This is a genomic window from Fibrella musci (genome assembly GCF_041321105.1).
Classification (GTDB): Bacteria; Bacteroidota; Bacteroidia; order Cytophagales; family Spirosomataceae; genus Fibrella; species Fibrella musci.
The window spans coordinates 576567-634237 of record NZ_JBGGWD010000005.1 but is presented as its reverse complement, the minus strand read 5'-3'; the positions used below and the strand labels follow the sequence as shown (position 1 = coordinate 634237).

Sequence of the window (57671 nt, the reverse complement as noted above, 5' to 3'; positions counted from 1 at the left end):
CGGCGTCATTGGTGATCATTGATAGTCATTCGTCGCTTTTTACAAGGAATGACTATCAATGATCACCAATGACGCCGAAGGCAACTGACTATTTTGTATAACTCACTTCGGCCCGAAAACGCTGGCCATTTGGCGAAAGTTTCTCAAAGGCCCGGTTCGAGAGGCGGATCAGCACCTGATCGTTGAGGCCCGTGTCGGGGAGTTTACCCACCACTTTTACGTATAGGCTCTGGTTGCTGATGTCGTTACGTACCTGCACCAACGTACCCACCGGAGCCGACCGGTGCAGCGCCAGAAACTTGCTCGACTGGCTATCGCCCTCGATTACATCAGCAAAACCAACCTCCGACTGGATGTGTACCGATCCTTTGGCTTTGGTGGTGGCGGCTACGGGTTCATTGTCTGAGCTGGGTTCCGTGGTCTTGGGAGTGGCGGGCCGGGTTTCGGCAACGGGCTCAGCGCGACGAGTCGGCTGGGTACGTTCCTCGGGCTCGGCGGCTGTACTGCGCTCGGCTGTTTCAGTCGTTGTCGGCTTAGGCTTTTGTTTAGGCTTACTGCCGGGGGCCAACGGAGGGTCGGGCGTAATCAGGGGCTTGGTGTCGAGCGGGGCGAGCTCCGGCGTTTTCGTTTTGGTGGAAGGCGCATACAACTCGGCCGACTCCGCCTTGCGTGGTGCGGGCTTTGTTGAAGCACCTGATTTTGCCTGATACGCTTTCGCACTGACAATCAGCGTCTGGCCAATCCGGATGCCATCAGCCCCGAGGTTGTTCCACTGCCGCAGGTCGGCCATCGAAACACCATAGCGAGCGGCCAGGCTGTAGAGAGTCTGGCCTGATTCGACTACGTGGGTGCCGTTGCCCGAGTTCGCGTCTGGGCGCGGGCTGGGTTTGGGCGGAGTCGGTTGCGCCGTTACGTCGGCGGCGATGGTCCGCTCGGTTTCGGTGGTCAGGCGGGCTTTGTCTTTGGCGTCTTTCCGGGCGGCTTTGTCGGCCTCGCGCTGCTCTTTTTTCGTCGGGACCGATTCGCTCATCGGTACATGAAGCAACTGATCGTAGCGAACACTACCGGTGCCGATGTCGGGGTTCGCCTCGCGAATGGCCTCGACGCTGGTGTGATAACGGCGAGCAACGGCAAAGAGCGTTTGCCCCTGATCGACGCGGTGCAGCACAAACCGGCGACCCTCACGCCGCTCGACACCGATGGAATCGAAGGGAGAGGTTGTGCCGCGAATATAGTCGGTGGATGGCGCTGCGTCCGCTAGCTGACTGACAATCAGTAGCGTCGGCACAGCAAGCAGCCAACGACTGGTTAGGGGTATGTTCATATACAAGTAAGACAACGTTTTCGACTGGTAGGTTTCGGTAAGTCGACCGGGCCGAAATTTTCGCAAAACCGGGCATATTTGCAAGAAAACGCCTTCATGGAGATTCTTGGTATAATTCCGGCGCGCTACGGGTCGACCCGTTTCCCCGGAAAAGCGCTTGTCGATATTCACGGAAAAAGCATGATCCGGCGGGTGGTGGAACAGGCCCGGCAGGCCGCTTCGCTGACCGACGTGGTGGTGGCGACCGACGATGAGCGTATCCGCGAGCATGTGGCGGCGTTTGGCGTGACCGTAGTGATGACGAGCCCGCACCACCAAAGCGGCACCGACCGTTGCCAGGAGGTGGTGGCGCAGCTAGGTGGCGCGTATCAATACGTGGTGAACATCCAGGGCGACGAGCCGTTCATCCAGCCCGAACAGATCGACCGGCTCGCGGCGGTCCTCGACGGCACGACCGAACTGGCCACGCTCATCAAGCGCATCACCGACCCCGCAGTGCTGCTCAATCCCAATTCGCCTAAGGTAGTGATTAGCGCCGGAGGCATTGCCGAAGCCGCGGCCGAAGCACTGTACTTCAGCCGACAGCCGATCCCGTATCAGCGCGATCGCCCGCAGGCCGAGTGGCTTCAGCACCATACTTATTTCAAACACATCGGTCTGTACGCTTACCGCACCGACGTACTGACGCAGATCACCCAACTGCCGCCTTCGGCGCTCGAACGGGCCGAGGCGCTAGAACAGCTTCGCTGGCTCGAAAACGGCTTCCGCATCCGCGTGGTCGAAACCGAACTGGAAACCGTGGGCATCGACACGCCGGAAGATTTGGCCCGTGTAATGCCCGGCTCCAGCCGGGTCGTATAAAAGCAGGAAAACAGATACATTAGCCATCGCTACCTGCTGCACCGACTTCCAGTTCCGCCTTCGGTTCCTGATTGTAAAAAGCTTGCTTCTCTCTAACCTGCTCGACAATTATGTTAACCGTAGGCGTTACATCCGGCGGTATTCGGAGCTGGAAGTTCTCATCTGCCTGATCGCTCAGAATCTTAACAGCATAGTAGAGCGGCGTGTATGCTTCCTGCAGATCTACCCCAATTTTTTCATCCTCAAAAAAAGAATGTACCAACTGAGTCTGCTCCAGCCACAAAAGAAATTCAAGAAAAGCACCACTTACACCACTGTTCAGATGAGTAAGAAACCATTTGGCTCTCTTGTCAATATCAACAAACAAATCGTTCCATAGTTCGATCACGAGTTGTAGTGACTGCCCCTTAAGGTCGTCTGTTTCTTGTTGCGTATAGTGCTGAATTAGGATAAGAGCTTTTTGCTTCTTTGCGTTTTTCATAAAACACGACAAGGCTAGGTTAAACAAGGCCTTTACGTCTCCTTTGTCAATAGCTCGTAAATAGAAAGCTTCGGCTTTCGCGGCATCTCCCTGATCGTCATATAACAAAGCCAGGTTGTTCAAAGCTTCCACAAAGCCTTTGTCAATGGCCCGCAAGTAAAAGATTTCGGCTTTTTGTGTCTTCCCTTGCGTTTTATACAGCAAGGCTAGGTTGTGCAAAGCATTTACGTCTCCTTTGTCAATGGCCTGCAAGTAAAGGGCTTCGGCTTCCACGGTCTCTCCTTGATTGGCGTACAATGAGGCCAGGTTATTCAATGCATTTACTTCTCCTTTGTCAATGGCTCGCAAATAGAAGGTTTCAGCTTTGTCAGCCTCTCTCTGGTCGGCATACAACAAAGCCAGGTTAAACAAGGCCTTTACGTCTCCTTTGTCAATAGCTCGTAAATAGAAAGCTTCGGCTTTTGCGGCATCTCCCTGATCGTCGTACAAGGAGGCTAGGTTGTGCAAGGCCTTCACTTCTCCTTTGTCAATGGCCCTCAAATAGAATGTCTCGGCCTTTTTCATTTCGCCCAACTCGCTATGCAGATAGCCTTTTATAAAAAACTTTACCCCGTCTTCCTCATTCTCAACACTACCTACTACGTGTAATGCCTCTTCGAACTTGCCTTGATCGATTAGTTGGACTATGCGGTTGCTAATCTCATTGTAGCTTTCGGGCAGGTCTCCTATGCGTGGGTCACAGCCTGGGAGTTGGTGCGTAAGTGTCAGGATATAGTCGCGTTGTGCCGTTGTGACGTACCTCGATTGGCTGAACGCTTTGCTCAATACCACCGCCTGATCATACCCCATGCCTGCCTGACTCAGCTTTGAGATATGGTCGTTGGTAAGCGCCTTGATCTGGGCGGCATCATACCAGGTTTCCAGAAAGATGGTGAGATAGCGAGCCCTGCGTTTTTGATGCGGGTTACCCTGCGTCATGATCAGCCACATGTTGAAAAAACGCTCCGATAGCCGATAGAGGTGGTTTTTGGTCTTAGTCTTCAGCGTCTCCACCAGCCCCAGTTCGGTCAGTTGCTTTAAAAAGGAAGAAATTAATTTGCCTTCCATACGGCACACGTCCACCAACTGCCGGGTCGAACAGGCTTCCCACAGAAAAGCCATTTCCAGCACTATTTTGCGCTGTGGTGGTGTCAGGTTGTTGAGGCGTTCCTGATAGAGCGGCGAGGCCAGGTCCATAGTCTGCCGGATGTGGTCGAAGCCGGTGAGTGCTGAGTTCTGCAAAAAGACACGGATAAAAAACTGTAAGGTTCGGGGCAGTCCGTCGGTCAGAATCCTGAGCGCTTCAATACGGCCCCGGTTACGGAGCGCGTAGTCGTGCAGTTGAGGTAAATCCAGTGCTGCTGCCCATTGGTTGAGCAGGAGGTGAATGTCTTCGAAGCTCAGTGCTTCCAGCCGTTGAACTCTGAAAAATTCGTAGAAAGGCTGATCGTACTGCCAGAAATGCTCACTCATGCGGGTACTGCCGCCGATGAGTTGCACATCCTGGTAATTGAGCAGAAACTCACGGAGCAGATGCCCGTCGTCACCAACGTTTTCCAGAATGCGATCAATATTGTCCAGCAATAGCACGGCTCGTTTGCCACGTTCAGCCAGTAGCCTGTGAATTTCAGTATAGAGATAGCGTGTATAGTCCTGCTCAGAGGCGAAGCTGGAAAAAGGGGACAGCGATAAGCTACGATCACACCGACGGCTGATTTCCTGCAACGTTTCATACCACAAGTCAGACAGCCGATAAATGCCCGCCTGCTCTTCGGCCAGATTAATGGCCAGATAGCGTTGACTTAATTGAGAATCTTCGTCAATCTCAATCTGAATACGGCGCAATAGCGTGGACTTACCGCTCCCTCGTCGGCCCAACAGCAGTTCGTGTTGCACCGGATCGTTCGCTTTCTTCTGGCGGATATCGCTCATAATCAGCGCAAATTCTGCGGTACGTACCACAAAATTCGCCTTCACCGAACGGCCATCGTTGTTGGCGTTCTGGTAGAGCCTTAACTGATTGACAAAGTCACTGCTGATCGTTGAGTTGTTAGTTTCCATCGTAAACAGGATTATTTCGTTTCCAGTACGCCTGCAAAAACGGCGATAAAAAGACGTAGTTACCGGCGTGCTCGGTGATGTATCCGTCGCGTTCGAGCCCATCGACAATCTCGATATAGTCGCGGGTTTGCTGGTGTTTGACTGCCAGATCGTAGAGTTGGCGGGGCGTAATTTCTTGCTTATGGGCTATGTAAATCAATACCTCGTTCATGAAATCAGCTTCTGTCGAGAAATAGTCGAACAGACGTTTTTTCCAGTCAACAAAGTGGCTGTTGTCTTTTACGATTCTGTCGAATGCACTGTCGATTTGCCCATTCGTGAGGATTGGGTTGTTGCTTTTCCTGGCGATTCGATTGAGTTCATCCAGCAGCAGATTAATAAAGTAAGGTATTCCGTAACCGCCCATTTTAGCTTTCAGCAGACCGCGCTGCTCGTCGGTATATTGCACCGTAGCTCTGGTTACAGCCCACCGGATGTACTCATCCACCTCCTGATCGGTCAGCGAATCGACGGGAACGCGGGCCAACTGATTAATGTCGGCCAACCGACCGCTGATTCGCTTCACGACGTGATCAATGCCCACTGACCCCGCTAGCACCATCGAAAAGTGATTTTTCAATCGCTGGTCTTGTTCCCACACACGTATGTTGCTGATAATACTCAACGCCTTGTCTCCGTTGCCAGCCTTGTATAGTGTGTGAAGTAGTTCGGGCAGTTCGTCCAGCAGCAGCACCACATGTACGTCATTATCGCGGAGTTTGGGAAGCATGTCGTTGAGTTCCGTCAAATAGTCAGGCACTTTGCGCTCCGCAAACTCAATCCCTTCAAGGGTAATCGACTTGATATTGAGGCCTTTCAGGAAAGATCCGACACGAGTGTTGGTTCTGGCGAATCGACTCAAGCAGTGAACGATCAGCGTGTAGAGTGTTTTGTAGAAGTCCTGCTCGGTTTTTAATCCCTCGATATTTTTGTAAACACATTCGATACCTTCGGGGCTATAAGCCATCATGTTTTCCATGATTGACGATTTGCCCACTCGACGAGGGGCCGCTAGTAGTACGTAGCACCCTCTTAGTAATTGATCCCAGATCTCTGCCTCTTTACCTTCCCTACCGAAATAGTAATCACCAGTAGCTTTCGTGCCAATGATCACCTTGGGATTGATCCAGCTCATATTGACAATATTTTTGTTGTTAAATCTTGTTCGCAACAAATTTATTGTCAAAAAATTTTAACAACAAAAGCATTGTTAGAAAATAATTGGCAAAATTCGCTCGAGAAACGTAAGTAACCATGCTCACTCGCATTGCCCCAACGCCCTCTGGTTACCTGCATTTGGGTAACGCCGTCAACTTTGTGTTGACGTGGCTGGCGGCGCGGCAGCGGGGCGGCCAGGTGTTATTGCGCATCGACGACCTCGACGCCGACCGGAAACGGCCCGAATATGTGGCCGACGTTTTCTATACGCTCGACTGGTTAGGACTCGACTACGACCTCGGCCCCAGCGGCCCCGATGACTTTGAGGCCAACTGGTCGCAGCGGCACCGGCTGGCGCGCTACGAGGCGACGCTGGATCGGCTGGTGGCGGCGGGCGCTGTCTATGCCTGTGGCTGGTCGCGGAAGCAGTTGGCCGAGTTGGGCGACACGTACCCAGCTGCGATACGTACCCAGAACCTACCCCTCGACGCCCCCGACGTGGCCTGGCGGTTTCGGGCCGACGATGGTAGTGATTTTGTGGTGCGCCGCCGCGACGGATTGCCCGCTTACCAGATTGCCTCGCTCACCGACGACATTGATTTTGGCGTAACGCACCTAGTACGCGGGCAGGACCTGTACGACTCGACCCGAATGCAACGCGAACTGGCCGAACGGCTAAAGCTGGGTACGTCCTCACCGGACAAATCCATCACGGATCCAGGTACGTTCCTGAGGGCGCAGGTCTGGCACCATCCGTTGCTGCTGGATGCATCAGGGCACAAACTGGCGAAATCGGCGGGGAGTGGTGCGGCGGGGCCAACGTCGATCAGGGCGATGCGGCTGGCGGGCGAAGGACCCGCAAGGGTGTTTGAGCAGGTAGGTACGTTGCTACGTGGATCGCAAGGGATTTTACTCGAATCAGCCCAATCATTAGCTGATTTGCTGGCTATCAACGCGATATCCGACGCACTTTTCAGCGCTGTACAGACTGTTAAATAGTATTAAAATCGAACGCCCTGAACAGAAGGAGGCGTTAGGTGTTTAAACAAGCATGGTTTGACGTGCTGAATCAGCTGCCTGTCTCCGGTCCATTCAATGACGGCTGACTGGTAGCAAGAGCCGTCAGACCCCGAACGCCAACTGTTTATTCCTTCCATGCAGAACTACACGATTCTCTGGGCTGATGACGAAATCGATCTGTTAAAGCCCCATATACTTTTCCTGAAAAACAAAGGATATACCGTTACGCCCGTCAATTCGGGAGCCGATGCGCTCGATCAGGTCGAACAGGCTCAGTTTGATCTGGTACTCCTCGATGAGATGATGCCCGGCATGACCGGCCTCGAAACGCTCGCCCAGATTAAGCAGATGCGGCCTAACCTGCCGGTGGTGATGATCACCAAAAGCGAAGAAGAGCACATTATGGAAGAGGCGATCGGGTCGAAAATTGCCGATTACCTTATCAAGCCCATCAATCCCAGTCAGTTGCTGCTGTCGCTGAAGAAAAACCTCGACAACAAACGGCTGGTAACGGAGCGCACCAACATTGGGTATCAGCAGGATTTCCGGAATCTGGCCATGCAGTTCAATGACCGGATGGATCATGCCGAATGGGCCGACGTGTATAAGAAGCTGATCTACTGGGAACTGGAACTGGATAGCGCCCAGGATAACAGTATGTCGGAGGTGCTGAACATGCAGAAAACCGAGGCCAACGCCAACTTCTGCAAGTTCATCATGGAGAACTACGAAGACTGGCTCAACGATCCGAAGATTGACAAGCCGCTGATGTCGAACAACCTGATGCGGAAGAAGGTATTTCCGCTGCTGTCGTCGTCGGAGGCTCCGCTTTTCTTCGTGCTGATCGATAACCTGCGCTACGATCAGTGGAAAGTAATCGAGCCGATCATCGCTGACTTTTACACGGTACAGGAAGAATCGTCGTACTACTCGATTCTGCCCACGACAACAAGCTTTGCCCGAAACTCGATTTTCTCGGGGCTGATGCCGAGTGAGATGGAGCGTCAGCACCCCGACATCTGGGTAAACGACGACAATGAGGAAGCTGGACTCAACAACCACGAAGACGAATTTCTGAAGCGACAGCTCGACAAAGCGCGGCTGAACGTGAAGATGTCGTACAACAAGATTCTGAATATCAACCAGGGTAAATCGCTGGTCGATAACGTCAATAACCTGATGCAGAATCAGTTGAACGTAGTCGTGTACAACTTCGTGGACATGCTGAGCCACGCCCGTACCGACATGGCGATGATCAAGGAACTGGCCCCGGATGAGTCGGGTTACCGTAGCCTGACGCGCTCGTGGTTTCTGCACTCGCCGTTGTTTGAACTCCTGAAGAAAATCGCCGATAAAGGCGGTCGCCTGATTATCACCACTGACCACGGTATGATTCGGGTACAGAAGCCGGCCAAGATTGTGGGCTACCGCGAAACCAACACGAATCTGCGTTACAAGCAGGGTAAAAACCTCGGTTTCGACGACGCCCACCTGTTTGTGGCCCGGAAGCCGGAGCGGTTCTTCCTGCCTAAGCCCAACGTCTCGACGGCCTACGTATTCACGACGGAGTATTACTTCTTCGCGTATCCGAACAACTACAACTACTACGTCAACTATTACCGCGACACGTTCCAGCACGGGGGGGTCTCGCTCGAAGAGATCATTATTCCCTTCGCTTACCTGACGCCAAAACGGTAGAGCTATACCTTCAAAACGGTGCGCCCGACTTTCGCTTCTACTGAAAGTCGGGCGCACCGTTTTGAAGGAAATCAGATAGCCTTATTGACAATCAGATCTATTGGGCCGGGTTTTCGACGTGCATATCGGTAATGTTCCAACAGGTTGTCGTGGCGGTGTCTTCGCACTCGAAGAGGGCAAACTCGTTGAGGCCGGGAGTCAGACGCTCGAAGTAGAGAATGAACCGGGCCTTGTCGGCAGCCTGGACATCAAGGTGCTCGGGCGTTTGCGGGATGCCTTCTGCTTTGACAAACGCAAAGGTAGACTTGCCATCGCGGCTTACCAGCTTCGCTTTCGGGTCGATCGAGATCTGGGTTGACCCACCGGCGTTTTGGCCCACACCATGATCAAACAGCATATACAGCACCGTGTATTGATTGGTCAGCCGGATGTCGGTGACGCGAAGTTGGATGTCGTTGCTGTGGCCCAGCCCGCCGATGGGGTCGGGCAGAATGCGCCGGTTCAATTCTTCCAGCGGCGACGCCTTCACGTAATACTCCGACGGGTCGGTGGGCGTATGGCCCTTCATGGGGCGGTTCGAGACGCAGGCCACGCAGCCTAGTAGCAGACCTATGGATAAAAAGAACCGGTTCATGGCACAGCAGACAAATTGAGTTGTTACACTAATATACGCCAAATCGGAATTTTGTTCGTTTTTCGCGTAATCAACCTCAACATATACCTATGCATTTTGCCCAATTGATACTGGTTGCCGCCCTTTTTATAGGCGCCGTTTCCTGCAAAAAAGACAACGGAGTTGTTACGCTCGAAAGCCGCACCGAATTGCTGGCTGCCAACAACTGGCGACTCGACCGTATCAACGATGCCAACGGCGGCAACATCGCCCTGAACCGGCTGGGTGTGCAGGCACTGGCGCTCAATTACGCCGATATTCAGTTTACGACGAACAACGTGGCGCGGGCCATCGACCGTAGCAGCAAACAGATCATTAATGGTGGTACGTGGTATCTGGTCGAAGACAATGCCTCGCTCGACGTGAACGTAACGGGTTTCAAAGGGGTCTTCCCCATCATTGCGTTGAGCCGTACCCGCTTTGCGATTCGGCAGACCACCAAAGTCGATGGTGTCGACACGCCCGTTAACCTGGAGTTTGTACCCGCAATCTAGACAGTATGCAGTGAACAGTATGCAGTTAGCTTAGGCAATGGACACTGCATACTGTTCACTGTATACTGATTTCTTATGCCTGCTAATATCAAAGACCTTTTCACGGTGATGCCACAGACCGGCCGGGTGGAGTGGATTGGGGTGCGTCCGGCGCGGAACGTACCTGTAACGGCCGTTTCGTCGGTACGTGTCGACACGAGTGGCGGTCTGGCGGGCGATCATTACAGCGGGCAGAGCGGCAAGCGCGACGTGACGCTGATTCAGGCCGAGCACCTGCCGGTGATCGCGTCGTTTCTGACGGGTGGACAGCCAGGTACGTTGCCGATCGACCCGGCGCTGTTGCGCCGTAATCTGGTGGTGTCGGGTATCAACCTACTCGCGCTGAAAGGGCAGCAGTTTTGCCTCGGCGACGAGGTTATACTGGAATACACGGGCGAATGTTACCCCTGTTCGAAGATGGAAACGGCTCTCGGCGAAGGCGGTTACAATGCCCTGCGTGGCCACGGTGGCATCACCGCCCGCGTGTTACAAGGCGGCACCGTGCAAGTGGGTGATGGGGTGACATTGATAAAGGTAGTTTGACGTTTGGCGTTTGAAGTTTAATGTTGATTGGCGCAAGCGAGAACGCGTCAGCCAACGTCAAACCTTAAACGCCAAACGTCAAACTCATTTTATCACCTCGGCTTGGTCAGCCGTTCCCAGGTCATTTCGGTGAAATCGGTGATGACATCGTTGGTCAGTTCGGCGAGCTCGTCAACGCGGTGGGTCGTAGCGACACCGACCACCTTGGCGCCTGAGGTACGACCTGCCCGGATACCCGTCATCGAATCTTCGAACACGATCGACTCTTCGGGTGAAACGCCCAGCATCGTCATGGCTTTCAGGTAAATTTCGGGGTCGGGTTTGGGGCGCGTGACCAGCTTTTCGTGCAACAGTTCGTCGAAAAAGGGGCGGAGTTGCAGCGTATCGATCACGAAATCAAGGTTTTCGACCGGGGCCGATGTTGCCACCGCGGTTTTGATGCCGTGCGCTTTCAGCATAGCCAGAAAGTCGGGTATACCGGGAACGGGCTTGATGTCGGGGGCGTAGATTTCGCGAAAAAGGGCTTCTTTTTCGTAACCCAGCCGGTCGACGTCGTCCAGCGGCAGCTCTTGCCCCGGAAACAGGTGCCCCACGATTTGCCGGTTGTGTTTGCCCGAAATGAACTCGACAAACTCATCGTTCGAGAGCGTGCGGCCGTGTTGCTCGTAGTATTTCCGCCAGGCGATTTCGTGGTGGGGGTTGGTATCGGCGATAACGCCGTCCATGTCGAAGATGACTGCTTTTAGCATGAAGGAAAGGTTCGCGTTTTTCGGTTTGCCGCTTCGTCGTCTACGTCGGTCAAACGTGAATACGTTTATGACCTCGTTGACTGGAACGGATGGAAAAACTCAACTCTAAAACAAATTAACGATTCGGCTCAGACCCGACGAAATGAGTAGCGAGGCGGCGACGAAAACAAGCCCCCAGGGGAGCCCGAAGGCGTCGGCTACGAACCCGATAATGGGCGGACCAGCCAGAAAACCAATAAAACTAAACGTGGCAAAGGTAGCCAGGCCAGCGGCAGGGGCAATGCCTGGCACGCGCAGGGCGGCCCCGTAAAGAATGGGGGCCCCCAGCGAACAACCCGCGCCCAGCAGCGCAAAGCCAACCAGCGCCACGGGTGGGTAGGGGAACAGCACGGCCAGCAGCAGACCCACAGCCCCGATGATACCACCAATGAATAACCAGCGTCGGCCACCGATATGCGGGATAATCACGTCGCCGGTGAAGCGGCCAAGGGTCATGGTCAGCGAGAAGGCACCAAAGCCCAGCGCCGCCACCTGGCTGCTCGCACCGAGGGTTTCGCGCAGGTAAACGGCACTCCAGTCAAAGGCAACGCCTTCGCCCATGGCCAACGCCAGCCCAATCAGAATCATCAGAAACAGGTCGATGTTGGGCCGCACAAACGAAGACGCTTTTTCGGGGACATTCAACGGAATGCGTTGTAGCGTAGGACGAACCAGGAACGTCAAAATCAATATCAGCAGCGCCATCAGGGCCACATGGACGCCCGGTGGTATGTGCTGCGCGATGGCGAGTCCGGCAACGCCCGAGCCAACCATGCCACCTACGCTCCACATCCCGTGGCACGACGACATAATAGAGATGCCGTGCGCTTTCTCAACGTCGGTGGCGAGGGTATTCATGCCCACGTTAATGAGAGCAGCGCTCAGACCAACGCCATACAGCCCACCCACCAGCACCAAAACATTGGGGGCATTGACCGGAATGCACATGAACAGGCAGAGAAAGACAGCGGCCCAGAAACAGGCCTGCACCGGGCCCAGACGGCCAATGAGCCAGCCCGTAAGCGGGTTCATGGTGATCAGGCCAGCCGGCATCGCGAAGAGTGTCATCCCCAACTGGGCGTCGTCGAGTTGCAAGCTCGCTTTCACGTGAGGGATGTGCGATACCCAACTGCCAAACAACACACTGTCCGACGCAAATACCAACCCAACAGCCCGCGCCTGCGCGTTGCCGAAAAAGGTGGCTACATTACGGACAAACGGGTTTTGTGATCGTGAAACGGTTGTATTCATGCTAACAAAGGTAGGGAGGATGCTGGGTACGTTACTGCTACCCGATTTACGCTTTCTAATGCTGGATTAATCGATTTATGTACGAAAGTGCGCTTTTCGCCGGTTTTCGTGTTAACTAGGCAATAGTAACTACAGATTATATTTTTGGCCGTTATGCGCCTTCAATTTGAGAAAATAGATAAACAACCTCACAGCTCGTTTAAGGTTGTGCACCTGACCCAGCCACAAACCTGCTGGGTGTACTGGCATTATCACCCCGAATACGAGATTGTCTATATCCCCGAAGGCAACGGGCGGCGGCATGTAGGGCAGCACGTGTCGGCCTATGAAGACGGGGAACTGGTCTTTATTGGACCGAACGTACCCCACCTGAATTTCAGCTACGACAAAGAAGGGCCTTACGAAGAGGTGGTGGTGCAGTTGCGCGACGATTTTATGGGGTCCGACTTTCTGCAAAAACCGGAGCTGGAAGCGGTGCGGCGCCTGTTCGAGCGGGCCGGACAGGGACTGGCTTTTGGCCCCGACACAAAGCGGGCGGTGGGGCCGCTGTTACAGCAACTGCCCTACCAAACGGGCTTCGACCGGCTGCTGACCCTGCTGGCAGTATTTCAGCGGATGGGGCAGGCGCCGGATATGCAGCCGCTACAAGCTGAGGGCATTCAGTTTGCAGTCGACCCGAAGGAAGAGCAGCGGATCAACCGGATCTATGGGTACGTTGCTGAGCATTACGCGGAGGCCATCGACCTACGCACGGTGGCCGATTTGGCCAACCTGACGGTACCGGCTTTCTGCCGTTACTTCAAACGAATGACTCACCTGACTTTCACCGACTTTGTCAATGAATACCGCATCAGTCAGGCCCGGCAGCGGCTGCATACCGATCAGCCCATCGCGACGATTGGCACCGATGTAGGGTACACCAACCTGTCGCACTTTAATAAGACATTCAAAACCCTGACCGGCCAAACCCCCAGCGCCTATCGGAAGGGGCTGGTGTAGTTTTCAGTATACAGTGAACAGTATGCAGTTAGGCTACGCCACAGCAAATCACTGTATACTGTTCACTGTATACTGCATACTGAAAGAAACTACCAGCGGATTAGCGCTGAGGCCCAGGTGAAGCCGCTACCGAAGGCGGCGAGGCAGACGAGACTGCCCGGTTGGAGCAGGCCCGCATCGTAAGCCTCGGTGAGGGCGATGGGGATGGAGGCGGCGGTAGTGTTGCCGAAACGATCGATGTTGTTGAACACCTTGCTCTCGGGCAGGTTCATCTGCTGCCGCACGTACTCCGAAATACGAATGTTGGCCTGATGCGGCACCAGCAGGTCGAGGTCGTCGGCGGTGTTGCCGTTGGCTTCCAGTGCTTCGTTGATGACTTCCATGAAGCGCACCACGGCATGTTTGAAAACCGCGTTGCCGTTCATGGTCACGCCATACTGGTTGTCGGTCAGGGTTTCGGGGGTTACCCAACGATCGGCGTGGCTGCTGCTACCGGGCTCTTTCACCATCAGGTCTTCGGCATAGCGGCCGTCGGCGTGCAGGTGCGTGCTCAGAATTCGGTGTTCAGGGTCGGTCGTGGCCTGCACGACGGCGGCACCCGCTCCGTCGCCAAAAATCACGGCTACATTACGGCCCTCGGTGCTCTTGTTCAGGTACGTCGACTGGATTTCGGAGCCGACCACCAGCACCGTTTTGTAGGTACCGCTTTTGATGAACTGATCGGCGATCGACAGCGCGTACACAAACCCCGAGCACTGCTGACGGATGTCGATGACGGCGGTGCCTTCGAGGCCCAATTCGCGCTGCATCAGAAACGCCGAGCCGGGGAAATAGTAATCGGGGGTGATGGTGGCGTAGACGATCAGATCGACATCGGTGGCTTGCAGGCTGGCCCGTTCGAGCGCCATGCGGCTGGCTGCCGTAGCCATGCTGGCGTTGGTGTCTTTGCCGTACGTGAAATACCGACGCTGCCGGATACCCGTCCGCTCCTGAATCCAGGTGTCGGAGGTTTCCATGTACTGCGTCAGGTCATCGTTGGTGACCACGTTGTCGGGTACGTAGTAGCCCAACCCCGTGATGCGTGCATAAATCGGTGTCATTGTTGATGAAAGGTGTTTGCGGTTTCGAGTTGTTCGTTGATGTCAGTATAACTAAAAACAACGTCAAACGAGAAACACGAAACCGCAAACGTTAACTACGCCGCCTTCAGCGTAAAACTGTATTCTTCCATAATCAGGTTGGCCAGCAACTGACGACAGGCGGCATCGATTGTCGTGCGGGCTTCTTCTTCACTGGCCGCATCAACCTCCAGCCGGATGTGTTTGCCGATCCGGACGTTGTCGATGGTGTCCATGTTCAGGTTGTGCAAACCCAGCTTAACGGCTTTACCCTGGGGGTCCAGAATTTCTTTCTGGGGCATGATGTCGATTTCAGCGAAGAATTTCATGATATACGTGAAAGAGTGAACTATTGACTGAGTGAAAGCGAAATTTCGTGCGGGCTTTTTGAGCCGGTTAATGACTTGTTTTCGCACCTTCCTGCCGGTTGGTCAGTATCGAAAGCAGAATGTACAACAGGATGATGAGCGGAATGGCGGCGTACTGAAGGAGGACAATCAGCAGCACCGAGGCAATCAGGAAGCTGTATTTAACCTTGTTATCCGCCCATTTAAATGACTTGAATTTAAACGCCATCAGGGGGAGTTCTGATACCATCAGCAGCGACATGACCACGATGTAGCCATACAGGAAGAGGGGGCTCAACACGATGGACGCATATTGCGGCTGGAAGGCCACGATCATAGGAAACGAAGCCGCCGTGATGGCATTGGCCGGAATGGGCACACCCAGAAACTGGTCGGTCTGGCGGGTATCTATGTTGAACCGGGCTAACCGCAGGGCGCCACAAACCGCGATGGCAAATGACAACAAAGGCCAGCTAAACGAGATAAGTTGGCCCGGTGTGTCGCCTCGTAGCAGTTGCAGTAAGATGAAAGAGGGCAGCACGCCAAAGGTGACCACGTCGGCGAGCGAATCGAGTTCTTTACCAAACGGCCCCGACGCGCCAACAGCCCGCGCCACAAACCCGTCGCCAAAATCGAGCACCCCCGCCAGAATGATGAGCCAGGCAGCCGTGACGAGCTCGCCCTGCATGGTGAAGAGGATGCCCAGACACCCGCAAAGCAGGTTGCCGCAGGTCATGGCGTTAGGTACGTGTTTGAGCATGGTTTTAATGTACGATGAATGATGAACGATGTACAATGAATGGATGAGCACGGATGGGTACGTTGGCAAGGAGTTCCATTGTACATTGTACATCGTTCATTTTACATTCCTTTTGTGAATGGATTCGACCGCTTTTCCTGACCGATGGTGGTGGGTTGCATGTGGCCTGCATACACCACGTAATCGTCGGGGAGCGTGTAAAATTTGGTTTGAATGCTGGTCAACAGCGTGTCGAAGTCGCCGTAGGGCAGGTCGGTGCGGCCCACACTACCCCGAAACAACACGTCGCCACCGATTACATACCGCTCGGCATGGTTGATGAACGCCACGTGTCCCGGCGCATGCCCCGGCGTTTCGACTACCGCCAGTTCAATGTTGCCAAACCGGATGACATCGCCCTCGGCCAGATTCTGATCGCGCTCGACCAGCTCGTAGCCACGCAGGCCAAACATCAGACAGCGGTTGGGTACGTCGGTCAGGATGGGTACGTCCTTTTCGTTGAGGTAAAGTTCGACGCCGTATTTGCGCTTGACAAACGCTGCCCCAAACACATGATCGAGGTGGGCGTGGGTCAGCAGCAGGTAGCGAACGGTCAGGTTCTGGCTGGCGATAAACCGGGCCAGTTCCTCTTTTTCGGCCTGCTCGTAGCAACCGGGATCAATAATGACTGCCTCGCGGGTCGTTTCGTCGGCGATAACATACGTGTTTTCCTGAAACGGCGAGAACTCAAACGAGTGTACCATAATGCGGGGGCAAAAGTACGAAAAGGAATGAAGGAGGGCACCACAGAGGCCCAGAGCGTACAGAGATTATGACAGGTGTTGGCGAAAACGAACTGCAAGTTGCTCCCTGTGTGCTCAGTGGTTTTATGGTAAGACCTACTCTTAACCCAAGACGAAGATGGTTGGTTTTTTGTGGAGATCAGGTACGTTGGCTTTCCACTGCTTCAGCGTTTTGGTTTGGATGAGGGCGTCGGGGGCCGTTACGTGGCAGGCGATGCAAAGGCGGGTATCGGGTTGGCCAACCGCCAGCAGATCGGCCAGAAGGGCGTTGTTGCGGTAGGGCGTTTCCATGAAGAGCTGCGTTTGCCCTTTCCGGCGGGCATCGGCCTCCAGCTGTTTCAGAAACTGGGTACGTTCGGGCCGGTCGATGGGTAAGTAGCCGTGAAAGATGAACGACTGGCCGCTCATACCCGACGCCATCAGCGCCAGCAGAATGGACGACGGCCCCACCATCGGCTCGACCCGAAAACCGAGTTGGTGGGCCAGCCGCACGGCTACGGCACCGGGGTCGGCCACACCAGGGCAACCCGCCTCAGACAGAACACCCGCGTCGCGGCCCTGCGCCAGCAGATCGGTCAGCTGCCGTTTGGTATCGGCTTCGGGCGTGTCTTTGTGGAGTTCGTAAAACGTCGTTTCGTCAATAACCCGGCCCGTGCGCAGGCTGCTGATAAACCGCCGGGCCGTGCGCAGTTCTTCCACAAAAAAGCAGTCGGTATGGGCAATTACATCGGCGATGGGGGGCGTCAGCACATGGGCGGCCGTATCGGGCGCCAGCGGGGTCGGAATCAGGTAGAGCGTTGGCATAAGGAGTCACAAAGTTTGTTAAAACTTTGGTGATTGCCGGTCGGCGATTGACGTTTGTAATGGACTGGCCCGTTAAAAACACGGTAGCACCAGCCACGTCAGCCGTTCCACCTTAAGCATCAACCGATATAGTGAACCTCGCCATTGACTGGGGAAATACACGCATCAAAGCCGGCTGGTTTGCCGGAGAGCAGTTGCAGGAAACCGCCCGTTATGCGTCGCCCGACGAACTACGCGACGCCCTTCAGCGCGAGCCGCCGCAGCACGTGATTGTCTCGTCGACCAGCCGCCCCGCCGACGAAATGCGGCTGGCGCTGGATGAATTCGACGGTGGAGCCGACTGGCTTTTGCTATCACCTACGCTGCCCGTGCCGGTCAAAAATGGCTACGAAACACCACATACGCTGGGTGCCGACCGGCTGGCGGCGGCGGCGGGCGTAGCAGCCATTTGTCCCGGCGAGCCCTGTCTGGTACTCGATCTGGGTACGTGCATCACCGCCGATTTCGTATCGGTGACGGCTGGGGAATCCTCAGGTACGTTCGAAGGAGGCCTTATTGCACCGGGTTTGCAAATGCGACTGCGGGCGATGCACACCTTCACGGCCCGCCTGCCGCTGCCCGAGTTACCCGCTCCCGGCGAATGGCCCCCCATTACGGCCCGCAATACCCGCGACGCCCTGCTGAGTGGCGCCATGAACGGAATGGCGCTCGAATTGAACGGCCTGATCGACCGATATACCAACCAATATCCGCATTTACGGGTCATCGTCTGCGGTGGCGACGCTCCGCTGTTCGTAAACCGCCTGAAACCGGGTATATTTGCAGTTCCTGATCTGGTGCTGCTGGGCCTGAATCAGATTCTTTTATACAACCTGTCGCGTCAGAATCACTGACGTGTAACCAGCACGTGATACGCTTCTATTTGTGAAAAAGTCATTCTTATTCGTCGCTGGCCTTAGCCTGCTGATCGCCGGGAACGCATCGGCGCAGGGTCTCGGCAACTCACCTTATTCGGCACTGGGCCTGGGCGAACTGCTACCCGCCGCCAACGTCACCAACCTGGGTATGGGCGGCATCGGCGTCAGTTACGCCAGTCCGTTCTACCTGAACAGCCAGAATCCGGCGCTGCTGGCCCGACGGTCGCGGTTTACCATCTTCGAGGTGGGTTTGCTGGGGCAGCAAAAGGCCCTCAGCCAGATTCGGTCGGGCGATCAGCAGACACAGCGCGATTTTGGGGGTAACCTGAGCTATCTGGCGCTGGCGTTTCCGCTGTCGTCGCGCTGGAATACGGCTATCAGCCTGCGTCCGTACAGCTATGTCGACTATCAGACCAAAACCTATGGCCGCGTACCGAACTCGATCTACGAAACCGAACTGATTTACAGCGGAAAGGGTGGTCTGAACCGGGCGTCGATCAGCAACGGGGTGCGGTTGGGGAAAAACATTTACCTGGGTGCCGAAGCCTCGTTCCTGTTTGGTAACATCACCACCAACTCAACGTCGCGGGTGCTGATCAATACAAACGAGGACATTACCGTGGCGCGGGTGAACCGGGTTAATTACTCGGACATTGCCGTGAACTTTGGCGCTGCCTGGCGGCCCAATCTGGGCAAAGACCGTGCTCTGAACATAGGTCTGACGTTTGCGCCCCGTACCAACCTGAGCGCCAGCGAAACCGACGTGTACCAGCAACAGCTCAGCGGTAGCCTGGTGTCGGGCGACGATACGCTCCGGTCGAACACGGCTGCCCGGTCGGTGTTGCCGCAGCAGCTTCAGTTTGGCATTACGTACGAAAAAAATAACCAGTTGGCTATTGGGGCCGAAGTTGGTTTCCAAAGCTGGTCGCAGTTCCGCACGGTAACCGATCAGCCGGGTAACCTGCGCGACGGTCTCCACACGGCGGTTGGCGTTGAATATACCCCCAAACCAACCTCGACGCGCTACCGCGATCTGATTACCTATCGGGCTGGTTTTCAGTACAATCAGATGCCTTATCAGGTCGATGGCAAGCAGGTGACGGATATCAATGGCAGCCTTGGGTTCTCGATTCCGGTAGGCGCTTATTTTGTAAACCACATCAATCTGGCGCTGGTTGGCGGTCAGCGCGGCTCCCTGGTTGGTTCGCAGATTCGGGAACGGTACTTCAAAGTGGCGTTGGGCTTCTCGCTCAATGACTGGTGGTTCCGCAAAACGGTAATTGATTAATGAATGTACAGTGTACAATGGACGATGTACAATGGAGTAAACGGGGACTGAAAGCGGCACTGTACATCGCCTACTGTACTGCTTTCATCAGCTTGACCGCCTGTGAGGAAGAGAAAAAGCCGACGCGGGTCGAATACAAAGGGGCCATCGAGGAAATTCAGAACGTGAAGCTGCTTTACAGCGAGGCGGCGGCCCTGAAGGTGAAATTGACGACGGCCCGCCAGCTTCGTTACCTGAACGACGACCGAAAGTACCCCAAAGAAGTATTCGTTGATTTCTATGACCCCACCGGTCAGCAGGTCGTGACGACGCTCCGGTCCGATTCGGGGCGGTATGATAAAGCGAAAGACCTGTACACGGTGATGGGCCATGTGGTGGTGATCAACAAACAGAAGCGCGAGAAACTGCAGACGAACCTGCTTCACTGGAACCCCAACACCAAGAAGGTATTTACCGAAAGCCGCGTCATCGTGTCGAGTCAGCTTACCGGCGAGCGGCTGTATGGATTAGGGCTGGATGCCAATCAGGATTTCTCGCGCTACTCCATCCGTAAACCCACTGGTGTTTTCAACCTGGAAGGCGGGTTTTAGGGTAAGGTCAATGTCTAAGGGCCAAGGTCCAACGTAGTTAACGCAACAAAGAACGCGTTAGCTACGTTGGACCTTGGCCCTTAGACATTGACCTTATTTCTTACAATTCGCCAGAATGGCTTCGGCTTCCTTGCCGGTTACGAGGCGTTTGTCATCGCCCCACTGACTGTAAATGTAGGTGGTGATCTCCGCCACTTCGAGAGCACTGAATTGCAGCTGAGCCGGCATGGGGCGGTTATACGTTTTACCATTCACCACGATGGGGCCCTGCTGTCCATGCCGGATCGAACAGATTACGGCGTTTTTGTTGGCTTTCAGGTAATCGGAGTTCGCGATGGGCGGGTATAGCCCCGCCAGCCCGGCACCGTCGACCTGATGGCAGTTGGCGCAGTTATTCCGGTAGAGCATGATGCCTTCCGTGATGTATTTCTGCCGTTTCGTTTCCTCGTCCGACTGGCAGGCGGAAAGCAGGTACAAGGCACTGAGAATGCACAATGAACGATGTACAATGTACAATGGGGCTGTAATGGCTGACCAACTTAGCATGGAAAAGAGCTTATAAAGGAGTGAGCGAAGCGTCATTGTATCGCGTCGGTGGGCTGAAACGACATTGTGCATCATACATTGTGCATCGTACATTCTTCGTCGTTCATTGTCCATTTTCCTTTAATAGCTTGTCCATATCGATCATGAGCTGATCGACGCCTTTTCGAGTGCTACCGTTTTCCGTTACGTTCTCCTTGATCGTGCCATCGTAGATGCCCCGGATGTGTCGTTGCTTGTCAACCAGAATGAAGGCGCCACTGTGCACCACCCCGCCGGGAGCCGACGCGTCTTTCTGTGCGGTAACCATGTAGCTCTTTTCGCCGATCTCGTAGATCTTATCGCGGTCGCCCGTGACGAAGAGCCAATTTTTACCCTTTACGCCTAATTCGCTGGCAAATTCGCGCAGCACCGCGACCGAATCGTGTTCCGGGTCGATGGTGTGCGACAGGAGCAGCACGTTGGGATTGGTATTGAACCGCTCATAGACCCGCTTGAGTTGCGTTTTCATCTTGGGGCAGATGGTAGGGCAAGTCGTGAAGAAAAAATCGGCCACGTAGATTTTGTCCTTTACCGCCGCCGCCGTAACCGTGTCGCCATACTGACTGACAAACTTGAAAGCGGGGATGGTGTGGTAAACGGTATCGGTTACGGTTTTCCCGTCGACCTGCTTTGTCACCGCCTCGCGCTCGCCAAGAATGGGTAGTTGATCGCCTGCCTGCGAACAGGCCAGCAACGTACCTACCAGGAACGTACCTACAGGCAACGTACCCGGCCAGCATTTACTGTTTGAGGTAAGCCTGTGCATCGCCCACACTCTGGTTAATCTTTTTCTTAACATCGTTGATGATCTCTTTCTGACTGTTGAGGTAACGCACTGCGTCGGCTTCCGGGAGGGCTTTGAGCGTGTCGCTGTTGTAGTGGTGCATCCAATCCCTCATCAGGCTGTCGGCTTCGGTTAGGCGGCGCACGATCAACCGACCTTGCTCTTTCTGCTCGTCGATGCGGACCGCTTCGCTGGGCGACGCCTGTTGCAGGCTGTCGAGCGATGCCAGCTTACCGTTGAGCTCTTTTTTCAGTTTCATGATGTCGCTGATGCGGGGCATCACGTCATCGTGAACGGCGAAGACGTCTTTCTCTAGCTGTTCAACAGAGGCTGTCTGCTCGTTGCCTTCGTTCTTGTCTGAAGTAGATGGACCACAAGCCAGCATCAGCAAAGCCAGCGCGATAGGGTAGTGGGAGATTTTCATTAAAGTGACGTTCAATGGTTGTAAGGTCGACGTCTAAAAGTAGCCTTGCATCAGCAAGCTGCGTTGCTGTCGATCAGGGTAGATTGAGGGGTAGTTGTAGTGGCCGTCAAGCCACCGCGTTCTGTTCCAGAATCTCGCGGGCTGAGTTGACGGCGCTGGGGGAGGGCGTTTTGCCACCGATCATCTGCGCAATCTCCTGCACCCGTTCCTCGAACGACAAGCGACGTACCCGGCTGACTGTTTTGGCGGCCGAATGGTCTTTGTAGACGAAGTAATGGGCCGTGCCCTGAGCAGCGATCTGCGGCAGGTGCGTAATGGCAATCAACTGGTGCGTATGCGCCATATCGCGCATCATGTGGCCCATTTTGATGGCAATTTCGCCCGAAACCCCCGTGTCGATTTCGTCGAAAATAATCGTTGGCAGGGAGCGCTTGCTGGCCAGAATATATTTGATCGCCATCATCAACCGCGAGAACTCACCACCCGACGCGACATTCTTCAACTGCTGGGGCTTGACACCCTTATTGGCTGAAAACAGGAACGATACCGTGTCGATGCCCGAGGGGGTCGGGCGGCCTTTCTCGGCGCTGATCTGCAACGAGGCGTTGGGCATGCCCAGATCGTCGAGCAGGCCTTTGATCTCTTTTTCGATAGGTTTCAGCACTGCCATGCGGGCCTTCGACAGCGCCTCGGCCGACGTCAGCATTTTCTTCTGCGCCGCCTCGGCTTTGGCTTTGGCCTTGGCCAGTTCATCGTCGAGGTTGAGCACCTGACTCACTTTCTGGCCCAGCTCATCGCGCAGGGTGATCAGCGCCGCCACATTGCTGGCCTGATGCTTGGTTTGTAATTGGTAGATGAGGCTAAGCCGCTCACGCACCACTTCGGCGCGGCTGTCGTCGATATCGACGCTTTCCTGCTCGGTACTGATTTCGTCGGCCAGATCGCGGAGTTCAATCAACGCACTCTGCGCACGCTCCTGTAAGGCCTTATACTGCTCGGCCACCTTGGTTACCTGATTGAGGCAACCGACCGCACTTTTCAACTGCGACACAACCGACTGTTCGGGGTTGTCGAGGTATTCGAAGGCCATCAACAGCCGTTCTTTGATCTCGCCCGCATTTTCCAGAACGTTCAGTTCCTGTTCCAGCAACTCCTGCTCATCGGCCTGGAGGTTGGCTTTCAGCAGTTCCTGGTACAGAAAATTATTGTAATCAAACTCGCGGCGCATGGCCCCGGCCTCGTTCTGGAGGTGGTCGTAGGTCATCTGCCGGTCGCGGTAGGTCTGGTAATCGGCCCGGTAGGTACGTAGCCGGTCGTCGTCCTGCGCGTAGGTATCGACAATCTGCAACTGATATTCGTTGGACCCCAGCATGACCGAATCGTGCTGCGAGTGGATGTCCATCAGCTGGCTGGTTACGCGCCGCAGCGTTTCCAGATTCACCGGCGTGTCGTTGACAAACGCCCGCGATTTTCCGCTGGGGCTAATCTCGCGCCGCACAATGCAGAGCTCGGCGTAGTCCAGTTCTTCTTCGTCAAAAATGGTTTCGATCACGTACCCAGCCACGTTGAACGACCCTTCGATGACGCACTTCTGGGTGGGGTCATACAGCACCCGCGTGTCGGCCCGGTGTCCGAGCAGCAATCCAATAGCACCGAGCATAATGGATTTGCCCGCTCCCGTTTCGCCCGTAATGATATTCAGGGCCTGATCAGGCACCATCTCCAACTGCTCAATCAGCGCGTAATTCTTGATCAATAAGTGCGATAGCATACGAAAAAAGAACAAGCATTTTCAGCTCTCTGTTCACCGTTGACCGTCCTCAGTTACGCTACTTTCGCCAAACTTTTAAGCTTGAGCAACGCAACTGAGGACGGTCAACGATGGACAGAGAACTCGTTAATTCAGCAGCCGTCTATAATTCTCGGTTTTGCTGGGGTCGAGAAACGAGAGCAGGTCAAACGCCCGCTTGCGTTCGTCGCGAGTGCCCTCGGCCATGATATTCAGCAACTCGTCAGATTTGGCGTCGAAGAACGAGTTCAGCAAGACCGCACCGGGCTTTTGCAAGGTAATCTGCCGCATGTTGGTCAGCAAATCCATCGTGTATTTTCGAGCCTGAACCGGGTTACTGGCGAAGGCATCGAGCCCTAGCCGGTGGTAATTGTAGAATCCGTCGCGGAAGGGAATCACCTGCTGACTTTGGAGATTCTCGACGAGCCAGAACCGGTTGCGCCGCCCATTGTCGGTATTCGACCAGTCGCTCTGATTGGGGCTCGACGCCTGCGCCAGGTTCACTACCTGGTAGGCCCGCTGAATGTAGGGATTACCACCCTGCCGCGAAAACGAGTCGTAATCGACCGCCAGAATAATGTTGGCGTAGAAGGCCAGAATCTGCGTCAGGTCGTCGGAAAACTGATTCTCGCGGTAAAAAATGGGCTGCGTAGGTAACCAGGAGAAGTTAAAGCCCCGGTCGACGTAGCTCAGGATGATGGTCTGGTAGTTGGTGCCGTAAACCGGCCGGCTGACCGTCAGCTGCGCGTTGCCCTGAAAGACCCCCTGGGTTTCGGAGCGCAATAGGTTGACCGTCAGCGTGCAGTTGATTTTTTCGTTTTGCCCAAACTGATCGTTGGTCCAGCGGCGGTTGTTCATCAGGTCGCTGATGACCGTTTTCAACTGGCTGAAATACGAAAAATCGGTCTTCTGCACGGCCACCAACTGATCGGAGTTGAGATTCACCGTACAATTCAATTCCTGCGCCGGAGCAAGGTGGGCAGCGAGCAGGCAGACAGAGAGAAACAGATAGCGTTTCATAACTCTTTTCATTCGTTTTGGGGAGGCAGTTTCGTCATTAACTGCTCAGCAATAATCGTTAGCAAATCATCGGCCACTTCGTCTTTGCTTTTGAGCGCAAATTCATGAACGGCCTCCTGCCTGCTAATAACGGTAATCTTGTTGGTGTCGTGCCCAAAGCCCGCGCCCGAATCGCGCAGGGAGTTCAGCACAATCCAGTCGAGGTTTTTGCGGTGCAGTTTGCCCAGCGCGTTGGCGTGTTCGTTATCGGTTTCGAGCGCAAACCCCATCATCAGCTGATCGGGCCGTTTCCGGGCTCCGAGCGTCGCAGCGATGTCGACCGTTTTGGTTAGTTCGATGGCAAACTGCGCGTCGTTCTTCTTGATCTTCTTGTCGGCCGGATGAGCAGGCGTGTAATCAGCGACGGCCGCGTTGAGAATCGTGACGTCGGCGGTGGGAAAAACTTCAGCCGTGGCCTCGAACATTTCCTGTGCCGACCGCACGTTGATGCGCCGGATGGCGTCGTCCGGCGTGGCCAGGTACGTTGGTCCGGCTACAAGCGTCACGTCGGCACCGGCGCGGGCAAAGGCGTGTGCGATGGCGAAGCCCATTTTGCCGGTGGAATGGTTGCTAACGTACCTGACCGGGTCGATGGGCTCCTGCGTGGGGCCTGCCGTAATCAGGATGGATTTTCCCACCAGCTCCGGGCGCCGACTAAAGTGTCGTGCCAGCGTCTGCACAATCGTTTCCGGCTCGGCCAAGCGGCCTTCACCAACTAATCCACTCGCCAGTTCGCCGTGGGTGGCGTCGATGATCTGGTTGCCAAACGACCGCAGCCGGTTGAGGTTGTCGACCGTAGCCGGGTGGTGATACATGTCGAGGTCCATGGCGGGCGCAAAAAACACGGGGCATTTGGCCGACAGATAAACCGCCGACAGCAGATCGTCGCACAGGGCGGTGGCGCAGCGGGCGAGCGTTCGGGCCGAAGCCGGGGCAATCACGAGGGCGTCGGCCCAAAGCCCTAGCTCGACGTGGTTGTTCCAGGTGCCGGTGTCGTCGGCCACAAAGCGCGACAGCACGGGGCGTTTGGACAGCGTAGCGAGTGTAAGGGGCGTAATAAAGGCCGTAGCCGATTCGGTCATAACAACCTGCACCTCGGCACCGGCTTTCACCAGCAACCGCACCAGCAAGGCCGCTTTGTAGGCGGCTATACTGCCCGACACACCAAGCAGAATGCGTTTTTTGTGAAGTGGATTCATCGACAACAAAAAAAGCAAGAAACCCGACGCGGGCAGTACCTGCGGTCTGGTTGCTTGCTTTTAGCTAGACGGGTCAACTACTTACTGGGCAGTACCTTCGCCTTCTTCGGGATACCGATGGTAGACTTTACCCTGCAAAAACTCGTCGGTGGCCAGCGTCGTTGGCTTGGGCAGACGCTCGTAGAATTTCGAAATTTCGATCTGCTCGCGGTTTTCGAATACTTCTTCGAGGTTATCGACCGCCGACACAAACTCCGACAGTTTGTTGCTCAGTTCCTCCTTATTGCGGGTCGAGATCTGACGGGCACGCTTCGAAATAAGCGAGACCGACTCGTACAGATTGCCCGTTACTGCTGCGATCTTGTCGGTGTCGCGCGTGATGATTGACGGATTTGACGTTGCCATAATCGATTACTGCCCTGAGGTCACCTTGGCGGGTGCGTTGGGGGCGGGTTGTTGTTGCTTTTTAAGTTCTTCGCGAGCCTTCTCTTCTTTGGCAATCCGGTCGAGTTCCTTCTGGCTCCCTTCGACCATTTTGTCGGCCTGCTTCAGGTACTTGCTGTTGGGGTACTTCTCTTTGAATGCCTGATAAAACGCCAACGACTCCTGATAACGTTCCTTCTGCTTCGTATCGAGCGAGTTTTTAGCCAGGCTGTACTGTGCGTCTACTTTCAGATACGCCAGTTCTTCGTTGAATTCCGAGTCAGGAAATTCGCGCTGAAAGTTGTTGATGGCTACCACCGCCGATTTGTAGTTGGCGATGCTGAAGCCACTCACCTTGTAATACTGCTTTGCCCGTTCGTAGGCCTTGCGTTCCAGCCGCTTCCGCAGGTTCAGAATCAGGTCGGTACAATCTTTAACGTGTTCGCTCTCCGGGTACGTGTTTACGAAGTCCTGCAACGCCGACATAGCGCCAATGGTACCCGACTGATCGAGGTTGAAGCTTGGCGTACTCTTGTAGAGCGCAACGGCATACATGTACATGGCCTCGGGCGCCTGCTCACTACGGGCAAACGTTTCGTAAAACCGTTTGAAAAGCTGAGCAGCGGGCTCATACAGACCCTGATTGTATTGGGTGTAGGCGTAGTTGAACTGCGACAACTCTTGTTCGGCGCTACCCCGCAGTTTCGGGATAATCTCCTCAAACAGAACCCCGGCCCGATACCAGTCCTGCTTGTTGTAGTACTTCAGCGCGGCTTTGTACTTGTCGTCGTCGGTGCCGTTTTTCTGGATCTTCGAGAAGTCAGAACAGGCCGATAGGCTCACGAGGAAAAGCCCCAGACAATAAACAAGGATACGGCGATTTCGCATAAGGGTGCAAATATACAAAAAAGAATGGCTACCGGCTAGTTAACGTGCCGGTAGCCATTCTGGTGCAGGGATTAACGTTCTTTAAGAGTCTGGTAAGTCGTATGCAAGAAGTACTGGGTCTGGAAAGTCGTTTTATGCAGAAAAAGCTGAACGGACTATCCAGGCTTAGCACTCCTGCGGCACGACTGACTAACCTATCTCACTGATGTTTCACCAGTAATTTCTTGGTGGCGACTTTGGTGCCTTCTACCGAGAGTTGATAGAAATAATAGCCTGAAGGTAGATCGCGGGTTTGCAGGCGTACCTTGCGTTCGTTGCGATCAAGGGTATACTCGGCAATGGGCGACCCCAAAATATTCAACAGGGTGATGCTGGCGCTGCCTACGCTGTTACTCATGGCGTAGTCAATGTCGGCGAAGTCGTTGGCAGGGTTCGGGTAGATGTTCGACACCGTGAGCTGATCGCTGGCATACATCCGTTCTTCCGAATGCAGCGTGTTTTCCGACAGGTTACGGTCAATTACCGGCGTCGCAGGAGTTTCAGCAGCTGCGGCACGCGTGCTGCTGGTAATGCGGGTTGCCTGCGCACTTGGTGCAATCAGGATCGACCGATAGTAATCGCGAATGGCCGAGTTCTTGCCCAGCGTCAGCAGGCGGTCCATCGGAGCCATTACGTACGGGCGAGGCACCAACAATCGCTGGGGCTTGCTGACCGACGTGGTGGCGGTTGGTGAGTTGGCAGGTGCCTTGCGACCCAGGTTAAGCCGACTCCGTCCGGGATCCTGCGCCCGTAGCGAAGTGGCCACCAAGAGGCCCAGTAAACACCCATATATCTGTAAAGTTTGTTTCATGCTTGACAATCAATGCGTTACCATTGCTTACTACAAACGTACCTATGTGAAAAGGGAATGTCAACGCGTTCGTACTTAAAAAATTGTTAATTCTGCTTGCGATTTACTGCTTTTGACCCGGTTTGGGGGTGAAAGGTTTATTCAGAGCGTCAATTTTAATGCCGTTCCTATTTACCGGCAGGCCAGTTGTATTAACTTCTTTCTGGAGGGCGGCCGCATTGATCGATGCAGGTACGTTCGTAGGTACGTTAATTGGCCCCGCTGTGGTTTGTGCGGCGGGCTTCGGCTTAGGTTCCGGTTGCCCCAACACCTGCTCTTTCGTGGGTTTATCTTTTTCGCGCCAACGGAAGCCGTCGAGCTTTTTCTTGTCCTCAGTCAACTGTTTAGGCGGAATCAGCGTCCCATCGGGCTGTCCGTAGAACCGAATGGTGCCCACACGATTCTTCTTAAAGTCGATGGTCATCTTGCTGCAATCCACGCGGTTCATACCCGTAAAAACGTTCTTATCGTCTATTACGAAATAAATGCTCTGACCGTTGCCTTCAACCACCACTCGATCCAAAACAGTTTTCTCTTCGACCTTCGGCGGGCCTGCAACGGCCGTCGTTGACCGCGGTGGTTTGGGGGCGCTTGCCGTACGAGCGGCCGTTCGACTCCCCGCCTTCACGACGCGTTTGGCTACCGGGGGGCGCAACGTATCGCGCACATCGCGGAAGGTGGCCGTGATTGACCGGCCTTTGATCTGATTGAAATATTTGAGCGTATCCTGCGATACTACAAAGGACTTGCCCCGCAACAGCATGGTGTTGATGCGGTTGTTTTTCAGCTTGGCCGTCAGGGTGTCGGCCTCCATCTGGTAGCTCTGACTCCAGACGATGGGCTTCTTGTAGAAATAGAAGGTTGAGTCGGAGACCGAGTACACCAGGGAGTCACAACGGCTTTGCAAATCCGATTTATAGACGAGCACATTTTTCTGCCCGATCAGCTTACGGGGCCGTTTTTCTTTCGAGCCCGATGGCGTATCGTAAGAGAAGAGCGTGTCGGCCCGCATGTAGAGTGTGTCTTTGCTGACGACGGATCGTACTACGGCATGACCTGTTACCCGCGATACGCCCGCTTTGCCGTTGTAGCGCCCGTGATCGCCGGTGATAACGGTGTTGTTTTCTTTCCCAACCAACACCACGTTGCCCCGGGCAATACCCAACTCGGTCTGATTGTCAAAGTTCAGCGTGTCGCCGGTGAGCGTGTACTTGTCGGTGTAGGCGGTGGCTCGCTGCCGAAAATTCGAGACGCGCGTCACGGTGTTGTACGTACCGTTACGCGCCAGCAGGGTACCGTCTTCGTTGACGATCCGGGTTGGGCCCTGGAAGGTGGCGACTTTGGTAAAGCTGTTGTAAAGCAGCGAATCGGCCGTGAGCAGGCTTTTGGGGCTGACGAGCCGCACGTTGCGGATAAACGTGAACTGCTTCAGCCGGGTATCGTAGTAGCCTTCGTCGCTGGTGAGGATATTTTCCTTGTCTACGATGCGGCCTTTCACCGGATAGTGAGCAATACCATTGGCCAGGTCATAGTCGAGGCGGGCCGTAGTCAGCGTCATTTTCCGGTCTTTGAGCGAGACTCGCCCCAGCAACGTCGATGAACGCGTGTTGCCATAGTAGTACATCGTGTCGCCGCGCACCGTGATGGTATCACCCTGCAAAATCCGGACGTTTCCATAAGCCTCGATCACGTTGGAGGTGGCGTTCTGGATAGCGAGGTTGCAGTACATTAGGGCGCCTTTGTGCCGCAGCCGCACGTTATTTACCAGGCGGCGGGTCACGTTGCCCGGCGTTTGCAATACCTCCAGACTATCAGCGTTTAGAATTTCGACCTGCTCGGTGCCGCCTGCTGCCGGCGGGCGCCCCACCTGCGCCAGCAATGGGCTGGTGCCGCCCAATAGCAGGGCTAGCAGCGCGATTAAACGGACAGAAAGGCTATATTTTTGCAATTGTGTCATCGAGAAGTGGGGCATCGGTCATCAGCAGACGAATGGGTCAGGGGTGTTTTGGCAACCCATGACGACGAAAGACCAACGACGAATGACCGACAAAGTTAGAACGTACCTGGCGGATGGAAGGCTTTTTAGCATTTATTAACGAGCACCGCCTCTTCAATAAAACGGATCAGCTGCTGGTGGCCGTCAGTGGTGGCATCGATTCGATGGTGCTGACCGACCTGCTGCATCAGCATGGATTTTCGTTCGGCATCGCCCATGTAAACTTCGCCCTGCGCGGAGCCGAGTCGGAGGCCGACGCCGTTTTTGTCGAAAACAGGGCCAGGCACTACGGGGTTCCGTTTCACCTGACCCGGTTCGAGACCGAGGCCGAAGCCACCAAGCGGGGCGAGTCGGTGCAGGTAACGGCCCGGCAGTTGCGCTATATCTGGTTTGAGCAAGTGCGCCAGGCCCATGGGTACGTCGCCATAGCTACCGCCCACCACGCCGACGACGTGCTGGAAACCATGCTGTTGAACCTGACGCGCGGCACCGGCCTGACGGGCCTGACGGGCATTCCCATCCAGACAGAGCAGGCGGTGGTGCGGCCGCTGTGGTTTGCCAGCCGTGAGCAGATCGAAGCCTATGCCCGCGAACGGGACCTGCCGTGGCGCGAAGACGCCTCCAATTCGACTGATAAATACGCCCGCAACCGCATCCGACATCAGGTAGTGCCCGTGCTGAAGACGATCAATCCGGGTTTGTTGGGGCATCTTCCCCGAACGGCGGGCTACCTGCGCAGCGCCGATGCGATTGTGCAGGAGGCAATGGCAACTTCCTGGGCGGCCGTGGCCCGGCTGCAACCAATGGGGATTGAAATCAACCTGGCTGCGGTGCGGGACTTGTCGGAACCCCTCTTTCGGCTGGGGGAGTGGCTCCAGCCCTATGGCTTTTCGGCGCAGGCGCTGACTCAATTCTGGCAATCAGTTGACGCCGAGGGGGATAAGTCCGTCAAAAACGGGCAACGGATTCAGTCGTCTACGCATCAGCTCATGCATGAACGGGGGGCGATCTGGCTGATTCCACGGGAAAGCCCGCCGCCCGCGCCGATGTTGATAGCCAACTGGCCGGAGCAACGTATCGACGTACCCGGTGCTGGGTACGTTACCGCCGAACGGTTTGACCGGAGGGCGTGGGATGGTGAACTGAACATGCCGCCAACGGTGGCCCTGTTCGACGCGGCACAACTCTTGCTACCCTGGGTTTTTCGTCGCTGGCAACCAGGCGATCGATTCAGGCCACTGGGGCTGTCGGGTACGCAACTGGTGAGCGATTTGCTTACTAACGCGAAAATACCCGCGCCGCAACGGTCGTCGGTATGGGTGCTGGAAGTTGGCGGCGAGGTGATCTGGGTGGTAGGCGTGCGTATCGCGCACCGAAGCCGGATTACCGAAACGACCGAACAGATCGTTCGGCTGAGTTTGACTCCAATAACCTGAATTTTGGCACTTAATTTGATGGACTACAGCAATAGTCGGAATACCCATAGAAAAAACGCTTACCAGATGAACCGATACCTGCGGGTTCTGCTACTTGTTGGAGGGCTTTTGGCCACTTCGCTGACGCTACAGGCGCAAAGCATGCGGCTACGGGCAGCCAATAAGCAGTTTGACAACTACAGCTACCTCACCGCCGTGCGGATGTATGAGGACTTTCTTCGTGGCCGCGTTGAACCGGCGGAATCACGCGAGGCCTTAACCAAATTGGGTATTTGCTATCGCAAGCTTCAGGACTCGCGCAATGCCGAGCGCGTCTACGCTGAATTGATCGCCAACTACCCCGATCTGGAAAGTGAAATTTATCTCTACTACGCGCAGGCACTGGTCAGCAATGGCAAGACGCGCGATGGGCAGAAGATGTACAGCGAATACGGACGCCGCCAAACGGAAGACCTGCGCGGCAAAAAGAATACGATTGGCCTGATGGACCCGAGCCGGTTCTACCTGGACTCGTCGTCGTTCCGGGTGCAAAACCTCGCCATCAACTCACGGCAGGCTGATTTCAGCCCGATGTACTACAAATCGGGTCTGGTGTTCGTGTCGTCGCGCGACGAAGGCGGGGTAATCAAGCGGGTTTTCAACTGGAACCAGACGCCGTTCCTCGATCTGTATTTCTTCCCCGATACCAATCAGTTGCGTATTCCCGGTTTCGATCAGATCGTCCGGCCGGCCGGTACGGCAGTGTTGGGCGGTGGTGGACCCGCCGGCGATCAGTCGGTTGAGATTGAAGCGGAAACCAAGCCGACCTCAAAGGCGGAAAAATTCAGCCGGACGCTGAACACCAAGTACCACGAAGGCCCCATGACCTTCACGAAAGATCAGACTTTCATCGTCTTTACGCGGAACAACGGGAGCAAAGGTAAGTCGGGCAAAAGCACCGACGGGGTACGTAAGCTAAAGCTGTATTCGGCGGTGATGCGTAACAACAAATGGCATGACGTTACCGAATTGCCATTCAATAGCCCCGAATATTCGGTAGGGCATCCGGCTTTCTCGCCCGACGATCAGAAGCTATACTTCGTGTCGGACATGCCGGGTGGCTATGGCGGCACAGACCTGTACGTGGTTGAGTTCAACAACGGACAGTGGGGGACGCCCGTGAACATGGGTAAAGAACTGAATACGGAAGGCAACGAAATGTTTCCGTACGTGGACTCCGCGGGTAATCTGTATTTCGCGTCGGATGGGCACGAAGGCATTGGCGGGCTGGACATTTTTTACGCCGAAATGCGCGACGGTGTTGCTTACCGGGGTGTACAGAACGTGGGGTATCCCATTAATTCCGAGAAAGACGATTTTGGCCTGATTACCGATCGGGGGCGCACCACCGGCTATTTCAGCAGTAACCGACGGAAAGGAGTGAGTGATGATGACATTTACTCGTTCCGTCGTGCCTGCAAGCAGCTGAACATCCTGGTGTTTGATGCAAAAACGGGCCGCCCCATCGAGTCGGCCGACGTGCGGATTGTGCGCAACGGGTCAAACCAGGAGCTGAAGATGACAAGCCCCGAGGGTAAAACGGACCTCTGCCTCGATATCAATACGGAATATGAATTCAAGGCGCTGAAAGAAGGCTACGCCTCCAACAGCGCTCGTTTCTCGACCTTGACCCAGTCGAACAAGCCCGAGATGAACATCTCGATTTATCTGGAAAAGAGCGAGAATACCATCATCCGGGGGGTCGTGAAAACCGAGGTGAACCAGAAGCCAGCCGAAGGTGTGAAAGTGACGCTGCGTGATGACAAGAACAAAAACACCCAGACCGTGGTGACCGGCCCCGATGGCGGCTACGAGTTCAACGTGAAACCCAACGCGGGGTACTCGCTCACGGCCGAGAAAGACCGGTACGCCACCAAGAAAGCCAAGATTGGTAAACAACCCAAACGGGTGGTGGCGAGCCAGAAAACAACTCCTGACTCGATCGGGATTTATGGAGAGGGCGACGTCTTTCAGCTGAAGAATATCTACTATGATCTGGGTAAGTTCTTTATCCGCCCCGATGCCGCTCGTGAACTCGACCGGGTGGTGTCGTTGCTGAAAGAATACCCGACGATGAAAATTGAGCTGCGATCGCATACCGACGCGCGCTCGGGCGATGCCTTCAACATGCGGCTGTCGGAAAGCCGGGCGCGGGCCGCCATGGATTACATGGTGTCGCGGGGCATTCAGGCCGGGCGGCTAGCGGCCCGAGGGTATGGCGAAAACGAGATTGTTAACGGCTGTACCGACGGGGTTGAGTGTTCGGAGAACGAGCACCAGCAGAACCGACGAACGGAATTTAAAATCTTAGCTGTTCAGTAAAGCAAAAAGCGCGGAGCCTACACTCCGCGCTTTTTGCTTGATCAGGTACGTTGCCTCTGAATCATGGGGTTTGTAAAACGGGTTTGCCTTTTTGCCAGCCTACCATCACGTTGGAGAGAAACCACGTTCGGCCTTTATCATTATTGCCCTGAAAGAACACGTACGTTCGGCCGTCTGTATCCGTGAATACGTTGGGGTGCCCTGATTCGCTACTGTTCCAGCTGCCCGGTGCCCCATGTCGCAGGAAAGGGTCATGTTGCAGGCGCTGCCAGTGGATGCCGTCGCGGCTATGCGCTACCCCGATCTGCTGCGGCCAGTTGTTATAAGCGCCTGCGTAGAACATGATCAGTTCCCCGTTGCGCTCAGTTACCGAGGCTCCCTCGATGCACTCGCCTTCCCAGGGTAGTTCGGGTTTCAGGATTGGCCCATCGACCGATAGTTGTTTCCAATCGTCGCGGTTAAACGCAGTGGTTGCAGGCGCCACCGCAACGCCCAGCTGCTGAATCTTATAGGCCGGGTCGCGGGTCGCAAAGTATAGAAAATACTGGTTTTTGAATCGATAGACCTCGGCGTCGATGGCTCGCCCACAGTTCCAGTTGCCAGTGGGGTGGAAGATGGGGTTGGTTGGGTTTCGCTCAAAATGCAGCCCATCCGCTGACACCGCGTGGCAGATCGCGTCGTTGCGGCCATTGCCGTAGGTCTGGTAAAATAGGTGCACCTTCCCATCACGCACCAGCGCGCCGGGTGCACAAATACCCTTCTTTTCATACTCCGCCACAGCGGGTATTTCGCCAATCTTGGCCCAGTCGAAGAGGTTTTTGCTTTGGGCTACACCAATGCCCCACCCGTGTTTACTGCCCTGCTGGTCGGTGTATTCGGGTACCGAGTAATACATCAAGTACCGACCGTTAAACCGGATGACGTGTGGGTCTTTGGCCATGGGCCGCCCGAGCCGCGACGAGTCGGCGTAGTACATCCTGGGCGTGTCGACCAACAGCAACGGGCCGGACATGTAACTCGTCAGGCCGAGCAGCAGGGTCAGAAAACCAAATGTTGACAGGGACGGGCGCATCGGCTATACCAAGTTGATTCGTTGAAAGCACGAAGCACGTGGTTACCGATTTCTACCAGAGAAAGGCTCGATCGCTGGGTTACTTCCACTGCATCACTTCGATAACGCTGGAGGACGCTTTGTCGAAGAACTCGTATTCGCTGGGTTGGTTGGAGCCGATCAACAGCAGTACATCGGGCGGAAGTTGCAGCACATGTTCGTTGTACCAGGCGGCTCCCTGCCGATCCAGGTTGGCCGTTGGTTCGTCGAGCATCACCAGCTGGGCTTCGGAGAAAAACGCCAGCCCCAGCTTGACCCGCTGCTTCATTCCTGACGAATAAAACTTGATCTCTTTATGGCGGGCGTGGCTCAACTGCATGCGGTCGATGAGCTCAGGTACGTTGGCGTTCTGCCGAAAGGGCTTAAAGCGGCGGTGAAACGTGAGCAGTTCGGTTAGCGTCAGTTCCTCGATCAGTTCGAGATAAGGGGCGGCCAGCACCATGTGGCGGTACCAGTCTTCATCGGCCAGCGGCTGCCCGTCGAGCGTGTATGTCAACGTACCGGCCGAGGTGGGCTGCATGCCCGCCAGTACCTGCAACAGCGTTGATTTACCGCTGCCGTTGGGCCCAACAAACGTATAGCGATTCCCCGCCGTCAGCGTCAGGTCGACACCGCGGAAAATCCATTCGCGGCGGTACTTTTTACCAAGCTGTTGAGCGGTGATGATCATTGAAAAAGGAATAAATAATGCACGATGAACAATGCACAATGGGCCGGGCGGTGAACCGCTAACGCATTAGTAAATCATTGTGCACTGTCCATCGTGCATTATTCATTCAAAATTACTCCCCGCTGCTGCTGCCAGGGCCTTTCATGATGCCCCGCTCTGAGTTGCGGATAAAATTGAGGATTTCGTCGCGTTCGGCCGTAGCTGGAATGTCCAGTTCGATCCGGTTGAGGGCCTCGGCGTTGTTGAGGCCCCGCAGGAATACGTACCGGTAAATTTCCTGAATCTCGTTGATCTGCTCGTTGGTAAAGCCCCGCCGACGAAGACCTACCGAGTTGATCCCAGCGTAGGAGAGCGGCTCGCGGGCGGCTTTGGTAAACGGCGGTACGTCTTTCCGCACCAGTGATCCCCCCGAAATCATGGCGTGCGCCCCGATTTTGGTAAACTGAAGCACCGAACTCGACCCACCGATGATGGCCCAGTCGCCCATGTACACATGGCCGGCCATCTGCACGTTGTTGGTCAGGATACAGTGGTTACCAATGCGACAGTCGTGCGCTACGTGCGCGTAAGCCATGATAAGACACTCTGAACCGATTTCGGTTTTCCAGTGCTCTTCGGTGCCCCGGCTGATGGTGGCGTATTCACGAATGGTGGTATTGTCGCCAATGATAGCCAGCGTAACTTCGCCCTTAAACTTCAGGTCTTGGGGCGTACCTGCAATGACAGCGCCCGGATACACCTTGCAGTTACGACCAATGCGAGCGCCGGAATTGATCACCGCGTGGGAGCCAATCCAGGTACCTTCTTTTATCTCAACGTCCTTGTGGATAATGGCGAAAGGCTCAATGACCACATTCTGAGCAATCTTAGCTTCGGGATGGACGTAGGCTAATGGTTGAATCATCTGTACTGTTAAAAAAGTCCGCTGTTCACTGTCGTCAGTTGCCTGTTGGGTAGGGGAAGCAACAGCCGACAGAGAACGGTGAACAGTGAACTATTTCTTTTTCACCAGACTCGCGATCATGTCGGCTTCGCAGACAAGGTTGTTGTTCACGTACCCACGTCCCTGCATTTTAACGATGCCGCGTTTCATGGGCGAGGTGAACTCACACCGAAAGATTACCGTATCTCCGGGCAATACGTTGCGGCGGAACCGGCAGTTTTCGATCCCGATCAGGTAAGGCCAGTAATTTTCGGGGTCGGGTACGGTGCTCAACACCAGAATCCCGCCCGTTTGCGCCATCGCCTCCAGCTGCATCACGCCCGGCATCACGGGGTTGCCGGGGAAGTGGCCGGGGAAGTAGGGCTCGTTCATCGTCACATTTTTGATGCCGATGACACTGCTCTCGTCCAGCGCAATGATCTTGTCGACCATCTGGAATGGGTAGCGGTGGGGCAGCAACTGCGCGATGCGGTTGATGTCGAAAATAGGCGGCTGTTTGGGGTCGTACTGCGGCACCTGATTCTGCGCATTCTTCTGAATCAGGCTCTTGATTTTCTTGGCAAACGCCACGTTGGCCGCATGGCCCGGCCGCGCCGCCAGAATTTGTGCCTTGATGGGCCGCCCAATCAGAGCCAGATCGCCCAGCATGTCGAGCAGCTTGTGGCGGGCCATCTCGTTGGGGTAGTGCAGTTGCAGGTTGTTCAGGATACCCGCCTGCTTGTTGACGCCCACCTTCGATTTGTTGAGCATCTTGGCCAGATGATCCAGTTCGTCTTCATCGACATCGCGGTCTACGATCACGATCGCGTTGCTCAGGTCGCCGCCTTTGATCAGGTTTTGCTTGTAGAGCATCTCCAGCTCGTGCAGAAACACAAACGTGCGGCACGAGGCGATTTCGTCGGCAAACAGGGTGAGGTCATTCAGCGACGCATGCTGGCTGCTGATCACCTGCGAGTTGTAGTCGACCATCACCGTGAGGCGGTAGTCGTTGAGGGGCAGGGCCGCAATCTCGATATCTTTCTCCGGGTTGCGATAATGCACAAACTCGCTGACCTCGAAGTATTTACGGTCGGCGTTCTGCTCTTCGATACCGGCAAACTGAAGCGCCTCGACAAATTTGATCGACGAACCATCCATAATGGGAGGTTCGGGACCATCGAGCTGAATGAGCACGTTGTCGATCTGCAGACCTACCAAAGCGGCCAGCGTATGTTCGACGGTGTGGACCCGCGCCCCATTTTGTTCGAGCGTTGTACCGCGCGACAGATCAACCACAAAATCGACGTCGGCGTCGACGGTGGGTTGGCCTGGCAGATCAATACGCTGAAATTTGAACCCATGATTGGCCGGGGCGGGCATAAACGTCATCGTTGCCGACACGCCGGTATGCAAGCCTACGCCCGATACTGAAACGGCCTTCTGGATGGTTTGCTGTTTAATATTCATGTTTGTTTAGTACGCAGTCACTGAGGGGAAACGTTGAACAGTCAGGAGCGGGAATGCTCATGCCTGCCCGGATTCGGTACGTTGCTGACGCTGCACTTCTTTTTCTAGGTCAATAAGTCGCCGTTCCAGATCGGGCAGTCGGCGATGAACGGCTGCCGCCCGCAGCGAGTCTTTCAGATCAAAAGCGGGCGAGCCATTGAGCGAATGCCCTTCTTCTTTCACTGATTTTGATACGCCCGTTTGGGCACCAAATCGGGTGTTGTTGGCGATGGTAAGATGCCCGGCAAAGCCGACCTGTCCCGCTACCACGCAATTTTCGCCAATTTTGGTCGATCCCGATACGCCGGTTTGCGCGGCAATTACGGTGTTGCGGCCAATCTCGACGTTGTGGCCAATCTGAATGAGGTTGTCGAGCTTGGCCCCTTGCCGGATGATCGTCGAGCCCATCGTGGCGCAATCGATCGTGGTGTTGGTGCCCACGCTAACGTAGTCTTCAAGGATTACGTTGCCCAGTTGCGGGATGGTCTTGTAAGTGCCATCAGGCTGCGGTGCAAAGCCAAAACCATCGGAGCCAATAACGGCATTGGGATGGATGACGCAGAATTTACCCACCACCGTGTTGTCGATGAGCTTGGCTCCCGAATGAATAACGGTATTATCGCCGATGCTGACGTTATCGCCGATATAGACGTGCGGATAAATCTTCACGTTGGACCCAATGCGGCAATTTTTGCCGACGTAGGCAAACGCGCCAACATACACGTGCTCACCGAGTTGGCTACTTGCATGCAGGTACGTTGGCTGTTCGATGCCCACGCGGGCAAATGTGAGCTGCCGATGGTACTCTTCTAATAATCGAGTGAACGCGGAATAGGAATTTTCGACCAAAATAAGCGCGGCAGAAACCGGCTCACGGGGCGTAAAGGAACGATCTACAATAACAGCCGACGCGCCAGTGCTGTACAGATAGGGCTCGTATTTTAGGTTGGAAAGGAAAGAAATGCTGCCCGTTGTTGCTTCTTCAATTTTGGCTAAACGGCTGACTGTTAATGTGTCGTCTCCGTTTACTTCCCCATCCAGTAGAGCGGCTATCTGCCTGACTGTAAACTCCATTTGCGATTTATGCCCGAAAAAAACAGTGCTTGTCTGGGCCGACATTAGGGTCGCAAGGTAACCAACAAATTGCACTATTCGTATAAATGGCCAATTAATTCAATTTATTGTTAACCCTGTGCAGGGTTTGACGTTTAAGGTCTGACGTTGGCTGACGCCAGTTTGTTGTATCGCCGACGTTAAGCGTCAAACCGCAGCGGCAGACCGCACCAAACGTCAAACCTGTTTTGCCTCCCAGACCAGCTCGCGGGCCCAGCAGACGTAATGCCGCCGCACGATGGTTGAGAGCGCCCCGATGTTGGCCAGATCGGAGGCGTCGGCGATGTCGCGGACGTACCCATTCTTGGATTTGATCCGAATGGAATCGATAGCGGGCAGATAGGCCGCATTGGAGGCCTGCCCTTCTACCAGAAAATACGATAGCTCGTCGTCGGAAAGGCCTTTGCTACGGAGTTGTTGCGCCAGTTCGTCGACCAGCGTAGGGGCGAAGGGCTCGGTCGACAGCATAATTTTGAACAGGTGCCGATCGAGCAGCATCCGGCAGAGGGTCGACAGCACCAGGTCGGAATGGTTGGCCCAGGCTTTCACGCAGCCCCAGATATCATAATCGTCGAGGCGGGTAAAGGCCTGTAGGTACGTAGCATCCGACATGAAATCGGTCAGTGAAATGGTACCTCGCAGAAACAGCATGAAATCGGGCAGGGCGTCGATGGGCTCACTACTGATCTCCGGATTACGCGCCAGAAAACGGGCTCGCCGCAGAATCTGCACCAGCATCGACTCACAGCAGATCGATGTTTTGTGGAGGTACACCTGCCAGTACATGAGCCGCCGGGCATTCAGGAAGTTTTCGACGCTCAAGATGCCTTTGTCTTCCACCACCAGTTGATCGTCGGCCAGGTCGAGCATCTTGATGATGCGTTCCGCACCGATGGCGCCCTCAGCCACGCCTGTATAAAAACAGTCGCGGTTGAGGTAGTCCATCCGGTCCATGTCGAGCTGACTTGAAATCAGCTGATGGAAAAATGGCCGTGGGTACGTTCCCTCAAACATCTGGATCGCCAGAGACAGTGCCCCGCCAAACTGCCGGTTGAGGTCGTGCATGAGCATGAGCGAGATCTGCTCATGATGAACGTCTTCCAGAATGCAGCATTCCAGCACGTGCGAGAAAGGGCCGTGCCCGATGTCGTGCAACAGAATGGCAATCTGCGCGGCTTCGCATTCAGCCTCCGAGAGTTGGTGCCCTTTGCTGCACAGCGTTGCGGTAGCCTGTCCCATCAGGTGCATAGCCCCTAAGGCGTGGTGAAAGCGGGTATGCAACGCGCCGGGATAGACGTATTCCGACAAGCCTAGCTGCTTGATACGCCGTAACCGCTGGAAATAAGGGTGTTCGATCAGGTCGAACAGCAGCGGCGACGAAATACTGATGAAGCCGTAGACAGGATCGTTGAGTAACTTCTTTCGGTTGGTCATGAGACGGAGGCCAGTTTGCGACGTGTGATCGGATAGCGTCAGGTACGTTACCCACTGTCGGATAACCTGTCCCCGCCTGCCCAAAACCGGCCAGCCGACCCTATTAGCCCATAAAATTCCACCAAATCGCGCACAATTTAGCGAAATGGCGTATTTTTGTGCCGTCTTACTGATTCGTTAGTCAAGACAAGGGCTTGTAACTCAGTTGGTTAGAGTAACTGACTCATAATCAGTAAGTCCTTGGTTCGAGCCCAAGCTGGCCCACAAAAAACGCCCTGCAGCTAGTTGAGTTGCGGGGCGTTTTTTGTGGGCTAATCGATGTGTAGTATACAGGCCACTAGATTTAGTGGTAGCGCTTTTACCATTAATACTTAGTTGCTATCTGGCGATTCTACTGATATGTATTCATATAGATATGGACAGCTATAGATGAATGACGCCACCGTTTTATGTGATGATAAATATCATTGGAGGAATAAATAGCTATAATGCGGACTTATGGTTATAGATAAGTAATACCCTATTTGGTGAGTCAATTTCAACAGGAATTTAGGCCCTCTGGCGATATTCGATTGGGAGCACGAATCACAACGCCTGATTGGGTCGTCCTGTATTGTACCGTAATATGTAGATGTCCAGATTAGCCTTTCTGAATACTGTGCCCTACTGCGTTGCTATGCACGCCGCACTGTTCACAGAAACTTTCGGCTTGCTCATGGATTATCGAGCGGACGATCGTCTTAAAAATCTGCCGGTCGTGGTAGTCAAGTGGCATACCTCACTTCGAATATTGGCTGCTTTACCGGGTTTGCTCCTTAATTGTAGTTATGGCATTGCTAAGCATGGCTATTAACAACTCAGTTTCGTTTGGAGTTGCTGGGTTGTCTTCGAGACAGAGAGCCGTTTTACAGGCGTTTTCAGTGGCATCGTACACCGTTAGCAAAAACCCGTGAATCTTGATCATAGGTTAGCTGTAAAAGCAAGGAACGGATTCATAACTGATGATTTCCCTCTCTCACCAATTTATCAACTAATACGGTATTGGATTTTTATAATAGAAAATGTCGATTAAGGATACTAATTAATATAATACTTAGACAAAACATATACGTTATCTAACGGCTCTCAATATATTGATACATACATATGAAATTGTTCCCACTGATAAATATGTCAGTGAAAACTATACATTCATATGTTAAGGAAACTTTTTACATCAAGGCAAAAAAAGCATCTGCTTTTGGCTACGCTCTTAGTGAGTATCAGCAGTCTTTCAACAGCTGATGTTAGTTTTACTACGCCCGGATCGGAGGGCCCACCTCACTCGGAGAAGCCAAAACAAGTCGTTAACTCCCGAAGTACTTCACCGCCAAAAACAAAATCCAGAGTAACGAACGACCCCATTCGATTTACTATTCAAGGTAATAAGCAAACGGCGTCGGTTGGTGAACCAGTTGAGCTAACAATATCAGCTGAACTACTAGATATACCCTCTTCGCTGATGTTTTTTACCGAAGAAGCATCTGCCTTTCGGATCAAAGTACTGCTTCCAACTGGTTTCGTGATTACAGGTGGGACGTATCGAGATTATATTGGTGACAAGTTATCGTTGAAAAACAAGGCACGGGTTTCTTACACGCTCCAAGGCGTCTTTGAGTCAGTGACCCCCAACATGTGTTTTCGACTTCTGCGGTCGGGTGGGCAGGCCGACCAAAACAGCACGTTTGTGGAAAAGACGGGTTTCTGTGTACGAGGTACTACCGTTGATGAACCCGCTGCCTATAATGCCTTAGCGGATAGGGGGAATACAGCGGGGGCACCGAATGCGCGGCTGGACAACTGTTCTAGCCTCAGCCTAGCGGTTACCGCCAATCCTACTAGTGTAGGGACCGGGGGGCAGGTCACGCTCACCGCCTCCTGCCAGGGCTGCACCAGCAATGGCTACACCAGCGGGCAGGCGCTGAGCTTTGATGGAATCGATGATCAGGTGGATGCAGGTTGGTATTACGCCAACATCAGCAACAACTTCACGGTAGAAACTTGGGTCAAGCCAACTCAGCCGCTGGGGGCCAATGGCTTCAGTGATCGCTATGCCCTGCATCCGGTTTACGGAGGTGGGATTCAAAGCGCAGCTTATACAGGCGTAGGCTTGGCTGTAGGCACTAACGGCATTCGGGTCTATGAGCATTCGGATAATTACCTGAACAGTCAATTAGAGCACTTGGTGAGTGTGTCAGACTGGACACATGTTGCTGTTGTTTACGAGAACAACGTGCCTAAGCTATACATCAACGGTACGCTGGTAAAAACGGGGACGGCTAGCGGACGTATCCCCAAGCCTGGTGTAGCCCTTGGTGGTTATAATCTGGGTCATTACGCTGGCAGTATGGACGAAGTGCGCTTGTGGAGCGTTTCCCGAACTGGTGCTCAGATTGCGGCGGCGTATCAACAGACGCTGGGGAGCAGCGAAGCAAATCTGGCGGGCTACTGGCGTTTTGAGGAAACGGGCAATACCGCTTTCAATACCATTAGTAGCGGTATGCAGGGGAATCTGCAAAATGGCACCTCGCGCGTTACTGGTCTCAGCGGGAGTGGTAGTGCCGCTACGTATGCCTGGACTGCTCTGCAACCGAACAGCTCCATCACCTTTCCTAATCAGGCTAGTACGCCTGTCACCGTTCCATCCACGGCAGGAACCTACACCTACCGGGTGACGCTCACCAGTGGGACGTGTACGCTGACATATGACGTTCCTGTCAATGTCACTGGTGGGAACTGTTCAGGTATCACGCTTGGGGCTGTTGCCAGCTCAACGACTGTAAACGCGAACGGGCAAGTCACCCTTACCGCCTCCTGCCAGGGCTGCACCAGCAATGGCTACACCAGCGGGCAGGCGCTGAGCTTTGATGGAATCGATGATCAGGTGGATGCAGGTTGGTATTACGCCAACATCAGCAACAACTTCACGGTAGAAACTTGGGTCAAGCCAACTCAGCCGCTGGGGGCCAATGGCTTCAGTGATCGCTATGCCCTGCATCCGGTTTACGGAGGTGGGATTCAAAGCGCAGCTTATACAGGCGTAGGCTTGGCTGTAGGCACTAACGGCATTCGGGTCTATGAGCATTCGGATAATTACCTGAACAGTCAATTAGAGCACTTGGTGAGTGTGTCAGACTGGACACATGTTGCTGTTGTTTACGAGAACAACGTGCCTAAGCTATACATCAACGGTACGCTGGTAAAAACGGGGACGGCTAGCGGACGTATCCCCAAGCCTGGTGTAGCCCTTGGTGGTTATAATCTGGGTCATTACGCTGGCAGTATGGACGAAGTGCGCTTGTGGAGCGTTTCCCGAACTGGTGCTCAGATTGCGGCGGCGTATCAACAGACGCTGGGGAGCAGCGAAGCAAATCTGGCGGGCTACTGGCGTTTTGAGGAAACGGGCAATACCGCTTTCAATACCATTAGTAGCGGTATGCAGGGGAATCTGCAAAATGGCACCTCGCGCGTTACTGGTCTCAGCGGGAGTGGTAGTGCCGCTACGTATGCCTGGACTGCTCTGCAACCGAACAGCTCCATCACCTTTCCTAATCAGGCTAGTACGCCTGTCACCGTTCCATCCACGGCAGGAACCTACACCTACCGGGTGACGCTCACCAGTGGAGCGTGTACGAGTGACAAAACCGTTTCCATTGTAGTAAACAGTACACCAACAACTGGATGGCCTAGTTTGACGGCAAAACGCTGGCTGGGAATGCGACTTTATGGCTTTGACCGATCGACAAAATCAGCCGGAGGTATGGCGGATTTTGAAAAAGAGATTGTAAAGAATACTATAGGTAGAGGGGCAAATATGTTTTTCTGGCAGGCGATGTGGCATCATCACGACACGGGGAATAGCCCGGCGGGTAGCAACGATGCCGCTTACGATTGGCGGATGCTGGATGATGCTCTGAGAATAGCTGATTCAATTCAGTGCAAAATCGTGGTGGTTATTAACGCAAGCCGCAAACCTGAACTTAATAATGATAACTTCATTCCAGAAGCAGGTCGGTTGACTACATCGGAGGGGGTGACGATTAAATTCCAAGGAGACGTGTCGGCTGGATATTACCATGAACCCACGTTGGCACGGATCGAAGCTTGGGTTCGGGCGGTGGCCAGACATCTCCGTGATTCACCCTACCGGAATGCACTAATGGGGGTAGAGTACGCTCACACAACGGGATCTGAAAGCGAAATGCATATGGACGGTAGCTATCGGCCGTTGGATTTTTCTGCGGCGGCTCAGGCTTCTTACCGGAGCCGTATGCAGGGCGTATTTTCAGGGAATCTATCGAGCTATAATACTGCTATGGGAACGTCGGCAGGTACCTGGAACGACGTTTCTATGCCTCCGATAGATAATACTAATGCACCGTATTACAGTTTCGTTAGCCGTTATCAGCAAAGCGGGTTCGACCATCGCGAATATGGAGTCGCTTCAGTAAGTAAGCGAATGTTGCTCGCGGTGAAGGACATTCTTCCAGGATGCCCTGTGATGGCTGGCTTCGGATCGGCATGGGATGATGCATCTAACTTCCGGGGTACAATGAGTATTCTGAGCGACCTCAATGAGATTGACGGTATCAAGCTAAATGATGGGTTATGGGGCCAAGATCGTTGGCGCTTTTCGGTGGCGGCATCGCTACGCGATCGGGCTGAGGGCCGCTTCGCAGTCAACGAAGCAGATGGCATGTATGATCCCAGTGAAGTCAATTTACTGGTACAGCAGTGCGTAACACAGTTTGGCGAGGGCGTGAGCATTATGTCGCTAGCCAACCTGAACTACTCCCCACTTTCTCGTATCTACGGTATCATAGACGGCGTACTAGCGCAGGTAAATCTCAATACTCCTCGCCCTAGCATTACGCCCCTTGACCAAATGACCGCCGACCGTAGTGTGCTGGCACAAAGTGGATGGTCAGCAGGAGGATACCTAAACACGTTCAATACGAAGCGAGCGCAGGGGCCAGGGGTAAAGGTGATTATCAATCGCGATGTGTTCTACGATCCAATCAATCATACCTACGGGCCTCAACCATGATTCTTAACTCACACCCTGCTGGAGAAAACTGAGAACATGCCCATATCCGGCCAAATTTGACTCTCCTATATGCCAGAGGGTCTCTTTGTTGCAATTAACAGGTTCCAAAGTTTAGAATTCACATGGGCCCAAGCTGGCCCACAAAAAAAAGTCCCGCAGCTAATTGAGTTGCGGGGCCTTTTTTGTGAATTGCTTTGCCGTTGGGGCAGCCGGTACTATCAGGGACGTACCCACAACGCACCATTCTTGGTGACTACTTTTTCGAGTTGCCCTTCATCGGCCAGGCTTTGTAGCTCGCTATCTACGTCCTGCCGATTGCGGCCTGAAAGCTCGGCAAATTCGCGGGAGGTGAGGGTGCGGAAAGTCGCAAACAGACGATCCCAGGCGGGGTTTATCGGGGTTTTGGTTGCTGTGGGTAGTTGACCGAGCAGCGCCTTTTCGTAGGCCGCGTACGGTTGCGTGCCATATACTTTTTCCAGCTGCCCGTGGCTATCGACAAAAAACAGCGTGGGGAATCCGCGTACGCCCAATTGCCTGCCTAAGGCCAGGTCGGCTTCAAACAAGGCCACGGCCCTTCCCCGATAATCGGCTTCGAACCGGGCCATATCCAGCCCAGCCTGTTGTGCTGCCGTCGCCAGATGCTCCCATTTGGCAATGTTCTTTTTGTGCAGAAAAACCAGTTCCCGGGCTGCCCGCAGGAAACGGATGGCTTGCTGGTTGCCCTGCAACTGAGCGGCCTTGAACGCAATAGAAGCCGGATACGACGAATCCAGCGGGTCTTCCAGCCACACATCCCCGTCGATGGGCATGTCATAATGCAGGCTTACTTCGTCCCAGTGCGGCGCTACATCAGAGGGCTTGCTGATGCCGCCGCTGTTATAACTCCAGTCGGGTAGTAGCCCACCCATGCGATACTCAACCTCGATATAGGGTCCATACTCAAGCTTTAGCCGACGTAGTTGCGGCTCAATACCCCAGCACGATGAGCAGATTGGATCGGTAAAATAAATAACCCTGACGGGTTTATGGCTGGTCGGAAACACCTCTTGCGGTGCCGCTGCGGCCGGGTCGGGGAGTTCGCACAAACCAGACTCGATATCACACAAAAGGGGATTGATACGTTGAGTTTCCATGATCTTCTGTTTAGTTGTAGGCCAGCCGTTACGAAATTTGTAGCGGGCTCACTGGCTGTCTCTGGCTTCGCAAAGTTGCGCTGAAGCGGCGGCTATAGTCAATTAGTAAAAAAAAGTAGACCACTCGATCATGCAGAAAATGGCCATTCAATGCCCGGCCGAAGAGGTGCTCAAACTTCTGTCGGGGAAATGGAAGCCCCAGATTTTTCGGCTGGCCCTCGATGGCCCGTTGCGGTTCAATGCGTTGTTGCGCACCATCGAGGGGGCAAACAAACAGGCGTTGGCCATCTCGCTGCGCGAACTGGTCGATGAAGGATACCTGGATAAGTTGACGATCAGGCAAAAACCGTTGCACATCGAATACACGTTGTCGGAAAGAGGGCGGGCGCTGATTCCCGTCTTTCGGCAGCTAGAACAACTACCGTAACGGCAGTTCGGTTATGGCAGCAGAGAGCTCTACGCGCTGTTGTGGGCGAAAAGCCCCCCAGGGCCAACCAGGTGCGGGGCGTTTTTCGTTTTGAGTTCTGTATGTTCACGGCACGAAAGAACTCCGCTGTCTGGCGGCCTGAACCAATAACTGATCGTATGCGAATCCGAACCCTTGATACGGGACCGCTGCTGCTCGATGGCGGCGCTATGTTCGGCGTGGTGCCGAAAACCCTCTGGCAGAAACTCAACCCGCCCGATGCCCTGAATCGCTGCACCTGGGCCATGCGGTGCCTGCTCATTGAAACCGGAGATCGGCTGATTGTGGTCGATACGGGCATGGGCGATAAGCAGGATGATAAATTCTTTGCGCACTACGTACCCAGCCGCCAGCCCGGCAACCCTATTCGGGAGGCCGTCCGGCAGGCGGGCTACGACGTGGCCGACGTAACCGACGTGCTACTGACACACCTTCATTTCGACCATGTGGGTGGAGCCGTCGAGCGGGTAGGGGAGCGGCTACAGCCCACGTTCGCCAACGCTACGTACTGGACGCATCCCGAGCATTGGGCGTGGGCCATACAGCCAAATCCGCGTGAAAAAGCGTCATTCCTGGCCGAAAACATGCTGCCGTTGCAGGAGAGCGGCCAACTGCGGTATTTCGGCGAGACAACGTACCTGAACGGCCTGCCCAGCCCTGTCGGGGTACCTGGCCTCGAATTGATCTACGTGGACGGCCATACCGAGAAAATGGCGCTGCCCAAGCTGACCGTCGGAAACCAGACGATGCTGTACTGCGCCGACCTGATTCCGTCGTCGGGGCATGTGCCGCTGCCGTATGTGATGAGCTACGACGTGCGCCCGCTGCTGACAATGCAGGAAAAAGAACGACTACTTACGCAGGCTGCTGCCGAAAAGTGGTTATTGCTTTTTGAACACGACCCTACGGTTGAAGCAGCAACGGTGGTACAGACCGAACGCGGCGTCCGGCTGGGTGAGGTGCGGCGGATCAACGAGTGAACCGTATGCGCTATTATCTGGCATACATCCGTGACGGTCTGGGTAATTTGTTTGTTGTTAGATAGTAATCTGACTCATTCACTCGTTACTAGCGTAACATCCAGCTATGAAAATCGGACTCGTACTTTCGGGCGGTGGGGCACGCGGCTTCGCCCATTTGGGTGTCATCAAAGCCTTGCTGGAACAGGGCATTCAGATCGACCGCATGGCCGGCACAAGCGCCGGTGCCATCGCGGGCGCGCTCATTGCCACCGGCTACTCACCCGATGAGGCCCTGCGGCTGATCGAATCGTCGGCGTTTGTGCGGCACCTGCGGCCCGCATGGACCCGTATGGGCCTGCTACGCATCGATACTATCATCGACCTCTACAAAAAATATATCCCTGAAGATCGCTTCGAGGCGTTGTCGATCCCGCTGCACGTGGCGGCGGTGAACCTCACCGACGGCGAGCTGGTCATTTTCGACAAAGGCGAGCTGATCCGGCCAGTGCTGGCGTCGTGCTGCCTGCCCGGTATTTTTGAGCCGTTGCTCATCAACAAAAAACAGTATATCGACGGGGGGGCGCTCAACAACCTGCCAGTTGAGCCGGTGGTGGACAAGGTCGATTACCTCATTGGCTCCCACTGCAACCCGTTTCCGGCGCATAAACCCATCCGCACGGCGCGGGGCGTGCTCGAACGGAGCCTGGTGCTCTCGGTACAAAGCAAAACCCGCGAACGGGCCGCGCTGTGTAACTTTTTCATCGAGCCGCCGGAGCTAACCAATTTCTCGGTTACCGACGCAAAGCGGGCCCGCGAAATCTTTCAGGTCGGCTACCGGCACGCCAAAACACTCAAGGTGGCTGAGGCGATTGAGCAGGGCGTTGGTTCCATGTAAAACGAAGGGTCGTTCAATGGGTAAGGCCCAACGGCCAATGTGGCTGACACGTCTTACTAGAGCGTCAGCCACATTGGCCGTTGGGCCTTACCCATTGAACGACCTTTTCCCTACATCAAATATTTCAGCTTGATGACTTCCTTCGGTTCGAGGAAGCGCCATTTGCCACGGGGCAACTCTTTCTTGGTGAGGCCGGCAAATACGGTGCGGTCGAGTTTCGTGACTTCGTAACCCTGCGACTCGAACATCCGGCGCACGATCCGGTTGCGGCCCGAGTGAATCTCGACACCAACTACCTGGGCATCGGGCGTAACAATGGCCAGATCATCGGGTTTGATAAAGCCGTCTTCCAGCTCCAGACCGTTGCGGATCGCTTCGAAATGCTCTTCCGAGATAGGCTTGTCCAGTTCTACCTGATACACCTTCTTCACGTTGTTCGACGGGTGCGTGAGCTTGCCCGCCAGTTCGCCGTCGTTGGTCATCAGCAGCAGGCCCGTGGTGTTGCGGTCGAGGCGACCAACCGGGTAGAGGCGGAATGGACCCGCGTCGGCGACCAGATCCATGACCGTATTGCGCTCTTCGGGATCATCGGTGGTGGTAATGACGTCTTTCGGCTTGTTCAGCAGCACGTATACCATTTTCTCCGGGTTCAACACTTTGTTGCCGTACTTCACCACGTCGCCGGGCTTCACGCGGTAGCCCATCTCGGTGATGACTTTCCCATTCACCTGCACGTCGCCTTTGCCAATCAGTTCGTCGGCTTCGCGGCGCGAGCAAACCCCGGCATTCGCGATGTAACGATTCAAACGGATCGAATCAGGGTCGCTCTCCCGCTTCAGATTCTGCGCGACTTTCTTCGTACGCGGCAGGTTCTTCTTCATCACGTCGAGGTTATAGTTCGGCGCTTTATTGTACCGACCCGTACGCCGGTCGAAACGGGGTTCGCCCGATTCGTCGTTGTTCCGATCGGCACCGGCATTCCGGTCGCGATCGAAGGAGCGAGGCCGATCCGAGCGCTCGTTGCGGTCGCGGGGGCCGGTATTCCGGTCAAAGGAACGGGGCCGGTCACCACGTTCCCGGTCGAACGAGCGAGGGCGATCACCTGAGGGCCGGTCGTCGCGGTTCCGATCCCGATCAAACGAGCGGGGGCGGTCACCCGACGGGCGGTCTGCGCGGTCGCGATCAAATGAACGCGGCCGCTCTGAGCTTGCATCCCGATCCCGATCAAATGAACGGGGCCGTTCGTCGGATGGCCGCTCATCGCGATTGCGGTCGAACGTGCGGGGGCGATCACCACCCGATGGGCGGTCATCGCGATTGAAGGGTTTACGGGGGCGGTCTGAACCACCATCCCGGTCGAACGAACGACGACCTTCAGAGCGGTTGTCGTCGCGGTCAAAGGAGCGGGGGCGATCACCTGAGGGCCGGTCGTCGCGGTTAAAACGGGGACGGTCACCTGACGGGCGATCTGTACGGTCGCGATCAAAGGACCGGGGCCGATCGGAGCTTGCATCCCGATCAAACGAGCGGGGACGCTCGGTGCGCTCGTCACGATTAAATGGTTTGTATGGACGGTCACCACCCGATGGGCGGTCTGTGCGGTCGCGGTGGCCAGCATTCCGGTCGAACGAACGCGGCCGATCACCTGAGGGCCGGTCGTCGCGGTTCCGATCCCGATCAAACGAGCGGGGGCGGTCACCCGACGGGCGATCTGTGCGGTCGCGGTCGAATGAACGGGGCCGATCGGAGCTTGCATCCCGATCCCGATCGAATGAACGCGGGCGGTCTGAACGCTCGTCGCGGTTAAAACGGGGACGATCACCACCCGATGGGCGGTCATCACGGTTAAAGGGTTTCCGGGGGCGGTCTGAACCACCATCCCGGCGGTCACTGGATTGATTACTACGAGCAAACGGACGGGCATCGTCTCGACGGCCATCCGAACGACCTTCACCATCCCGGCGCTCAAAGCGGTCGTTGTTATCCTGATTACGTTTCATGGAAAAATGCAGTAAGCATCTACTGCCTGTTTTGCGTAAAATCCGTTGAGCATCAGCTATAATGCATAGCTTGACTGGGCAACGGGGGCGCAAAGATACAACCTTTTGTACTATTTAGTATAGATCAGGCGGTGGTAACAAAGCTAAAAGCCAGTATGAAGGCTAGTTGGCGCATAAGTACCTGCTGTGCAGGCGTGTAGTGGTAGCCAGTGGCAGCGATTGGCAGTGTAGGTACGTAGCTATTTATACGTGACCCGTAGATGATTCATACGCCCGGCTCAATCGGGAATGTGATCCACGTAGGCGGGCTGAGTTTGGTGGGTCAAAATCGTTGCTCGTTGCTCCAGAAACCCCGTAGTTGATTTCGTCGATTGCAACGGGGGCTGTACTGACTAGTACTGCCCCCGTTATGGTTATCGAGCTACTTTCCTGACGACAAACGGTGCACATTTGACCGGCGGACACTGGCACAGCGCGGGCGGAATTACGACCACTGTATCGCTGTAACAACCGTTGGGTGCGTAGACACGAATGGTGTAGCTATTGCCCGGTGCCTGCCCCGGATTGGGCTGCCCTGATAGTAAGACCCCGCCAACCAGGCCCGATAAAGGCTGATTAATGGCAAACAGCTGAGCCGAGGCGGTGAAGCTATTGCCCATACTGATGTTGTAACTCACTGCATTGGTGGAACTGCTCACCAGTGTGATACTGGCATTGGCAAGGGGCGTTGTGCCCGAACAGGTAGCGGCCACGCCCACTGCCGTCAGGCTGGGTACGTCATCGGCCACTATCACAAGGGGGCAGCACGAACCATTGGGACAGCCTTCGTTGCTGGTAGCATTGACCGAATACTCACCTGCAACCGTTGCCGAGTAGGTAGCTGCGGTTGCTCCTGCGATGGGCACGCCATTGCGCGACCATTGATAGGTGCTAAGGCCCGTCGGGGCCGATAATTCAATCTCAAATGCCGTGTTGGCGCACACGTGGAGGGGCACTGTCACGCAGGCTGTGGCAGTCTGTCCATTGGGGGCCGTGGCTGTGTTGTAGGTGATACCCTCCTGATTGAGCTGTACCTGAAAACGCAGCGTAGCTACCTGGTCGGCGGCCAGGGTGGTAATAGTCCAGCTGCCGCTGTTGTCAGCCGGCGTGAACGTACCTGTCGAGGTGGTGGCACTGCCGACGAAGGTGACGGCGGTAGCACTCAACTGATCGGTGACCACAAGGTTGGTTCCAGTAGCGTTGCCCGTGTTGGTCAGCGAGAGGGTGTAGGTGACGATGCCGCCTTTTTCGACCCGGTTCTGGCTAACGGTCTTGGTGATGGCATAAGTGGGTGCGCCTGCCGTGCAGGAAACTGGGGCCGTGTAGGTGGTCATCAAACTTGAACAGCCCGGTAGCGAGACGGTTACGGTGTGGGTCGTTCCGTCAGAGGGTAGCCCGTTGAAGATCGCCGGGGCGGTGATGGTTCCCGTTGTGGCGGGTACCGCAAAGGTCACGCTACGCAGCCCATCGCTAACGGTCAACGTACCGGCCGTTGGGTTGGTCATGGTCACCGTCACGGTATTCGAAAACATATTAGTGGCCGTTGCACACTCACCTGTGCTCACCAGCGCACTGAGCGAGCAGATTGGTGCCACCGAGCAGGAAGCCGGGGCCGTATAGACGGCCGAATAACTGCAACCGGCGAAAGTCACCGTCACGATATGGCTGGCTCCATCAGAAAGTAAGCCCGTCAGTGAATAAGGCACTGAGGCTGCCGATGCCGCAACCGGTACGGTGGTGCTGGTTGTTCCGTCGACAAGCGTAGCTACTCCGCCGGTCGTGTTGTTGGTCAGGCTTACGGTGCCAGAGACCGAATACTGATTGGTTGTTGGGTTGCAGATTGTTGGCGTAGCATTTATTGCGAGTGCTTTAACCGTTACGGTGGTTGCTACACTGCAACCGTTGTTATCGGTGTAGGTAATGGTGGCTGTGCCTGCTGCGATACCGGTTACCACCCCACCGTTTGTAACCGTAGCCACGGCGGTGTTGCCCGATATATAGGGGGTGCTGGCAGCGGGGGTGCCACTGCCAGTTAAGGTTATTGTTGATCCAACGCAAAGCTCGCCGCCTGCCAGCGTAGGTAGTGGATTCACCGTAATTTTTATTTCCTGCACCGGGCGGCAACTCGTACCTAGATCAGGGTTTAAAATCGCATACACATAGTAGGTGATCGGCGCGGCTGTCGTGTTGGGGAAATCGGCTGGGTTAAACGTATAGCTCGCCGTATAGGGGCTGGTGGCTCCAGAAGGTGTTGCTGTGCCAATAAACGACGTACCTGAGTAGATGCCTGCCAACTCGGCGGCTGTTTCTGAACCATTCACGGCGCTCTGGTCGCTGGTGAACTTCACAAACCGAATCCCGTTGGCCGCGCTGGAACTGGTCGATACGGTTATGTTTGCGCCGGAGGCACCCACGCACAGGGTTTGCGACCCACTGCCGTTGGTCAGCGTGGGGCAAACTACCTGCCGGATGCCAAAATTTCGGTCAACGACATCAGTTGTTGCGACTGTAAATACCTCGCTTGTGCCGTTTATAGTGCCGTCGTTGCCTGTATTCGATGCCCCGTTAAACTCGCCCGTATTCGACCAGCCACTTGGTAACGACGGGGTTGGGGCTGCCTGCCCCTGCACGCCCTGTGTGGTGCTGATATTGACCGTATAATCACCTTCGCCGATAGCGCTGAAGCTGAACTGACCGGCCGTCGTGCCTGCGTTGGGCACCACTTGACTGTCTACTACATTCCCGTCTGTGTCAATCAGATTGGCATAAATGCCAGCAGGAATCGGCGTGGCGCTCGAACTGTTTACGTTGCCTTGATCGGCGTCGTGCCAGACGTGACCACTCACCGTAACGGGCTTTTGCAACCCGATGGCCAGGTGGATCAGGTCGCCCGACACAACGTTGATGCCCCCCGCTGGTGTGCAGCCTGCCGTGCCATGGCAGGGCGCAAAACTGCCCTGCACCGCCCATTGCACAAAATTGCCGAGTGTCGCCGTACCCGGTCCCCCGGTCGTACCGATGCTGTTGCGAATGGCCCCGCCATCGCCTCTTAGCTGAAGCCGAAACGTTACCGTCGTGATATTTTCCCCCACCACCACTACCGACCCCGTCGCCGCTATGCGGGTTTGCCCACCCAATTGAATGCCCTGCGGACCCGTGCCAAACAGAGACGCACTGTTCTGGATGGTGGTGGGGCTCACCGCCAGCGTGCTGTTGCCCGAAAGTTTGTTGAGCGTCAGACCCGGCGTAAGTAGCTCGAAGTCAGTACTGAAGCCCTGGTAGTAGGCTGCCACTGTACCGCCGATGTTGGTATTGTAATAGACCAGCCCCCCGATGTCGGTAAAGTGCAAAACCGGATTGCTCACCGGTCTGTTGAAGGTAATTTTCAGATCGCCGTAATAGAAGGAGCCCGACAGGTTGGGCTGTCCGTTGGCGTCGACGTCGGTTATGCCCGCCCGTGCCTTCCCGTCCGAGCCAATCAGGGCGTCGCTCCACAGCATGAAGTTCAGCGATCCCAGGGTAGTGTAGCGAACCCCGTCGCCCGTTGCGGTGGCCGAACTATTACCCACCGTACAGGTATTGCAGCCCGTATAGAGACCCGTATACGTACCTGGAAAAGGGTAGCTGCCCGGTGCCAGCGACTGCCAGTAGGCATTGGGCTGCGCGGTATTGAGGCTACCTGAACTGGTGCCCCCAAACGACATGCCCGGCACGGATGGGTTGCCTTCAATAGTAGCAAACTGCTGGTTTTCAAGGCTGACAGTAGCCGTAATGGTTGGGGTATAGGCCGCGCCAGGCGGGGTGGGCACCGCCTGACTCTGGTGAAAGGTGATAGTTTTGGGGGTAGAGGTCGGCCCGTTGCCGGTGGGTGCTGACCCACTGGCTGCGACTCCGGAAAAGCCAATGGTTGAGACTTGGGCAAGGACCGTATTCAGGATGAGCTGGGATGCTAAAAGGGCTGTAACCCATAACGTCGGTCTCAGAATTGTCCCTTTGCTGGTACATCCTTCGGGCGTAAAGACAGCCGCCGAGACGCGACCGCCCATAAGCTTAGTCGGCATTGAGCCAGCTGCCACCCGATTGCTGTTTAGCTTGGGGTCTGCCAGTAAAAGCCAGTTACGGGTAGATAGTCCTGCCAGCAGAGAACAGATGGAGGCAAGTGTGCGGGGTAGACTTGTTTTCATTGTTTTGGCTTTTGGTCAGGTGGGTGGCCCTGGAGATACTGTAAGCGGGTTCGTTGTATGCGTAAGGGCTTTGCGTACAACCAGCCTCAGACCGCCTAGTCAGGGTAGGGGTGTGGTATCTAAACGGTTGATAGTATTAAGCATGACCGCCTCCTGTTGGGTGATGCGCTAACTATCCGTCTGTCTCAGATAGTGTTGTAATAAATCAGGCACCGCACTGTATAGTTAACTAGTTGATACATACAAAAATGTTACTGCATTATTACTTATATAAAATGATGCCAGATAGATATGATGCGTTTATTAACATAATAAAAATTAGTTATATATACTAAGTATTTTGTTGTGATGCCTTACTGAAATAGCTAATTCGTCAGGTTATGACGTAACCACATGACCTTTGCTTCGGTACGAGGTGAAGTTTGCGATGGAAGGAGACACGAAGCCCTGCCTTCGTGAAAGGCAAAAGGGGAACCGGTTAGCCGCAGGGATTTCGCGATGGAAAGAATGGCCGGGATAAGATAAATGCCTGGGAGGCTTCATCGGCTACCAGATAGCTGTCCCTCAAACATAGCTGGCCGATTACAGCGCCGAAAACGTTATATGGCAATAGTAGTGCCGAGGGGATTAATGTATTAAATGAGTATTTCTATGGTGATTTTTGGTTGATAAAAACAAGCTTTTCCGCTGAGTTAGGCCCACCTTCAGGCCGGGCAACAGCCTCATACCTTTATCCGATAGAACCGAATAGGCTGGGCCATTACATTTGCAGATAGACTATGTACATACCATGATTCGGGTATCGATCTACGACGACAACGACTCACTGCGGCAGACGCTGGTGATGCTGCTTGACACCACGGAGGATTTGCTGCCGATTGGGGCCTATCCCAACGCGCTGGACGTACTGCAGACAGTCGTTATTGATCAGCCCGACGTTGTGTTGATGGATATCGACATGCCCGGCCGATCGGGTATCGAGGCCGTGCGGCTCATTCAGACCTTGCCCGAGCCACCACCGATTCTGATGCTGACTGTCCACGAAGAACCCGAAGCCGTTTTTGAGGCGGTATCGGCTGGAGCGATGGGCTATCTGTTAAAGAAAACGCCCGCCAACCGGCTCACCGACGCCCTGCGCGATGTGGCCGCGGGCGGTGCCGTAATGACGCCGACGATCGCGGCTAAACTGCTGGGTACGTTCCAGCCACCCAAACGCCCGACCGCCGCCAACACCTTCGAGCTGACCGACAAAGAGCAGGAAGTACTTCGCCGCCTGGTTGAGGGCGACAGCTATAAGCTGATTGCGGCTCATTGCCACATCAGCATGGGTACGGTACGTACTCACATCGTCAACATCTACCAGAAGTTGCACGTCAACTCCAAATCGGAAGCGGTGGCTAAAGCGCTCAAAACAGGCCACTATTAGGCAGGCCGTTTTGCCCAGTCGGCTGCTCCGACGCAGCGACTCCCATATTCATGGTATAGTCTCCCGACACCGGCCCGCAGACCTTTGTGGTGTTCCTTAATGCCGTTGTAATCGGGTAGTTACGGGTTGTATGCGTGGTGCAACCGTTGGTGAAGATCATACATTTATCCGATTGATGGACATGGCATAAGGGCTGTAGTTTTGACCATTCTTCGACGTGGTTCACGCTTCGCCAAATCCGATGCTCCGCCTTCTATCCATTCTGTTCTGGTGTTTGTTCTGTTTGGCCATAACGCCCGTTTATGGCCAAACAGACTCGCTGACCAAAGTGCCTTCCCTGCTGGCCAGGTACGTGAAGGTGTCGGGCGGGCTCAATGCCTACGCTGGCTTTTACACAGCCAATGGCATTGCGGCCCGCAACCAGACAGCCCCACTGGGACTAAGCGGGCAGGTGACCATCGCACTGCCGCAGGGCATCAGCATCCCAATCTCGGCGGTGCTGGGCAATCAGGGCGCTAGTTTCAGCGTCCGGCAGCCGTTCAACCAGTTTGGGCTGTCGCCCACCTATAAATGGATCACGGTGCACGGTGGCTACCGTAACGTTACCTTCTCGCCGTTTACGCTGGCGGGGCATACGTTTCTGGGCGGTGGCGTCGAACTCAACCCCGGCAAACTGCGGTTGGGGGCCATCTACGGCCGCTTCAACAACGCCATCTCAGGTACGTTGGCCGACGCCAATGTCTTGCCCAGCTACGGGCGAATGGGCTACGCCGTCAAAGTCGGTTATGGCAAACCCAACAACTATGTCGACCTGACC

47 protein-coding genes and 1 tRNA gene (1 of these 48 only partly in view) are annotated in these 57671 nt (G+C 54.8%); 18 read left to right on the top strand and 30 right to left on the bottom strand.

Annotated elements, in window-relative coordinates:
- Nucleotides 1–88: 88 nt before the first annotated feature.
- A complete protein-coding gene (locus ACAW74_RS19090) occupies nucleotides 89–1324 on the bottom strand; it encodes a LysM peptidoglycan-binding domain-containing protein (protein ID WP_370699818.1) in 1236 nt (411 codons plus the stop codon).
- A gap of 96 nt (nucleotides 1325–1420) precedes the next feature.
- Between ACAW74_RS19090 and kdsB the strand changes: the two genes are divergently transcribed.
- Nucleotides 1421–2185, top strand: a complete 765-nt coding sequence (gene kdsB, locus ACAW74_RS19085; protein WP_370699817.1) for a 3-deoxy-manno-octulosonate cytidylyltransferase — start codon at nucleotides 1421–1423, stop codon at nucleotides 2183–2185.
- Between the two features lie 19 nt (nucleotides 2186–2204).
- Here kdsB and ACAW74_RS19080 read toward each other — a convergent pair whose 3' ends face one another.
- Nucleotides 2205–4766: a tetratricopeptide repeat protein gene (locus tag ACAW74_RS19080; RefSeq protein ID WP_370699816.1), complete on the bottom strand. Its 2562-nt coding sequence runs from the start codon at nucleotides 4764–4766 to the stop codon at nucleotides 2205–2207.
- On the bottom strand, nucleotides 4756–5940 hold the full coding sequence (locus tag ACAW74_RS19075) for a hypothetical protein (protein WP_370699815.1): 1185 nt from the start codon (nucleotides 5938–5940) through the stop codon (nucleotides 4756–4758). The genes ACAW74_RS19080 and ACAW74_RS19075 overlap by 11 nt, the downstream gene beginning before the upstream one ends.
- Before the next feature lie 119 nt (nucleotides 5941–6059).
- Between ACAW74_RS19075 and ACAW74_RS19070 the strand changes: the two genes are divergently transcribed.
- Nucleotides 6060–6962 (top strand): glutamate--tRNA ligase family protein, encoded by a 903-nt coding sequence (locus tag ACAW74_RS19070; RefSeq protein ID WP_370699814.1) that lies wholly within the window; start codon nucleotides 6060–6062, stop codon nucleotides 6960–6962.
- A gap of 156 nt (nucleotides 6963–7118) precedes the next feature.
- Nucleotides 7119–8681 carry a T9SS response regulator signal transducer PorX gene (gene porX, locus ACAW74_RS19065; RefSeq protein WP_370699813.1) on the top strand — a complete coding sequence of 521 codons (1563 nt, stop codon included), beginning with the start codon at nucleotides 7119–7121 and terminating at the stop codon, nucleotides 8679–8681.
- Between the two features lie 97 nt (nucleotides 8682–8778).
- Here the strand turns inward: porX and ACAW74_RS19060 are convergent, their stop codons facing one another.
- Nucleotides 8779–9315, bottom strand: coding sequence for a hypothetical protein (locus tag ACAW74_RS19060; protein ID WP_370699812.1), 537 nt, complete (start codon nucleotides 9313–9315; stop codon nucleotides 8779–8781).
- A gap of 89 nt (nucleotides 9316–9404) precedes the next feature.
- On the opposite strand from ACAW74_RS19060, the gene ACAW74_RS19055 reads away from it, so the two are divergent.
- Together ACAW74_RS19055 and ACAW74_RS19050 are read left to right on the top strand one after the other, a co-directional pair.
- Nucleotides 9405–9848, top strand: coding sequence for a hypothetical protein (locus ACAW74_RS19055; protein ID WP_370699811.1), 444 nt, complete (start codon nucleotides 9405–9407; stop codon nucleotides 9846–9848).
- Nucleotides 9849–9923: 75 nt separating this feature from the next.
- The gene (locus ACAW74_RS19050) at nucleotides 9924–10430 is read left to right on the top strand and encodes an MOSC domain-containing protein (RefSeq protein WP_370699810.1); all 507 of its coding nucleotides are present in this window, start codon (nucleotides 9924–9926) and stop codon (nucleotides 10428–10430) included.
- Between the two features lie 92 nt (nucleotides 10431–10522).
- On the opposite strand, the gene ACAW74_RS19045 is transcribed toward ACAW74_RS19050, so the two are convergent.
- Together ACAW74_RS19045 and ACAW74_RS19040 are read right to left on the bottom strand one after the other, a co-directional pair.
- The gene (locus ACAW74_RS19045; protein WP_370699809.1) at nucleotides 10523–11179 is read right to left on the bottom strand and encodes an HAD family hydrolase; all 657 of its coding nucleotides are present in this window, start codon (nucleotides 11177–11179) and stop codon (nucleotides 10523–10525) included.
- A gap of 105 nt (nucleotides 11180–11284) precedes the next feature.
- Nucleotides 11285–12469: an MFS transporter gene (locus tag ACAW74_RS19040; RefSeq protein WP_370699808.1), complete on the bottom strand. Its 1185-nt coding sequence runs from the start codon at nucleotides 12467–12469 to the stop codon at nucleotides 11285–11287.
- Nucleotides 12470–12622: 153 nt separating this feature from the next.
- Between ACAW74_RS19040 and ACAW74_RS19035 the strand changes: the two genes are divergently transcribed.
- Nucleotides 12623–13468 carry an AraC family transcriptional regulator gene (locus ACAW74_RS19035; RefSeq protein ID WP_370699807.1) on the top strand — a complete coding sequence of 282 codons (846 nt, stop codon included), beginning with the start codon at nucleotides 12623–12625 and terminating at the stop codon, nucleotides 13466–13468.
- Between the two features lie 89 nt (nucleotides 13469–13557).
- Here ACAW74_RS19035 and ACAW74_RS19030 read toward each other — a convergent pair whose 3' ends face one another.
- The 5 genes from ACAW74_RS19030 to ACAW74_RS19010 all read right to left on the bottom strand — a co-directional run bounded on the left by ACAW74_RS19030 (nucleotide 13558) and on the right by ACAW74_RS19010 (nucleotide 17279).
- On the bottom strand, nucleotides 13558–14568 hold the full coding sequence (locus tag ACAW74_RS19030) for a 3-oxoacyl-ACP synthase III family protein (RefSeq protein WP_370699806.1): 1011 nt from the start codon (nucleotides 14566–14568) through the stop codon (nucleotides 13558–13560).
- Between the two features lie 95 nt (nucleotides 14569–14663).
- Nucleotides 14664–14915 carry a phosphoribosylformylglycinamidine synthase subunit PurS gene (gene purS, locus ACAW74_RS19025; protein WP_370699805.1) on the bottom strand — a complete coding sequence of 84 codons (252 nt, stop codon included), beginning with the start codon at nucleotides 14913–14915 and terminating at the stop codon, nucleotides 14664–14666.
- Between the two features lie 67 nt (nucleotides 14916–14982).
- On the bottom strand, nucleotides 14983–15693 hold the full coding sequence (gene pssA / locus ACAW74_RS19020) for a CDP-diacylglycerol--serine O-phosphatidyltransferase (RefSeq protein WP_370699804.1): 711 nt from the start codon (nucleotides 15691–15693) through the stop codon (nucleotides 14983–14985).
- Between the two features lie 101 nt (nucleotides 15694–15794).
- On the bottom strand, nucleotides 15795–16436 hold the full coding sequence (locus tag ACAW74_RS19015; protein WP_370699803.1) for an MBL fold metallo-hydrolase: 642 nt from the start codon (nucleotides 16434–16436) through the stop codon (nucleotides 15795–15797).
- A gap of 141 nt (nucleotides 16437–16577) precedes the next feature.
- Complete coding sequence (locus tag ACAW74_RS19010) at nucleotides 16578–17279, bottom strand: SAM-dependent methyltransferase (protein WP_370699802.1); 702 nt, start codon at nucleotides 17277–17279, stop codon at nucleotides 16578–16580.
- Between the two features lie 131 nt (nucleotides 17280–17410).
- Here ACAW74_RS19010 and ACAW74_RS19005 point away from each other — a divergent pair, with 131 nt between their 5' ends.
- The 3 genes from ACAW74_RS19005 to lptC are packed head-to-tail and all read left to right on the top strand — an operon-like array spanning nucleotide 17411 to nucleotide 20074.
- Nucleotides 17411–18172 carry a type III pantothenate kinase gene (locus ACAW74_RS19005; protein ID WP_370699801.1) on the top strand — a complete coding sequence of 254 codons (762 nt, stop codon included), beginning with the start codon at nucleotides 17411–17413 and terminating at the stop codon, nucleotides 18170–18172.
- A gap of 31 nt (nucleotides 18173–18203) precedes the next feature.
- Nucleotides 18204–19484 carry a BamG family beta-barrel-assembly machinery protein gene (bamG, locus tag ACAW74_RS19000; protein ID WP_370699800.1) on the top strand — a complete coding sequence of 427 codons (1281 nt, stop codon included), beginning with the start codon at nucleotides 18204–18206 and terminating at the stop codon, nucleotides 19482–19484.
- A 17-nt stretch (nucleotides 19485–19501) separates the two neighbouring features.
- A complete protein-coding gene (gene lptC, locus ACAW74_RS18995) occupies nucleotides 19502–20074 on the top strand; it encodes an LPS export ABC transporter periplasmic protein LptC (protein ID WP_370699799.1) in 573 nt (190 codons plus the stop codon).
- A 93-nt stretch (nucleotides 20075–20167) separates the two neighbouring features.
- On the opposite strand, the gene ACAW74_RS18990 is transcribed toward lptC, so the two are convergent.
- The 10 genes from ACAW74_RS18990 to ACAW74_RS18945 form a co-directional block, all read right to left on the bottom strand.
- Nucleotides 20168–20656 (bottom strand): c-type cytochrome, encoded by a 489-nt coding sequence (locus ACAW74_RS18990; protein WP_370699798.1) that lies wholly within the window; start codon nucleotides 20654–20656, stop codon nucleotides 20168–20170.
- Between the two features lie 67 nt (nucleotides 20657–20723).
- The gene (locus ACAW74_RS18985) at nucleotides 20724–21425 is read right to left on the bottom strand and encodes an SCO family protein (protein WP_370699797.1); all 702 of its coding nucleotides are present in this window, start codon (nucleotides 21423–21425) and stop codon (nucleotides 20724–20726) included.
- Complete coding sequence (locus ACAW74_RS18980; protein ID WP_370699796.1) at nucleotides 21400–21867, bottom strand: viral A-type inclusion protein; 468 nt, start codon at nucleotides 21865–21867, stop codon at nucleotides 21400–21402. Before ACAW74_RS18980 ends, ACAW74_RS18985 begins: the two co-directional genes overlap by 26 nt.
- A 106-nt stretch (nucleotides 21868–21973) precedes the next feature.
- Nucleotides 21974–23638: a DNA repair protein RecN gene (recN, locus tag ACAW74_RS18975; RefSeq protein ID WP_370699795.1), complete on the bottom strand. Its 1665-nt coding sequence runs from the start codon at nucleotides 23636–23638 to the stop codon at nucleotides 21974–21976.
- Nucleotides 23639–23764: 126 nt separating this feature from the next.
- Nucleotides 23765–24676 (bottom strand): type IX secretion system protein PorD, encoded by a 912-nt coding sequence (gene porD, locus ACAW74_RS18970; RefSeq protein ID WP_370699794.1) that lies wholly within the window; start codon nucleotides 24674–24676, stop codon nucleotides 23765–23767.
- Nucleotides 24677–24684: 8 nt separating this feature from the next.
- Entirely contained in the window at nucleotides 24685–25914 is a 1230-nt protein-coding gene (coaBC, locus tag ACAW74_RS18965) for a bifunctional phosphopantothenoylcysteine decarboxylase/phosphopantothenate--cysteine ligase CoaBC (RefSeq protein ID WP_370699793.1), read from the bottom strand.
- Between the two features lie 81 nt (nucleotides 25915–25995).
- Nucleotides 25996–26319 carry a DNA-directed RNA polymerase subunit omega gene (locus ACAW74_RS18960; RefSeq protein WP_370699792.1) on the bottom strand — a complete coding sequence of 108 codons (324 nt, stop codon included), beginning with the start codon at nucleotides 26317–26319 and terminating at the stop codon, nucleotides 25996–25998.
- Between the two features lie 6 nt (nucleotides 26320–26325).
- Nucleotides 26326–27225 (bottom strand): outer membrane protein assembly factor BamD, encoded by a 900-nt coding sequence (locus ACAW74_RS18955; RefSeq protein WP_370699791.1) that lies wholly within the window; start codon nucleotides 27223–27225, stop codon nucleotides 26326–26328.
- 199 nt (nucleotides 27226–27424) lie between these two features.
- Nucleotides 27425–28075 (bottom strand): T9SS type A sorting domain-containing protein, encoded by a 651-nt coding sequence (locus ACAW74_RS18950; RefSeq protein WP_370699790.1) that lies wholly within the window; start codon nucleotides 28073–28075, stop codon nucleotides 27425–27427.
- 103 nt (nucleotides 28076–28178) lie between these two features.
- Nucleotides 28179–30071, bottom strand: a complete 1893-nt coding sequence (locus ACAW74_RS18945; protein ID WP_370699789.1) for an OstA-like protein — start codon at nucleotides 30069–30071, stop codon at nucleotides 28179–28181.
- A 113-nt stretch (nucleotides 30072–30184) separates the two neighbouring features.
- On the opposite strand from ACAW74_RS18945, the gene tilS reads away from it, so the two are divergent.
- Entirely contained in the window at nucleotides 30185–31546 is a 1362-nt protein-coding gene (gene tilS, locus ACAW74_RS18940; RefSeq protein WP_370699788.1) for a tRNA lysidine(34) synthetase TilS, read from the top strand.
- A 66-nt stretch (nucleotides 31547–31612) separates the two neighbouring features.
- Nucleotides 31613–33907 (top strand): carboxypeptidase regulatory-like domain-containing protein, encoded by a 2295-nt coding sequence (locus ACAW74_RS18935; protein ID WP_370699787.1) that lies wholly within the window; start codon nucleotides 31613–31615, stop codon nucleotides 33905–33907.
- Nucleotides 33908–33968: 61 nt separating this feature from the next.
- Here the strand turns inward: ACAW74_RS18935 and ACAW74_RS18930 are convergent, their stop codons facing one another.
- The 6 genes from ACAW74_RS18930 to ACAW74_RS18905 form a co-directional block, all read right to left on the bottom strand.
- Entirely contained in the window at nucleotides 33969–34979 is a 1011-nt protein-coding gene (locus tag ACAW74_RS18930) for a family 43 glycosylhydrolase (protein ID WP_370699786.1), read from the bottom strand.
- Nucleotides 34980–35058: 79 nt separating this feature from the next.
- Nucleotides 35059–35688 (bottom strand): ABC transporter ATP-binding protein, encoded by a 630-nt coding sequence (locus ACAW74_RS18925; RefSeq protein WP_370699785.1) that lies wholly within the window; start codon nucleotides 35686–35688, stop codon nucleotides 35059–35061.
- Between the two features lie 112 nt (nucleotides 35689–35800).
- Nucleotides 35801–36592, bottom strand: coding sequence for an acyl-ACP--UDP-N-acetylglucosamine O-acyltransferase (gene lpxA, locus ACAW74_RS18920; RefSeq protein ID WP_370699784.1), 792 nt, complete (start codon nucleotides 36590–36592; stop codon nucleotides 35801–35803).
- Nucleotides 36593–36682: 90 nt separating this feature from the next.
- A complete protein-coding gene (locus ACAW74_RS18915) occupies nucleotides 36683–38077 on the bottom strand; it encodes a bifunctional UDP-3-O-[3-hydroxymyristoyl] N-acetylglucosamine deacetylase/3-hydroxyacyl-ACP dehydratase (RefSeq protein WP_370699783.1) in 1395 nt (464 codons plus the stop codon).
- A gap of 57 nt (nucleotides 38078–38134) precedes the next feature.
- Nucleotides 38135–39190 (bottom strand): UDP-3-O-(3-hydroxymyristoyl)glucosamine N-acyltransferase, encoded by a 1056-nt coding sequence (lpxD, locus tag ACAW74_RS18910; protein WP_370699782.1) that lies wholly within the window; start codon nucleotides 39188–39190, stop codon nucleotides 38135–38137.
- A gap of 216 nt (nucleotides 39191–39406) precedes the next feature.
- Nucleotides 39407–40663 carry an HD domain-containing protein gene (locus tag ACAW74_RS18905; protein ID WP_370699781.1) on the bottom strand — a complete coding sequence of 419 codons (1257 nt, stop codon included), beginning with the start codon at nucleotides 40661–40663 and terminating at the stop codon, nucleotides 39407–39409.
- Nucleotides 40664–40853: 190 nt separating this feature from the next.
- On the opposite strand from ACAW74_RS18905, the gene ACAW74_RS18900 reads away from it, so the two are divergent.
- Together ACAW74_RS18900 and ACAW74_RS18895 are read left to right on the top strand one after the other, a co-directional pair.
- Nucleotides 40854–40927 (top strand) — tRNA-Ile (locus ACAW74_RS18900).
- A 976-nt stretch (nucleotides 40928–41903) separates the two neighbouring features.
- Complete coding sequence (locus ACAW74_RS18895) at nucleotides 41904–45749, top strand: LamG domain-containing protein (protein WP_370699780.1); 3846 nt, start codon at nucleotides 41904–41906, stop codon at nucleotides 45747–45749.
- A 218-nt stretch (nucleotides 45750–45967) separates the two neighbouring features.
- Here ACAW74_RS18895 and ACAW74_RS18890 read toward each other — a convergent pair whose 3' ends face one another.
- The gene (locus ACAW74_RS18890; protein WP_370699779.1) at nucleotides 45968–46882 is read right to left on the bottom strand and encodes a ClpXP adapter SpxH family protein; all 915 of its coding nucleotides are present in this window, start codon (nucleotides 46880–46882) and stop codon (nucleotides 45968–45970) included.
- Between the two features lie 130 nt (nucleotides 46883–47012).
- Between ACAW74_RS18890 and ACAW74_RS18885 the strand changes: the two genes are divergently transcribed.
- The 3 genes from ACAW74_RS18885 (at nucleotide 47013) to ACAW74_RS18875 (ending at nucleotide 49205) form a co-directional block, all read left to right on the top strand.
- Nucleotides 47013–47309, top strand: a complete 297-nt coding sequence (locus tag ACAW74_RS18885) for a winged helix-turn-helix transcriptional regulator (RefSeq protein ID WP_370699778.1) — start codon at nucleotides 47013–47015, stop codon at nucleotides 47307–47309.
- A 158-nt stretch (nucleotides 47310–47467) separates the two neighbouring features.
- Nucleotides 47468–48328: an MBL fold metallo-hydrolase gene (locus tag ACAW74_RS18880; protein WP_370699777.1), complete on the top strand. Its 861-nt coding sequence runs from the start codon at nucleotides 47468–47470 to the stop codon at nucleotides 48326–48328.
- A 106-nt stretch (nucleotides 48329–48434) separates the two neighbouring features.
- Nucleotides 48435–49205 (top strand): patatin-like phospholipase family protein, encoded by a 771-nt coding sequence (locus ACAW74_RS18875; RefSeq protein WP_370699776.1) that lies wholly within the window; start codon nucleotides 48435–48437, stop codon nucleotides 49203–49205.
- 110 nt (nucleotides 49206–49315) lie between these two features.
- Here ACAW74_RS18875 and ACAW74_RS18870 read toward each other — a convergent pair whose 3' ends face one another.
- Both ACAW74_RS18870 and ACAW74_RS18865 read right to left on the bottom strand, forming a co-directional pair.
- Nucleotides 49316–51205: a pseudouridine synthase gene (locus tag ACAW74_RS18870; RefSeq protein ID WP_370699775.1), complete on the bottom strand. Its 1890-nt coding sequence runs from the start codon at nucleotides 51203–51205 to the stop codon at nucleotides 49316–49318.
- Nucleotides 51206–51618: 413 nt separating this feature from the next.
- The gene (locus ACAW74_RS18865; RefSeq protein ID WP_370699774.1) at nucleotides 51619–55428 is read right to left on the bottom strand and encodes an Ig-like domain-containing protein; all 3810 of its coding nucleotides are present in this window, start codon (nucleotides 55426–55428) and stop codon (nucleotides 51619–51621) included.
- 790 nt (nucleotides 55429–56218) lie between these two features.
- Here ACAW74_RS18865 and ACAW74_RS18860 point away from each other — a divergent pair.
- The gene (locus tag ACAW74_RS18860) at nucleotides 56219–56854 is read left to right on the top strand and encodes a response regulator (protein WP_370699773.1); all 636 of its coding nucleotides are present in this window, start codon (nucleotides 56219–56221) and stop codon (nucleotides 56852–56854) included.
- 241 nt (nucleotides 56855–57095) lie between these two features.
- Nucleotides 57096–57671 carry the beginning of a hypothetical protein gene (locus tag ACAW74_RS18855; RefSeq protein ID WP_370699772.1) on the top strand. Its footprint extends 1179 nt past the window's final position, so only the first 576 of its 1755 coding nucleotides appear in the window; it begins with the start codon at nucleotides 57096–57098; the stop codon falls past the right edge of the window.

Excerpts from the sequence above, each read along its gene's own strand:
- lptC (WP_370699799.1), top strand. The coding sequence starts at position 19,502 with ATGGACGATGTACAATGGAGTAAACGGGGACTGAAAGCGGCACTGTAC.
- porD (WP_370699794.1), bottom strand. The coding sequence starts at position 24,676 with ATGAAACGCTATCTGTTTCTCTCTGTCTGCCTGCTCGCTGCCCACCTT.
- ACAW74_RS18945 (WP_370699789.1), bottom strand. The coding sequence starts at position 30,071 with ATGACACAATTGCAAAAATATAGCCTTTCTGTCCGTTTAATCGCGCTG.
- ACAW74_RS19045 (WP_370699809.1), bottom strand. The coding sequence starts at position 11,179 with ATGCTAAAAGCAGTCATCTTCGACATGGACGGCGTTATCGCCGATACC.
- ACAW74_RS18955 (WP_370699791.1), bottom strand. The coding sequence starts at position 27,225 with ATGCGAAATCGCCGTATCCTTGTTTATTGTCTGGGGCTTTTCCTCGTG.
- ACAW74_RS18930 (WP_370699786.1), bottom strand. The coding sequence starts at position 34,979 with ATGCGCCCGTCCCTGTCAACATTTGGTTTTCTGACCCTGCTGCTCGGC.
- ACAW74_RS19075 (WP_370699815.1), bottom strand. The coding sequence starts at position 5,940 with ATGAGCTGGATCAATCCCAAGGTGATCATTGGCACGAAAGCTACTGGT.
- lpxD (WP_370699782.1), bottom strand. The coding sequence starts at position 39,190 with ATGGAGTTTACAGTCAGGCAGATAGCCGCTCTACTGGATGGGGAAGTA.
- ACAW74_RS18905 (WP_370699781.1), bottom strand. The coding sequence starts at position 40,663 with ATGACCAACCGAAAGAAGTTACTCAACGATCCTGTCTACGGCTTCATC.
- tilS (WP_370699788.1), top strand. The coding sequence starts at position 30,185 with ATGGAAGGCTTTTTAGCATTTATTAACGAGCACCGCCTCTTCAATAAA.
- ACAW74_RS18890 (WP_370699779.1), bottom strand. The coding sequence starts at position 46,882 with ATGGAAACTCAACGTATCAATCCCCTTTTGTGTGATATCGAGTCTGGT.
- ACAW74_RS19040 (WP_370699808.1), bottom strand. The coding sequence starts at position 12,469 with ATGAATACAACCGTTTCACGATCACAAAACCCGTTTGTCCGTAATGTA.
- recN (WP_370699795.1), bottom strand. The coding sequence starts at position 23,638 with ATGCTATCGCACTTATTGATCAAGAATTACGCGCTGATTGAGCAGTTG.
- ACAW74_RS18860 (WP_370699773.1), top strand. The coding sequence starts at position 56,219 with ATGATTCGGGTATCGATCTACGACGACAACGACTCACTGCGGCAGACG.
- ACAW74_RS18980 (WP_370699796.1), bottom strand. The coding sequence starts at position 21,867 with ATGAAAATCTCCCACTACCCTATCGCGCTGGCTTTGCTGATGCTGGCT.
- ACAW74_RS19030 (WP_370699806.1), bottom strand. The coding sequence starts at position 14,568 with ATGACACCGATTTATGCACGCATCACGGGGTTGGGCTACTACGTACCC.
- ACAW74_RS18875 (WP_370699776.1), top strand. The coding sequence starts at position 48,435 with ATGAAAATCGGACTCGTACTTTCGGGCGGTGGGGCACGCGGCTTCGCC.
- ACAW74_RS18935 (WP_370699787.1), top strand. The coding sequence starts at position 31,613 with ATGAACCGATACCTGCGGGTTCTGCTACTTGTTGGAGGGCTTTTGGCC.
- ACAW74_RS18865 (WP_370699774.1), bottom strand. The coding sequence starts at position 55,428 with ATGAAAACAAGTCTACCCCGCACACTTGCCTCCATCTGTTCTCTGCTG.
- ACAW74_RS19015 (WP_370699803.1), bottom strand. The coding sequence starts at position 16,436 with ATGGTACACTCGTTTGAGTTCTCGCCGTTTCAGGAAAACACGTATGTT.
- lpxA (WP_370699784.1), bottom strand. The coding sequence starts at position 36,592 with ATGATTCAACCATTAGCCTACGTCCATCCCGAAGCTAAGATTGCTCAG.
- pssA (WP_370699804.1), bottom strand. The coding sequence starts at position 15,693 with ATGCTCAAACACGTACCTAACGCCATGACCTGCGGCAACCTGCTTTGC.
- ACAW74_RS19060 (WP_370699812.1), bottom strand. The coding sequence starts at position 9,315 with ATGAACCGGTTCTTTTTATCCATAGGTCTGCTACTAGGCTGCGTGGCC.
- ACAW74_RS19080 (WP_370699816.1), bottom strand. The coding sequence starts at position 4,766 with ATGGAAACTAACAACTCAACGATCAGCAGTGACTTTGTCAATCAGTTA.
- ACAW74_RS18915 (WP_370699783.1), bottom strand. The coding sequence starts at position 38,077 with ATGAATATTAAACAGCAAACCATCCAGAAGGCCGTTTCAGTATCGGGC.
- ACAW74_RS18870 (WP_370699775.1), bottom strand. The coding sequence starts at position 51,205 with ATGAAACGTAATCAGGATAACAACGACCGCTTTGAGCGCCGGGATGGT.
- ACAW74_RS19050 (WP_370699810.1), top strand. The coding sequence starts at position 9,924 with ATGCCTGCTAATATCAAAGACCTTTTCACGGTGATGCCACAGACCGGC.
- purS (WP_370699805.1), bottom strand. The coding sequence starts at position 14,915 with ATGAAATTCTTCGCTGAAATCGACATCATGCCCCAGAAAGAAATTCTG.
- kdsB (WP_370699817.1), top strand. The coding sequence starts at position 1,421 with ATGGAGATTCTTGGTATAATTCCGGCGCGCTACGGGTCGACCCGTTTC.
- ACAW74_RS19055 (WP_370699811.1), top strand. The coding sequence starts at position 9,405 with ATGCATTTTGCCCAATTGATACTGGTTGCCGCCCTTTTTATAGGCGCC.
- ACAW74_RS18990 (WP_370699798.1), bottom strand. The coding sequence starts at position 20,656 with ATGACGCTTCGCTCACTCCTTTATAAGCTCTTTTCCATGCTAAGTTGG.
- ACAW74_RS18925 (WP_370699785.1), bottom strand. The coding sequence starts at position 35,688 with ATGATCATCACCGCTCAACAGCTTGGTAAAAAGTACCGCCGCGAATGG.
- porX (WP_370699813.1), top strand. The coding sequence starts at position 7,119 with ATGCAGAACTACACGATTCTCTGGGCTGATGACGAAATCGATCTGTTA.
- ACAW74_RS19070 (WP_370699814.1), top strand. The coding sequence starts at position 6,060 with ATGCTCACTCGCATTGCCCCAACGCCCTCTGGTTACCTGCATTTGGGT.
- ACAW74_RS19090 (WP_370699818.1), bottom strand. The coding sequence starts at position 1,324 with ATGAACATACCCCTAACCAGTCGTTGGCTGCTTGCTGTGCCGACGCTA.
- ACAW74_RS19035 (WP_370699807.1), top strand. The coding sequence starts at position 12,623 with ATGCGCCTTCAATTTGAGAAAATAGATAAACAACCTCACAGCTCGTTT.
- ACAW74_RS18950 (WP_370699790.1), bottom strand. The coding sequence starts at position 28,075 with ATGAAACAAACTTTACAGATATATGGGTGTTTACTGGGCCTCTTGGTG.
- ACAW74_RS18885 (WP_370699778.1), top strand. The coding sequence starts at position 47,013 with ATGCAGAAAATGGCCATTCAATGCCCGGCCGAAGAGGTGCTCAAACTT.
- ACAW74_RS19010 (WP_370699802.1), bottom strand. The coding sequence starts at position 17,279 with ATGCCAACGCTCTACCTGATTCCGACCCCGCTGGCGCCCGATACGGCC.
- coaBC (WP_370699793.1), bottom strand. The coding sequence starts at position 25,914 with ATGAATCCACTTCACAAAAAACGCATTCTGCTTGGTGTGTCGGGCAGT.
- ACAW74_RS18960 (WP_370699792.1), bottom strand. The coding sequence starts at position 26,319 with ATGGCAACGTCAAATCCGTCAATCATCACGCGCGACACCGACAAGATC.
- ACAW74_RS18985 (WP_370699797.1), bottom strand. The coding sequence starts at position 21,425 with ATGCACAGGCTTACCTCAAACAGTAAATGCTGGCCGGGTACGTTGCCT.
- ACAW74_RS18880 (WP_370699777.1), top strand. The coding sequence starts at position 47,468 with ATGCGAATCCGAACCCTTGATACGGGACCGCTGCTGCTCGATGGCGGC.